General features: G+C 42.3%; 50 protein-coding genes and 1 tRNA gene (1 of these 51 running past the window's edge). 25 read left to right on the top strand and 26 right to left on the bottom strand.

Going from position 1 to position 57,671, the window contains the following annotated elements; genetic code table 11:
* Window positions 1-180, top strand: partial view of a thermonuclease family protein gene (locus RMX69_RS23940; RefSeq protein WP_289796101.1) — the 3' end only. It extends 261 nt beyond the left edge of the window; only the last 180 of its 441 coding nucleotides appear in the window; the start codon falls outside the window, past its left edge; its stop codon occupies window positions 178-180.
* A 153-nt stretch (window positions 181-333) separates the two neighbouring features.
* Here RMX69_RS23940 and RMX69_RS23935 read toward each other — a convergent pair whose 3' ends face one another.
* Window positions 334-1,374 (bottom strand): low specificity L-threonine aldolase, encoded by a 1,041-nt coding sequence (locus tag RMX69_RS23935; protein ID WP_289796102.1) that lies wholly within the window; start codon window positions 1,372-1,374, stop codon window positions 334-336.
* A 634-nt stretch (window positions 1,375-2,008) separates the two neighbouring features.
* Between RMX69_RS23935 and RMX69_RS23930 the strand changes: the two genes are divergently transcribed.
* On the top strand, window positions 2,009-2,791 hold the full coding sequence (locus RMX69_RS23930) for an ABC transporter ATP-binding protein (RefSeq protein WP_322638919.1): 783 nt from the start codon (window positions 2,009-2,011) through the stop codon (window positions 2,789-2,791).
* A gap of 94 nt (window positions 2,792-2,885) precedes the next feature.
* Complete coding sequence (locus tag RMX69_RS23925; RefSeq protein WP_322638918.1) at window positions 2,886-4,397, top strand: MlaD family protein; 1,512 nt, start codon at window positions 2,886-2,888, stop codon at window positions 4,395-4,397.
* A gap of 190 nt (window positions 4,398-4,587) precedes the next feature.
* Here the strand turns inward: RMX69_RS23925 and RMX69_RS23920 are convergent, their stop codons facing one another.
* Window positions 4,588-5,550 carry a general stress protein gene (locus RMX69_RS23920; protein ID WP_322638917.1) on the bottom strand — a complete coding sequence of 321 codons (963 nt, stop codon included), beginning with the start codon at window positions 5,548-5,550 and terminating at the stop codon, window positions 4,588-4,590.
* 850 nt (window positions 5,551-6,400) lie between these two features.
* On the bottom strand, window positions 6,401-6,697 hold the full coding sequence (locus tag RMX69_RS23915) for a DUF3288 family protein (RefSeq protein WP_322638916.1): 297 nt from the start codon (window positions 6,695-6,697) through the stop codon (window positions 6,401-6,403).
* 333 nt (window positions 6,698-7,030) lie between these two features.
* On the opposite strand from RMX69_RS23915, the gene RMX69_RS23910 reads away from it, so the two are divergent.
* Window positions 7,031-9,484: an ATP-dependent Clp protease ATP-binding subunit gene (locus RMX69_RS23910; protein WP_322638915.1), complete on the top strand. Its 2,454-nt coding sequence runs from the start codon at window positions 7,031-7,033 to the stop codon at window positions 9,482-9,484.
* 388 nt (window positions 9,485-9,872) lie between these two features.
* Here the strand turns inward: RMX69_RS23910 and RMX69_RS23905 are convergent, their stop codons facing one another.
* Complete coding sequence (locus RMX69_RS23905; protein ID WP_289796107.1) at window positions 9,873-11,372, bottom strand: DUF3131 domain-containing protein; 1,500 nt, start codon at window positions 11,370-11,372, stop codon at window positions 9,873-9,875.
* A gap of 175 nt (window positions 11,373-11,547) precedes the next feature.
* On the opposite strand from RMX69_RS23905, the gene RMX69_RS23900 reads away from it, so the two are divergent.
* Window positions 11,548-12,123: a TIGR04376 family protein gene (locus tag RMX69_RS23900; protein WP_289796108.1), complete on the top strand. Its 576-nt coding sequence runs from the start codon at window positions 11,548-11,550 to the stop codon at window positions 12,121-12,123.
* 523 nt (window positions 12,124-12,646) lie between these two features.
* On the opposite strand, the gene RMX69_RS23895 is transcribed toward RMX69_RS23900, so the two are convergent.
* The 11 genes from RMX69_RS23895 to RMX69_RS23845 form a co-directional block, all read right to left on the bottom strand.
* A complete protein-coding gene (locus RMX69_RS23895) occupies window positions 12,647-14,260 on the bottom strand; it encodes an iron uptake porin (protein WP_322638914.1) in 1,614 nt (537 codons plus the stop codon).
* A gap of 50 nt (window positions 14,261-14,310) precedes the next feature.
* A complete protein-coding gene (locus RMX69_RS23890; protein WP_322638913.1) occupies window positions 14,311-15,357 on the bottom strand; it encodes a Gfo/Idh/MocA family oxidoreductase in 1,047 nt (348 codons plus the stop codon).
* A gap of 134 nt (window positions 15,358-15,491) precedes the next feature.
* Window positions 15,492-16,892 (bottom strand): sugar porter family MFS transporter, encoded by a 1,401-nt coding sequence (locus tag RMX69_RS23885; RefSeq protein ID WP_289796111.1) that lies wholly within the window; start codon window positions 16,890-16,892, stop codon window positions 15,492-15,494.
* 182 nt (window positions 16,893-17,074) lie between these two features.
* The gene (locus RMX69_RS23880) at window positions 17,075-18,073 is read right to left on the bottom strand and encodes an ABC transporter permease subunit (RefSeq protein ID WP_322638912.1); all 999 of its coding nucleotides are present in this window, start codon (window positions 18,071-18,073) and stop codon (window positions 17,075-17,077) included.
* A complete protein-coding gene (locus tag RMX69_RS23875) occupies window positions 18,070-19,626 on the bottom strand; it encodes a sugar ABC transporter ATP-binding protein (RefSeq protein WP_322638911.1) in 1,557 nt (518 codons plus the stop codon). The genes RMX69_RS23880 and RMX69_RS23875 overlap by 4 nt, the downstream gene beginning before the upstream one ends.
* A gap of 419 nt (window positions 19,627-20,045) precedes the next feature.
* Window positions 20,046-21,074 carry an ABC transporter substrate-binding protein gene (locus RMX69_RS23870; RefSeq protein WP_322638910.1) on the bottom strand — a complete coding sequence of 343 codons (1,029 nt, stop codon included), beginning with the start codon at window positions 21,072-21,074 and terminating at the stop codon, window positions 20,046-20,048.
* A gap of 258 nt (window positions 21,075-21,332) precedes the next feature.
* On the bottom strand, window positions 21,333-22,334 hold the full coding sequence (locus RMX69_RS23865) for a substrate-binding domain-containing protein (protein ID WP_322638909.1): 1,002 nt from the start codon (window positions 22,332-22,334) through the stop codon (window positions 21,333-21,335).
* A gap of 599 nt (window positions 22,335-22,933) precedes the next feature.
* Window positions 22,934-23,104: a hypothetical protein gene (locus RMX69_RS23860; protein ID WP_289796116.1), complete on the bottom strand. Its 171-nt coding sequence runs from the start codon at window positions 23,102-23,104 to the stop codon at window positions 22,934-22,936.
* Window positions 23,105-23,213: 109 nt separating this feature from the next.
* Window positions 23,214-24,110, bottom strand: coding sequence for an inositol oxygenase family protein (locus tag RMX69_RS23855; protein ID WP_322638908.1), 897 nt, complete (start codon window positions 24,108-24,110; stop codon window positions 23,214-23,216).
* A 387-nt stretch (window positions 24,111-24,497) separates the two neighbouring features.
* Window positions 24,498-24,821: a DUF1815 family protein gene (locus RMX69_RS23850; protein WP_289796118.1), complete on the bottom strand. Its 324-nt coding sequence runs from the start codon at window positions 24,819-24,821 to the stop codon at window positions 24,498-24,500.
* 137 nt (window positions 24,822-24,958) lie between these two features.
* Window positions 24,959-25,444, bottom strand: coding sequence for a gluconokinase (locus RMX69_RS23845; protein ID WP_322638907.1), 486 nt, complete (start codon window positions 25,442-25,444; stop codon window positions 24,959-24,961).
* 199 nt (window positions 25,445-25,643) lie between these two features.
* On the opposite strand from RMX69_RS23845, the gene RMX69_RS23840 reads away from it, so the two are divergent.
* From RMX69_RS23840 to RMX69_RS23815, 6 genes are all read left to right on the top strand, one after another.
* Window positions 25,644-26,675, top strand: coding sequence for a LacI family DNA-binding transcriptional regulator (locus RMX69_RS23840; protein ID WP_322638906.1), 1,032 nt, complete (start codon window positions 25,644-25,646; stop codon window positions 26,673-26,675).
* Between the two features lie 157 nt (window positions 26,676-26,832).
* Window positions 26,833-28,254 (top strand): glucuronate isomerase, encoded by a 1,422-nt coding sequence (gene uxaC, locus RMX69_RS23835; protein ID WP_322638905.1) that lies wholly within the window; start codon window positions 26,833-26,835, stop codon window positions 28,252-28,254.
* 271 nt (window positions 28,255-28,525) lie between these two features.
* Window positions 28,526-29,362, top strand: coding sequence for an SDR family oxidoreductase (locus tag RMX69_RS23830; RefSeq protein WP_322638904.1), 837 nt, complete (start codon window positions 28,526-28,528; stop codon window positions 29,360-29,362).
* Window positions 29,363-29,364: 2 nt separating this feature from the next.
* Window positions 29,365-30,648, top strand: coding sequence for a lactate racemase domain-containing protein (locus RMX69_RS23825; RefSeq protein ID WP_322638903.1), 1,284 nt, complete (start codon window positions 29,365-29,367; stop codon window positions 30,646-30,648).
* Window positions 30,649-30,806: 158 nt separating this feature from the next.
* Window positions 30,807-31,436 (top strand): dTMP kinase, encoded by a 630-nt coding sequence (gene tmk / locus RMX69_RS23820; RefSeq protein ID WP_322638902.1) that lies wholly within the window; start codon window positions 30,807-30,809, stop codon window positions 31,434-31,436.
* A 1,040-nt stretch (window positions 31,437-32,476) separates the two neighbouring features.
* Entirely contained in the window at window positions 32,477-35,761 is a 3,285-nt protein-coding gene (locus RMX69_RS23815; RefSeq protein ID WP_322638901.1) for a bifunctional diguanylate cyclase/phosphodiesterase, read from the top strand.
* Between the two features lie 195 nt (window positions 35,762-35,956).
* Here RMX69_RS23815 and RMX69_RS23810 read toward each other — a convergent pair whose 3' ends face one another.
* Both RMX69_RS23810 and RMX69_RS23805 read right to left on the bottom strand, forming a co-directional pair.
* Window positions 35,957-36,268 (bottom strand): hypothetical protein, encoded by a 312-nt coding sequence (locus RMX69_RS23810; RefSeq protein ID WP_322638900.1) that lies wholly within the window; start codon window positions 36,266-36,268, stop codon window positions 35,957-35,959.
* 67 nt (window positions 36,269-36,335) lie between these two features.
* On the bottom strand, window positions 36,336-38,336 hold the full coding sequence (locus RMX69_RS23805; protein WP_322638899.1) for a protein phosphatase 2C domain-containing protein: 2,001 nt from the start codon (window positions 38,334-38,336) through the stop codon (window positions 36,336-36,338).
* Between the two features lie 419 nt (window positions 38,337-38,755).
* On the opposite strand from RMX69_RS23805, the gene RMX69_RS23800 reads away from it, so the two are divergent.
* Window positions 38,756-39,190 (top strand): NfeD family protein, encoded by a 435-nt coding sequence (locus RMX69_RS23800; protein WP_322638898.1) that lies wholly within the window; start codon window positions 38,756-38,758, stop codon window positions 39,188-39,190.
* A 105-nt stretch (window positions 39,191-39,295) separates the two neighbouring features.
* A complete protein-coding gene (locus RMX69_RS23795) occupies window positions 39,296-40,303 on the top strand; it encodes an SPFH domain-containing protein (protein ID WP_322638897.1) in 1,008 nt (335 codons plus the stop codon).
* 83 nt (window positions 40,304-40,386) lie between these two features.
* On the opposite strand, the gene RMX69_RS23790 is transcribed toward RMX69_RS23795, so the two are convergent.
* Entirely contained in the window at window positions 40,387-40,791 is a 405-nt protein-coding gene (locus tag RMX69_RS23790; protein ID WP_322638922.1) for a Fur family transcriptional regulator, read from the bottom strand.
* Window positions 40,792-40,936: 145 nt separating this feature from the next.
* Here RMX69_RS23790 and purS point away from each other — a divergent pair, with 145 nt between their 5' ends.
* The 6 genes from purS (at window position 40,937) to RMX69_RS23760 (ending at window position 44,166) form a co-directional block, all read left to right on the top strand.
* A complete protein-coding gene (purS, locus tag RMX69_RS23785) occupies window positions 40,937-41,215 on the top strand; it encodes a phosphoribosylformylglycinamidine synthase subunit PurS (protein WP_099102896.1) in 279 nt (92 codons plus the stop codon).
* A 150-nt stretch (window positions 41,216-41,365) separates the two neighbouring features.
* Window positions 41,366-42,037 (top strand): phosphoribosylformylglycinamidine synthase subunit PurQ, encoded by a 672-nt coding sequence (gene purQ, locus RMX69_RS23780; protein WP_289796133.1) that lies wholly within the window; start codon window positions 41,366-41,368, stop codon window positions 42,035-42,037.
* 401 nt (window positions 42,038-42,438) lie between these two features.
* Window positions 42,439-42,963: a DUF937 domain-containing protein gene (locus RMX69_RS23775; RefSeq protein ID WP_289796134.1), complete on the top strand. Its 525-nt coding sequence runs from the start codon at window positions 42,439-42,441 to the stop codon at window positions 42,961-42,963.
* Window positions 42,964-43,079: 116 nt separating this feature from the next.
* Entirely contained in the window at window positions 43,080-43,634 is a 555-nt protein-coding gene (locus tag RMX69_RS23770) for a pyridoxamine 5'-phosphate oxidase family protein (RefSeq protein WP_289796135.1), read from the top strand.
* A 9-nt stretch (window positions 43,635-43,643) separates the two neighbouring features.
* Window positions 43,644-43,784, top strand: coding sequence for a hypothetical protein (locus RMX69_RS23765; RefSeq protein ID WP_322638896.1), 141 nt, complete (start codon window positions 43,644-43,646; stop codon window positions 43,782-43,784).
* Window positions 43,785-43,848: 64 nt separating this feature from the next.
* Entirely contained in the window at window positions 43,849-44,166 is a 318-nt protein-coding gene (locus RMX69_RS23760) for a YciI family protein (RefSeq protein WP_289796137.1), read from the top strand.
* Window positions 44,167-45,073: 907 nt separating this feature from the next.
* On the opposite strand, the gene RMX69_RS23755 is transcribed toward RMX69_RS23760, so the two are convergent.
* Window positions 45,074-46,801, bottom strand: a complete 1,728-nt coding sequence (locus tag RMX69_RS23755; protein ID WP_322638895.1) for a S8 family peptidase — start codon at window positions 46,799-46,801, stop codon at window positions 45,074-45,076.
* 637 nt (window positions 46,802-47,438) lie between these two features.
* On the opposite strand from RMX69_RS23755, the gene RMX69_RS23750 reads away from it, so the two are divergent.
* The gene (locus RMX69_RS23750; RefSeq protein WP_289796140.1) at window positions 47,439-48,908 is read left to right on the top strand and encodes a glycoside hydrolase family 13 protein; all 1,470 of its coding nucleotides are present in this window, start codon (window positions 47,439-47,441) and stop codon (window positions 48,906-48,908) included.
* A 128-nt stretch (window positions 48,909-49,036) separates the two neighbouring features.
* Here the strand turns inward: RMX69_RS23750 and RMX69_RS23745 are convergent, their stop codons facing one another.
* Window positions 49,037-49,456, bottom strand: a complete 420-nt coding sequence (locus tag RMX69_RS23745) for a fasciclin domain-containing protein (protein ID WP_322638894.1) — start codon at window positions 49,454-49,456, stop codon at window positions 49,037-49,039.
* A 150-nt stretch (window positions 49,457-49,606) separates the two neighbouring features.
* On the opposite strand from RMX69_RS23745, the gene RMX69_RS23740 reads away from it, so the two are divergent.
* The 5 genes from RMX69_RS23740 (at window position 49,607) to RMX69_RS23720 (ending at window position 51,785) form a co-directional block, all read left to right on the top strand.
* Window positions 49,607-49,843 (top strand): DNA-directed RNA polymerase subunit omega, encoded by a 237-nt coding sequence (locus RMX69_RS23740; RefSeq protein WP_094351515.1) that lies wholly within the window; start codon window positions 49,607-49,609, stop codon window positions 49,841-49,843.
* A gap of 82 nt (window positions 49,844-49,925) precedes the next feature.
* A complete protein-coding gene (locus RMX69_RS23735; RefSeq protein ID WP_322638893.1) occupies window positions 49,926-50,573 on the top strand; it encodes a hypothetical protein in 648 nt (215 codons plus the stop codon).
* A 56-nt stretch (window positions 50,574-50,629) separates the two neighbouring features.
* Entirely contained in the window at window positions 50,630-50,995 is a 366-nt protein-coding gene (locus RMX69_RS23730; RefSeq protein ID WP_289796143.1) for a DUF1818 family protein, read from the top strand.
* Window positions 50,996-51,045: 50 nt separating this feature from the next.
* A tRNA-Pro gene (locus RMX69_RS23725) sits at window positions 51,046-51,119 on the top strand.
* A gap of 315 nt (window positions 51,120-51,434) precedes the next feature.
* A complete protein-coding gene (locus tag RMX69_RS23720; protein ID WP_289796144.1) occupies window positions 51,435-51,785 on the top strand; it encodes a histidine triad nucleotide-binding protein in 351 nt (116 codons plus the stop codon).
* Between the two features lie 136 nt (window positions 51,786-51,921).
* On the opposite strand, the gene RMX69_RS23715 is transcribed toward RMX69_RS23720, so the two are convergent.
* The 6 genes from RMX69_RS23715 to RMX69_RS23690 all read right to left on the bottom strand — a co-directional run bounded on the left by RMX69_RS23715 (window position 51,922) and on the right by RMX69_RS23690 (window position 57,626).
* Window positions 51,922-52,602 (bottom strand): RibD family protein, encoded by a 681-nt coding sequence (locus RMX69_RS23715; protein WP_289796145.1) that lies wholly within the window; start codon window positions 52,600-52,602, stop codon window positions 51,922-51,924.
* Window positions 52,603-52,892: 290 nt separating this feature from the next.
* The gene (gene namA / locus RMX69_RS23710) at window positions 52,893-53,960 is read right to left on the bottom strand and encodes an NADPH dehydrogenase NamA (protein ID WP_289796146.1); all 1,068 of its coding nucleotides are present in this window, start codon (window positions 53,958-53,960) and stop codon (window positions 52,893-52,895) included.
* 319 nt (window positions 53,961-54,279) lie between these two features.
* Window positions 54,280-54,486 carry a hypothetical protein gene (locus tag RMX69_RS23705; protein WP_289796147.1) on the bottom strand — a complete coding sequence of 69 codons (207 nt, stop codon included), beginning with the start codon at window positions 54,484-54,486 and terminating at the stop codon, window positions 54,280-54,282.
* Window positions 54,487-55,196: 710 nt separating this feature from the next.
* A complete protein-coding gene (locus RMX69_RS23700; RefSeq protein WP_322638892.1) occupies window positions 55,197-56,378 on the bottom strand; it encodes a hypothetical protein in 1,182 nt (393 codons plus the stop codon).
* A gap of 274 nt (window positions 56,379-56,652) precedes the next feature.
* Window positions 56,653-56,901 (bottom strand): helix-turn-helix transcriptional regulator, encoded by a 249-nt coding sequence (locus RMX69_RS23695; RefSeq protein WP_322638891.1) that lies wholly within the window; start codon window positions 56,899-56,901, stop codon window positions 56,653-56,655.
* A gap of 305 nt (window positions 56,902-57,206) precedes the next feature.
* Window positions 57,207-57,626, bottom strand: a complete 420-nt coding sequence (locus tag RMX69_RS23690; protein WP_322638890.1) for a CYTH domain-containing protein — start codon at window positions 57,624-57,626, stop codon at window positions 57,207-57,209.
* Window positions 57,627-57,671: the final 45 nt, after the last annotated feature.

Genomic DNA, 57,671 nt, shown 5'->3' with positions numbered 1-57,671 from the left:
GATAATCGGTCAGTAAATTTACTTTTAGTAGAGTCAGGTAATGCCGTCGTTGACCAAGAATCTTTACAAAATTGCTATGAGAGCAAAACCCAATTTTTAATTGCAGAAGCTAATGCTAAAAATAAGCATTTGGGTTTGTGGCAACAATCAAAATTACAATTGAAGTTACATACCAAGTAAGCGCTGACACGATCAGTTATAATAAGCAGAAGCAATTTTAAAACAATACAGTTGAGAATGAGCAACAAAACCTCATGTATAGACGCGATTTATCGCATCTTGAAAGACCAATTATCCTTAACTGAATCGTATTAAATTTTAGGATTGCTGCACTTATTTGATTGTTGCATTTTTAATATCACCAATCAACTCATCAATCCTTGATTGAGTAGTATTCCAAGAACACATAAAACGTACTCCTCCCACACCAATAAATGTATAAAACTGCCAGTTTTTGGCTTTTAAGCTGTGAATGACTTCTTCAGGTAATTTCACAAATACGGCGTTGGCTTCTCTAGGAAACATCAAGTCAACACCTTCTATGTTTAATAATTGATTTTCTAAGTATTCAGCACATTGATTGGCATGTCTGGCATTTTTTAACCAAGCACCAGTTTCTAACAAACCCAACCAAGGAGCCGAAATAAATCGCATTTTTGAAGCTAGCTGGCCTGCTTGCTTGCATCGATAATCAAAATCTTCTGCTAGCGCTTTATTGAAGAAAAGAATGGCTTCACCTAATGCCATTCCATTCTTAGTACCACAAAAACACAATACATCCACTCCACTTTTCCAAGTAATTTCAGCAGGGCTTTTATTCATAGCGGCAACTGCATTTGCAAAACGAGCGCCATCCATGTGAATCTTTAAGTTATATTTGTTTGCAACTTCTTTAATACTTAAAAGTTCTTCAATAGAATATAAAGTTCCTAATTCAGTTGATTGTGTAATGCTAATAACTTTAGGTTTGGGATAATGAATGTCAGTACGTTTAGTAACAATCGACTCTATAGACTCTGATGTTAATTTGCCATTTTTACCGTGAGCAAGTAGCAGTTTAGAGCCATTAGATGCAAATTCAGGTGCGCCACATTCGTCTGTTTCTATGTGAGATGTCTCATGACAAATGACGCTGTGATATGACTGGCAAAGAGCAGCTAAAGATAAAGAATTTGCAGCTGTGCCGTTAAAGGTAAAAAATACTTCACAATCAATTTCAAAGAGTTCCCGAAAATAATCTGCCGCTTTTTGAGTCCATTCATCATTTCCATAAGCTGGAACACTACCTTGATTTGCCCTAATCATATATTCCAGTGCTTCAGGACAAATACCAGAGGAATTATCACTTGCAAACTGCTCTAATTGGCTACTCATAATTTCTACTTTGATTTTTAACAGTATTTTTTACAATACTAGTAAATAATTTTTGACTTTGCCAATTCTCAGATTGGCGGATAATGCTATTAACCTCTACAATTATCTAATAATTGTGATTAGCCATACTTCATCATTTATGAAAAACAGGTTTTTGGCTTACATAAAAATTTGGAAGTCTGGATTTTTTGATTTTTACAACTTAAACCTGATTTTTATATCTTGTATCAACCTACTTAATTAGCTTTTTTTGCTGTAAGTTTTCTCTGAATTAGTTATAACCTTAAGTAGTATAGTAATACTATTAAATGACTTTGCTTATGTCTACAGAAAACTGGAATCTTATTTTCACGTTACTGAGATGTTTAATTACTACGGTGTTTTCGTCAACCTTGCGTTGAGCGTATTTGGAGACGTTAAACATCGCAAATAACTAAATATTATGCTAAAAAAATAAAGTTTGTTAATCAGAATGCTAATTATGTACTTATAATATACTATACAATAATAATTTCCTACCAAGTAAGTATGAAATCATTATTGGGCATATTTGTCCATTGTTAGTTCTCAGTGGTCATTTGTTTATTTTCTACTGACTAATGACCAATGACCAGTGACCAATGACTAATAACTAATGACTGAACCATTGATTGAACTGAAAGGTGTTTCTAAGTCCTTTGGTAGCAATAAAGTTCTAGATAATGTAGACTTGACCATTTACCGGGGAGAAGCACTGGGAATTATTGGGCCATCAGGGACTGGGAAATCAACTATCTTACGAGTAATAGCGGGGTTACTTAGTCCTGATGAAGGAGAAATTTATGTGCAAGGAGAGCGGCGAGACGGTTTGATTGAGGATGGTGGCCAGCAGGTTGGCATTGGTATGGTGTTTCAGCAGGCGGCCCTATTTGATTCGCTGACAGTGGAGGAAAATGTGGGATTTTTACTTTATCAAAATTCAAAGCTGCCGCGATCGCGCATCCGAGATTTGGTAGAAGAAAAATTGGAGATGGTAGGTTTGCCAGCAATAGGCCACCTCTACCCAGCCGAACTTTCCGGGGGAATGCGCAAACGGGTAAGTTTTGCCCGGGCGATTATGTCTAACCCTGATAATCCCAGTGAAGGGCCAGAAGTTTTACTATACGACGAACCAACAGCCGGACTCGATCCCATTGCCTCAACAGTCATCGAAGATTTAATCCGCCACTTGCAATGTTTACATGGAGTTTGTAGTACTTATGCTGTTGTTACTCACCAGGACAGCACTATCCGCCGTACATCTGATAGACTTATATTTCTCTATGAAGGTAAAGTGCAGTGGCAAGGTACAGTTAGTGAAATATACAACACAGAACATCCCTTGATCAGACAATTTATCAGTGGAAGTGTTAAAGGCCCGATTAAAGTCGCCGGTTAAAAACTTAAAAGTGAGGAGTGAGGAGTTAAATTTAACTACTAACTCCTAATTTTTAACACCTAATTGATTATTGGTTGTTGGTGGAGGCAAAAAAATGCGAGGTCTTATGACAAGCCGCTTCGCGTCTGGGCGAACATTTAGAGAAGGTTCTGTGGGGTTATTACTCCTGCTAGGACTAGGGGTATTTGGATTACTCTTTCTGTGGTTAAATAGATTCACCGCTGCTGGCCGTTCATACAAAATTATTGTAGAATTTGCTAACGCTGGCGGAATGCAAAAGGGAGCAGCAGTTCGCTATCGTGGTGTTAAAGTAGGAACTATTTCCCATGTTCGACCAGGTGCGAATGCCATTGATGTAGAGATTGAAATTGCCCAAACTGACCTCATTATTCCCCGTAATGTTGTAGTGGAAGCTAATCAAAGCGGATTAATTAGCGAAAGTATTATCGATATCACGCCAAGAACAACCTTGCCTGCTGGGGTTGTTGCTAAACCCCTAGATAAAAGTTGTGATACCAGCCTCATAGTCTGTAATGGCTCTCGCTTAAAAGGTCAGGTTGGCATCAGTGTTGATGCCCTAATTCGTAGTTCAACTGAGCTAGCTGGCGCATACAACGATCCAAAATTTTATAGAAATGTCAATAGGGTTCTAGAAACTACCACAGGCGCAGCATCCAGTTTTAGTGAGCTAAGTCAGGATTTACAAGGTTTGACCAAAAGCTTACAACTACAACTTAATACCTTTTCCGCTACGGCTAATTCAGTACAACGGGCGACAAACCAACTTAATACATCCGCAAATCAAACAGTAAATAAATTCGGTGCAACTGCAACTCAAGCAAATCGGTTGCTAAACAACCTGGATAATTTGTTGACAACAAATCGTTCGACGCTGGTTGGTGCGTTGAACAATATCACCGAAACCAGCAACCAATTGCGTGTTACAGTCAGTAGCTTATCACCATCTGTCAATCGATTGACTCAAGGAGAATTACTCAACAATTTAGAAACGCTTTCAGCAAATGCAGCCCAAGCCTCAGCTAATTTACGTGATGCTTCTAAAACCTTAAACGATCCAAAAAATGCGGTGTTGCTGCAACAAACTTTAGATTCAGCACGAGTAACCTTTGAAAATACCCAAAAAATTACATCTGATTTAGATGAATTGACAGGCGATCCTAATTTCCGTAAAAATCTGCGGCAATTGGTGAATGGTTTAAGTGGTTTAGTATCTTCTACACAACAGATGCAGCAACAAGTGCAGGTTGCTACTACTCTAGATTCGGTAAAAGCTGCTGTGAGCAAACCAAAGAATCTAATTCCTATCCCAGCACCAACCCAACAGGCGATGTTTAATGACAAGTCGCTACCAGTCTACGAAATGAATCCCTCAGCGGCTAATTTTGCAAGTACCGATACCGACTTTCAACCAAGTCCTAGTCCGTCTATCCCGAACTCATCCCAAGAAAACCTTTTGAAGCAGCTGCGGGAATATGGCAAGCAACGGGAGCAACTGGAGACGGAGAAAGAGGCAATACAGCTTGACCCTTCAACTTCACTCACTGCTGACCCTGAGCGTAGCAGAAATGCTGAGAATTTTAAGTAAAATATTTTACTGTCAATAGTAGAGTTTTCAGGCTGCAAAACCCATTGCTTATTGATACAGCAGATTTCAAAGAAAGTGAGGTACACAAGCTAATTCTGTTACCCAGATATAAAGTGTGTTTTAATCCTAAATCCTGCTGTATCTTCCAAAACTCAAATAAGTTTGCTCCCATTGATGACAGCAACCGCTTTTAAGAACGAATTAACATTGGGTCATAAATTTGAGACTCTTGAACCCCATAATTACACAGAATAGACCTAGCTATATCTTGCTCATGATCTGTGCCGCTAACGATAAGTATGTAATTGCCTTGCTCTATTTGCTCATTATAAAATCGTGCCCACTCATCTGCTATTCCTAACCTCATAGCGTCAAAGCGTTCACTTAAATTAATGCCTGTTGACCCAACCAATTGAGAAAAGTCTTTGCAAATTAAGGAAATTTGGTTTACTGAAAAACCTGCGATACACATATTTTTAATTGCCGCTTCAGCATTATCTATGCTATTAAAGCAACTAACACTATACTTAGACATCATCCCACTTTTATTAGGAATGGCAGTAGCAGAAGTTGTTGGGGTCAGAGAATTTGTAGTTTCAGATTCACTGTTGAGATGCTCGTAAATGCCAAACTCTTCAATACCCCAACGCTGTAGTATTTCTTGTACTTTAGCAATTTCAAAAGATGTACAATCTACGATTATTAAATAGTGTCCATCCTCTACTCGCTCGTTATATGCTCTAGCTTGCTCTGACGACATTCCCCAACCAACTAATGCACCAGCAAAAGTCCCAGTGGCAGCACCAATACTTGCCCCAACAAGGGTTGTAACCAAAGCAGTTGCCGCTGCCCCAGCCAGCATTATGGGGCCAACTCCAGGGATTGCTAAAGTCCCAAGACCCACTAATAAACCAGTTAATCCACCAACAGCTCCCCCTGAAAGTCCTCCTACTGTTGCACCTTCGTCAGCTTTATCACCAGTGCCCTCTGTCACTTCATTACTGGCAATCTCATGATTGCGATCTGAATTTTGCACAAGTATAGATACTTTCTCCATCGCCAAGCCAGAATCTCTCAACTCATGTATTGCCCGCTCTGCATCTATCCGATGAGTAAATACGCCTACAGCACGTTGATATTGACTTAAAACCATAATTACTCCTTGCTCGCAGGGGAAAGATTAATCACTGACAAAGTTGATTCTTCAGTACTTGTTATATTAAATACGAGTTGGTTCAACTCAAAACTATCCTTAGTAATAAAATACATTCTCTCGCTCATGAGGTAAGCAATAATACCCTCAACGGTGCAAGTCCAAAAGTGAATACACCAAGATGGAAAGATCCCTAACTGATTTAGTGAGTGACACGGGACAGCACCAACTACATATGTATATCCAACGCAGACATAACGACATTTTCCTGTGTTGATATCCCAAATTCTCGGAGCTTAGTCATGGAATGCAAATTATGTCTTTAAAATTTCGCTTCTGTACTTACTGTGATTTTCCCTCTAAGGAGTCCCAATATTTCTCGGTTAGGCATTTTTAATTGGGAATCGGGTTTTGGGAAAAGGAAAAAGAGCAAGGGTTAAAGGTTTTTTCTTTCCCCTTTTCCCCAAAACCCGAAAAGTATGTAAGGAGTCCGGGAATTTTGTGTGATTTAATGGACAACCTGTTTAACAAAACCTTCCTAATTCAGGAGTAAAACACGCTTTATACTTCTGAGAAGACTTGTCTAAACTCATCTAATTCTGAAAACGAGCTAGCGATCGCAAGGTTTATTTTAATATTTAAAAAATATTAGACTATTTATCACTAAATAAGTAGGTAAAGGTACTGATTTAGGATTAGCCACTTACCGGTAGATTATAGAAGAAAAACATGGTGTCCAATTCACAGTGACATTTGAATTAAGCAAAGACACAGAATTAGCCATGCCTACGGCGAGCTTTGCCAACGCGATTCCAGCGCGAAGTCAGGAGTTAGGAATGGAAAAGAATAACTAATTCCAATCCTGTTCATCTTTCTTGCCACGGCTTTTGTAAATTCCACCCAAATCGTGAATTTGACGAGTTTTCTCAAAAAGCTCGTCTTCGGTCAAACCCCACTGTTGCAAGACTTTATCTAGGTCTTTTTGGATGTCTCTCGCCCCTGGAAACCCTTGATAGCGCATTCGCAGTCTAGCCAATTCTGCTAAGTTATAGTCTGTCGCCTCTTGAGCGAGTAAAATATCAATAAGGGGGCGATCGCGGTTATAAAGTGGATGTTGTTGATCTTTACCGGCCGTTGCTTCAGTCATTGTCAGTCCTGAGTTAGGAGTTATAAGTTAAGAATGATGAGTCTTGGTTTTTAAGTTTAGCCGAGAGCAGAGGAGCAAAAAGGCAAAAGAAAATAATCTTCTGCACGCAAGAGGTAATTGTAAAATTGATAACTCCTTACTTAATCATCACTCCTAACTCATTACTCCTAACTCACATTAGACGGCAAGTACACCTGATGTCTTACGGCTCTCACCACTGCCACTTAACTTTAAATAAAGTTACATTAGTCCTTAAGAAAATACAAAAAACTTTAGATGAGGGTGAATTTTATCTCACCCAAAGTCCAAGCAGCGAGGGAGCAATAACCCATTATGTTTGAACACTTCACTTCCGAAGCCATTAGAGTAATTATGTTAGCTCAGGAGGAAGCACGTCGCCTGGGACATAACTTCGTAGGAACTGAGCAAATTCTCCTGGGTTTGATGGGAGAAGGAACTGGGGTTGCTGCTAAAGTGCTAGCTGAATTAGGCGTTACCCTCAAAGATGCACGTCGCGAGGTAGAAAAAATTATTGGTAGGGGTTCTGGCTTTGTACCACCAGAAATTCCTTTTACTCCTAAAGTAAAAAGCCTCTTCGAGCAATCGTTTAAAGAAGCTCATAGTTTGGGACAGAATTACATTAACACTGAACACTTACTCTTAGGATTAACCGAGGCTGGTGAAGGTGTCGCCGCCAAAGTACTGCAAAATCTAGGGGTTGACTTCAAGAGTGTCCGCAGTGCCATAGTTCGCCGTTTGGGTGAAAATGCACCAGCTTTTGCTGGTAGTGGTAATCAAAAGCGCACCCAACCGCTAACAATGGAAGAATTTGGCAGAAATTTGACCAAATTAGCCCAAGAAGGCAGACTCGACCCCGTAGTTGGTCGCCAGAAGGAAATTGAGCGGGCGATCCAAATTCTCGGTCGCCGTACTAAGAATAACCCAGTATTGATTGGGGAACCAGGAGTTGGTAAAACTGCGATCGCCGAAGGTCTAGCTCAACGTATTATCAATCAGGATGTTCCTGAAAGCTTACAAGACAAGCAAGTTATCAGCCTCGATATGGGGTCATTGGTAGCTGGAACTCGCTTCCGTGGCGATTTTGAAGAACGCATCAAAAAAGTTGTGGAAGAAGTCCGCACTGTCGGCAATATCATCCTGGTGATTGACGAAATTCACACCTTGGTTGGCGCTGGTGGTACAGAAGGTGGCTTGGATGCAGCCAACATCCTTAAACCTGCCTTAGCACGGGGTGAACTCCAGTGCATCGGCGCAACTACTCTCGATGAGTATCGTAAGCATATCGAGCGTGATGCCGCCCTAGAACGTCGTTTCCAACCGATTAAGGTTGGGGAACCATCGGTAGAGGAAACCGTACAAATTCTCTACGGCTTGCGCGGTGCTTACGAACAGCACCACAAAGTCACAATTTTAGATGCGGCACTTGTGGCAGCCGCAGAATTATCAGACCGCTATATTAGCGATCGCTTCTTGCCAGATAAGGCAATAGACTTGATTGATGAAGCTGGTTCTCGCGTTCGTCTGCGGAACTCCCAAAGTTCTCCCAATAAAGAACTTAAGCGTGAACTCGCTGGCGTTACCAAAGAAAAAGAAGCAGCAGTCAGAGTCCAAGATTTTGACAAAGCTACAGAACTGCGCGGCCAAGAGTTAAAACTCGCAGAACAACTGCAAGCAACTTTTACACCAAACGATCAACCTGTCAACTCGACTGTAGTTGATGAAGAAGACATCGCTCAAATTGTTGCCTCTTGGACTGGTGTACCAGTTAATAAGCTCACTGAATCTGAGTCAGAGTTGCTTTTACACCTAGAAGATACTCTGCATCAGCGCCTCATCGGACAAGAGCAAGCAGTCACTGCTGTTTCTCGCGGTATCCGTCGCGCCCGCGTTGGCTTGAAAAATCCCAATCGTCCCATTGCTAGCTTTATCTTCTCTGGCCCCACTGGAGTTGGTAAAACAGAATTGGCGAAGGCACTAGCGGGCTACTTCTTCGGTTCGGAAGACTCGATGATTCGGCTAGATATGTCCGAATACATGGAAAGCCACACCGTCGCCAAGCTAATTGGTTCGCCTCCTGGTTATGTAGGATACGACGAAGGCGGACAACTTACAGAAGCCGTGCGACGGAAACCCTACTCAGTGCTGCTATTCGACGAAATCGAAAAAGCACACCCCGATGTATTCAATATGTTGCTGCAACTCTTGGATGACGGTCATCTTACCGATGCCAAAGGTCGGAAAGTGGACTTCAAGAATACGCTGATCATTTTGACTTCTAACATCGGTTCCAAGGTGATTGAAAAAGGTGGTAGTGGTTTAGGCTTTGACTTCGACACTCAAGCCGACGCTAGTTATAACCGCATCCGCACCTTGGTAAATGAAGAATTGAAAGCTTACTTCCGTCCAGAGTTCCTTAACCGTCTTGATGAAATTATCGTCTTCACCCAGCTTTCTAGGGATGAAGTGAAGCAAATCGCCGAAATTATGCTTCGTGAAGTTGCTGGTCGGTTGACGGAAAAGGGAATTATCTTAGAAGTTAGCGATCGCTTCAAAGAGCTTGTGGTACAAGAAGGTTATAACCCCAGCTACGGCGCTAGGCCATTACGTCGGGCAATTATGCGCCTCCTAGAAGATTCTCTCGCCGAAGCAATGCTGTCTGGTGAAATTACAGATGGAGACACAGCCCTTATCGATGTTGATGATGACTCTCAAGTGAGAGTACAAAAATCAGAAAAACGAGAATTGCTCTTGGCAAATGTTGGCTAATTTTATACCCGATCGCTTTTTACTGTAATATTTGAGAAACACTCCAGCCTCTTGCGTAGAGCAGAGGCACAAACAGGGTCATCTCAGACAAACATCAAGTGAAATGGTATTATTTCTCACCCCTAGTAGAAATGCTAGGGGTTTTTTTATGCGATTTATAAGAAGAATTCAGAACTCAGTATTGAATTCTGTACGAGTAGGTGATAGCGAGTCTGCGAGCGTCTGAAGATTGATTAAAACCGGACTTCTCTACGAGACGCTACCGCGAACGTCCCGCTGCGCTAACGCCCGAAGTTAAGCGAAACTAAAATAAATATTTTTCGTAATCAAAACTCTATCCCGCAAGTGGCGTAGAGTATTCTGAATTCTGAATTCTGAATTCTGACTCCTACTTTATAGTCTTCGCGGTTGACTTATGACTCCTGACTCCTGCCCAAACAGTGAGTGGCTGCCCAACTTGCTTATACAGTAAGCTTTCCAGAATTACACCATTATTGTTAGCGGTGAGAGTTTTATTCGGCTGACGCAGAGACTCATAAAAGCCGTTGTACCAGCCTTCTTGAGACTTAAGATTGCCTTGAACGAAATCAAATAACTGACGGGTATAAGCAGTGTTATAAAGCACATGCCAGCCGATCGCAGCCTTGGCACTGAGGAATCGCAAATTGTTGTGCTGTTCTCTAGTATCGGCGATGGTTGCCCAAGGTTGCCCGTTGACAAATAGGCTGCTGTAAACAAAGTATGGCGGGCGATCTAAGTTGTCTTCGGTGACGGCGGTTAATTGTTTTGTCGCTTCATAACGCGCTGCTTGAGCAGCTAAAATCCGATCGGCATAAGCTTTAGGCAAAGCTTGAAACCCAGTTTCGATGCCATCTAAGATATAGGGTTCGCTAAGAACGTAGTTATTGGCTCCAGAGTTTTTATAGTCCCGTTTGTCGTAAGGAATTCCCTGTCCGTAAAGATCGACAAAGGCAGCATTGGACTGATAATCTAAGGCTTTATTAACATCCAAGCCCCAAAGCTTCAAACCATAAGCAGCATAATTCTCATAGCCCAAGCGACCTTCTTGGTTGTATTGTTCTTTGCCTTTGATGACAGCAGTACCGTACATTTGTCCTCTTTTGGTCAGACGCTTGACTTGCCAATGTTTCCAAACTGCTGCTGTTTGCGATCGCATTTCTGGATACTTTGCCTCGACAATCTTCAACCAGATTGCCATTCTTCCTAAATCAATGGCTGACCAACCAATTTCTTCCCGTTTTTCTAGTTGACCATAATTAACGGGTACGAGAGTTTTCGCATTATAAACTTTGTTGGGTAGTTCTCCTTTATACAATGGCATTGACGCCAGTGTATTCAACATTTTGCTCATTTTGGCTTCAAATTCAGCCACAGGCACGATATTGAGTTCTCTAGCACTGACTAAGGCTGCGATCGCTGCTGCCTGATCCCACATACTTACAGCAGCAAAGCCATCAACGGAATTGATTAAGCCAGTTTCATCGTTCCAGTTGCGTTGGAAGTATGACCAAGCTTGACGGGCCGTTGTCATTTCTTCTGGGGTAAGTTTTCCAACTCCAGGAGCAACGTATGGAATTATAGCTACTGTTAATTGATTTTTAGGAATCGGTTGACCTGGCAAAACTACGGATTTAGCATCAAGGCTGGCAACTATTTCAGCTTCTTTTGCACTAGAGACAGGGTTTTGGGGTTTCTCTGGTTGGGAAGCAATTGGGGATGTTGATATTTCAGGTTTTTTTATAGAAGTATTAGAAAGTTGCTTAGACCAACCATTTAAAAGTGCGATCGCGATCGCAGCGGTAACGACTCCTCCTACAGTAGCTAGTATAGACAAGCTCTTAGGTGGCGGTTGAAAGTCAGAACTCATACTGATTAAAGCCTTATTTTGTAAGTCAGTGTTATTTGCGTAGTTTCATCAAATACATTCTTCCCAACTTTGAAATCTAACTAACATCCAGAGTTCACCCGATGGGAACTATTAAAATTTACATTCCGCCCACTACAATAAAATAGTCACGCACCCGATCTCTGGAGTTCTAGCAGTGGGCTTATTTGATGATTTGAGTCGGTTTCTAGAAAACCGTTTAGAAGAATTCTTGCGTAACAATCCACATTTGGAGTTAGAGGCGCTGCTAGAACAGCTGCGTGAGCAAGAAGAAGACACATTAAAGCTAATCGCAGATTTAAAATTACAAGAAAAGCAATCGGAAGAAGAAATTCTCTCCACCGCGCAAGAAATTCAGCGTTGGCATATCCGCATTCAAAAAGCCAAAAACGCCAAGAGAGAGGATTTGGCAGCGGCGGCAGGTGAGCGAGAAGCAGCCCTGTTGCGCGAAGGAAATCAGCGCTGGGGACACATGCAAGGACTGAAAGAACGCATTAACCAATCTCAGGAACTACTGCAAAAAATTCAGCAACGGCGACAGGAGGTACAAGCTAAAGCAGCCGAAGCACAGACAGTCCGTGCTAAAGCGCAAACCCAGCAGCGTTTTGAAACCAGTGGTTGGTCGAATCAAACTAGCAATTTTTCTAGTGGGTTTGATGACTTAGAAGAGAAGTTCCGTAGCTGGGAAACTCAGGATGAGTTAGAGCAAATGAAGCGGAATATGCAGAAGTAGCGCCTATTTGCTAAAATACGCCGAAGTAACAAATGCGATCGCTGAAATAGCAAATGCGTAGGCGCAGCCAGCCGTAGGCATCCCCAGAAATAGCTTACTCACTTGAATTTTCGCGTCAGTTTTACCCCACCCTAACCCTCCCCTTATAAAGGCTACGGTGTACACACATCTCTAAAAATCCTACCCACCCAATATTTCTGTTCAAGTGAAAGTCGCACACTGAGCAAATATCCCGCCCAGAACTAAAGTTCCGGGCTGATAGCGAAAGTCCTCTTTTAGAGGACTGAACTAAATTTCTTCTTTAGTCCTCTTTTAGAGGACTTTCGCTATGAGACTCGGAATTTATTCCGAGGCGGGATAGAACACTGCACCAACACTTGTGTGTACACCGTAGAGGGTTGGGGAGGGGTGATTCAAGGATTTTTGCAAGAGACTTCATGAGCTGCGCTCACAAGAAACAATGAAAATGTCTTTTCCTCCTGCCTCCTGCCTTCTGCCTTATTTTCAAGGCAGGTCTATTCAGTTAAAAATCAAAGGTTGTGCGAAGCACACCCACATACTGCGTATCATTTCTGCTGTCGTTTTCCGGGTTGAGAATCACCCAAAAACCAGGAGTCACTGAGATGTTGTCATTTAGTCGGTAACGATAAAATGCTTCGATATGGTAAGCGTTGTCTCCTTCTTGACGGACATCGCTGTTGGAGACACGCGGCGGTAAACCAAAGAGAATTCCCGGCAGATTGCCTCTACCACCCACATCGGGAAACGACATCCCAATCGCCCCAAACCAGACATTGGCATTGTCACCACTGTTCACAAACAGAGAATCTGTTCCACCCCTGCCATTGGAAACATCACTAAAACCAGAGTTTTTGGCATTTGCCCAAATATATCCACCCCAAGCGTGGACTTGGAAATTCGGGGAGAAGCGATAGTATCCCTGTGCGCCGACAATATCGTTGGAAGTCGCAATGTTGTTGCCAAAAGGAGCGTTTGACAGGACGCTACCCGTCCCAGCGGAGAGATCGATTACTCCAGCAGGGGTATAGCCATGAGAGTAAGCAACACCGATCGCTCCTTGCTTACCATAATAGGCTAAGTGCGCTAAGGCGTTATAGCCACCATCAAACAAGCCGTTGCTCCCCGATGGCACATTGGGACTGTTTGCTAAATAGCCCAAGGTAAGAACCAAATCTTTAGTGATGTTCCAGTTAGCGGCTGCACCACCACCACCTCGCCGGAATAAGGGACTGTATGACCCAAAAAGTGAGGGAACCCCATTGCCGTCATCAGCGATTGTGGGGGGAGTGACGGTGGTTGTAATGTCGGTGTAACCAATGCCTGTAGGCCCAACAACGAAGTTAAGGGATTCACTGACTGGGAAGTAATAACGGATGTGGGGGACAAGAAGTGTATTGTTGCTGTCATAATCGAAGTTCAGGCGTGTCATCCCTGTGCCTGTGGCTGCGGCAATTTGGCTTGCACCATTGGAATTCGCAAAGTTGCCAAATTCTAATCGGACTCGCAATAAATCTTTGCCTGTGAAACTGCTCTCAAAGTTGAGACGACCCCGATTTGAAAAGTAGAGATTGGATTCATCATCGTCACCACCTACTCTATCGCCAAAGGTATCACTAATAGCGGTAATAATTTGAGCATTCAACCTAGTAGTTGTGGAAAACTGCTGCGCCTCCAATGTTGCTGTATGTGCCTCTAAGGTATCTACTCGTCCGCGCAGAGTTGTCAGTTCAGCGGCAAAGTCTTGCTGCAACTTTTGCATCACTGCCAAATCTTGCTTATTAACTAAATCGCTAGTAGCTGTGGCAATTAACTCATTAATCCGATCCAAACAAGCATTTAAACCTGCGGCAAATTCATAACGAGTTAAAGCACGGTTCCCGCGATAGGTAGAATTGGGATAACCTGCAATACAACCGTAGCGTTCCACCAGCGATTGCAATGCACCAAACGCCCAATCGGTTGGTTGGACATCAGAAAACTGGGAAACAGAAGTGACTTGTCCCTGCAAACTTCTATTAGCATCTGCTGCATTCGGATCATCTTCTGGAGGTGCTGCCCAAACTGCTGGAATTGCCAAAAATAGAAGAAAAAAACTATAAAAAAGAGTTTTGATCATTGACTTATTAGTTGAAGATGGTTGAATTTTGAGTTTAGGTTTTAGGTTACTTAAAGCAACGCTATGACTTTCTGCTCATTGCTGCTTTTAATAGCCGCTTCTATAATTCGCATTACATTAATTCCGTCTTCGGCGGTAACAGCAATTGGCTGATTATTAACAATAGATTTATACACGGCATCGTAATAGCCTAAATAGCTCCCCTGTGAACTTTTGACTTTTTCTCGAATTACTTTTGTGTCTTTTTCTGTATGCAGCAAGCCATATTCACTTTCCGGCTCTGTATACCAATCAAGTGTGTTGGGCTTCATCCCCGCCACTAAATACTCTTCTTGTTTATCGGCTCTGCTTTTAAGAAAAGAACCATGAGTACCATGTATGATATAGGCTGGTGCAGGTTCACGCACAAGGAAACTTGCTTTTAATTTGACGCGCAGTTTGTCGTAGTATAGTATCAACTCAAAATAATCATCTACCTGCGATCGCACCCTAGTTATACGGATGTCTGCAAAAATAGCATCAGGCATCCCAAATAGATGCAAAGCTTGGTCTATTAAGTGCGGCCCTAAATTATTTAATGTTCCTGCCCCAGGAATCGGGACTTCTACATGTTGTTTATGACTGAGGGTTGGCTTATATTTTTGAAATTGAAATTCTGCTTCAACAATATCACCTAATAAGCCTTCTTGAACAATTTTTTTTACTGTTTTAAAATCACTATCCCACCTCCGGTTTTGATATACAGATAATTTTTTGCCCTGTTTTTGTGCCAATTCTTTCAAGTTTTGAGCTTCTGCTACCGTTGTGGTGAATGCTTTTTCTACCACTACATGCTTATCTGCAAGCAATGCCTGTTTAGCATAATCGTAATGGGTATAAGTGGGTGTATTTACTACCACTAAGATTACTTGATCATCTGCTAGCAATGCTTCCAAAGAAGGATAGCTTTTGACATCAGGATAATCTTGCTGTATCAGCTTTTTGCTTCTTTCCCAAGAACCGGCTAGTTTAAATCCGGGATGCAAATCAATAAACGGCGCATGAAATACCATGCCGGATAAACCAGAAGAACAAAGAGCCGTATTGATAGTTTCCATCTTTTTAGTGATTGACTGAAGCGATTTCATTAATTTTGCGCGGCTGCTAGATCCCCGACTTCTTCAAGAAGTCGGGGATCTGAACACCACTAACCTCTTAAAACTTTTGGGACAGACCACTAGATGGATGCTAATTACATATCTTCTAACTCAATTCCTTTGGTTTCTTTAATAAAAAAGAGAATGAAAAAGAATGAGGTAGCTGCTGCAATTGTATAAAGTCCATAGGCAGAACCTAGACCGAAATATTGCAGTATGGGAGGAAATGTTGTGGAAATGATGAAATTGGCAACCCATTGCATAGCAGCAGCAACTGAAAGTGCAGCGGCTCGAATTTTGTTATTAAACATTTCTCCTAACAGTACCCAAACCACTGGGCCCCAGGAGAAACCGAAGCAAAAGACATAGAGGTTGGCTGCGATGAGAGCCGTAGTCCCGGCGCTTCCGGTGAGATTGGGGTTCCCAGCAGCATCAAGGGGAGCATTACCAAAAAGATAAGCCATCGTCCCCAAGGTAAAGGTCATGCCTATCGACCCTACTATAAGTAAAGGCTTGCGACCAAATTTATCTACGAAGGCGATCGCAATTAATGTTGTAATAATGTTGACGGCTCCTGTAATCACCGTAATTGATAGGGAATCTTTTTCGGAAAACCCAACGGCCCGCCACAAAACGCTGCTGTAGTAGAAGATTACATTAATCCCAACAAATTGCTGTAATACAGATAAGCCTATTCCTATCCAAACAATGGGAAGGAGTCCGCCACTTCTGCTTAAAAGGTCAGAAAAACTAGGTTCCCGCTCACGAAGCACTGTCTGCCGAATTTCTTCAATTTTTGGCAGCACATCACCTCCCAAAATCTTGGTCAGAACGTTAGCAGCTTCTGGTTCTCGTCCTTGGGCAACCAAGTATCGGGGAGATTCGGGAATCATTAAAGCAGACATTCCGTAAAGCACGGCTGGAGGAATTTCTGTCCAAAACATCCAGCGCCAAGCGCTTATACCAAACAAAAACGGCGATTCGGCTGAACCTGCGGACACAGCAATAAAGTAGTCGCATATCAATGCAATGAAAATTCCAACTACGATCGCTAATTGTTGCAGAGATCCTAATCTTCCTCGCAAATGCGTGGGAGAACATTCTGCAATGTATGCTGGGGCAATAACGCTAGCAGCACCGACTGCAATACCACCCAATACCCGCCAAAAGGTAAAATCCCAAATTCCAAAGGGCAGCCCGGAACCAATGGCACTGATGGTAAATAACACCGAAGATGCAACCATTGCCTTGACTCGACCATACCGGTCTGCAATCTTGCCTGCATAAAAGGCTCCGACCGCAGAACCCAACAATGCCAGGGATACCGCAAGACCAATCTGTACACTGTTGGCGTTAAAGTCTTTGGTAATGGCTCCAACTGCACCGTTAATTACAGCAGTATCAAAACCGAACAGAAAACCGCCGAGGGCAGCAGCACCAGCAATTAAAATCACATAGAATGTGCTGGATTTACGACGAACAGTAGTGGTAGACATAAGTTTATATATTGGGAATTGGGCACAAGAGGCAAGGGAGCAGGGGGGAAAGAGGTAATACCAATTCAAAATTCAAAATTCAAAATTAAGAAAGCCAGACAGAACAAAGGTTTGGGAGTATGTATCTGTCGCATTCTTTTTTCAAATTGGTGTAATTGCTCCCCTGCTCCCCTGCCTCTTTTTCACCGTCTAGAACGTCTGCGTAACCGATCGATCATTACTGCCAAAATAATTACTAGTCCTTTGACGACTAGTTGCCAGAAGTAAGATAGGTTCAACAAGGTTAAACCGTTGTTGAGAATTGCAATAATTAATGCACCGAGAAGAGTGCCGCCAATAGTACCAATACCACCTGTAAAGCTGGTTCCACCTAGAATAACAGCTGCGATCGCATCTAATTCATAACCTTGACCTAATACGCCACTGGCACTATAAAGACGGCTGGCGCTCATGATTCCTCCTAAGCCTGCCAGTAATCCGCTAATACCATAGACGAATAGCAACACCCGATTAACTTTAATCCCTGTTAATCTGGCTGCCCGCTCGTTACCACCCACAGCATATATCTGCACTCCTAAAACAGTTTGCCGCAGGATAAACCAGCTAGCTATCACAGTCAGTAGCGCAATTATCACTAGCCAAGGAATGGGGCCGACGTATGTATTACCCACCCAAGCAAAATTTATGTCCCGATTTATCAGGGTTGTACCCTTGGCAATTAAAAAGGCAACACCCCGCAAGGCTGTAAGTGAACCCAAGGTGACAATAAAAGGTGGCACATCTAAGAAGGTAATAAGCGCACCGTTGAGTAAGCCTAAGAGCAATCCTGCCAGCAAGGCAGCAGGTACAGCCGCCCAACTTAAAGCCGGTAGTAGTGATACCAGCAGGGCAACTACCGCAGAAACAGCCAATATTGATCCAACCGAAAGGTCAATACCGCCGGTGAGAATTACAAAAGTCATTCCTGTCGCCAGCACAATATTGATTGATGCCTGACGCAAGATATTGACGATGTTACCGCCGGTGAGGAAGTTGGGAGAAAGGAATGCAAATAAGATGCAGATAATTACTAAGATTGGCAGAATACCCGCAACTTCTAACAGAGTGCTGATTGATTTCCGGTTGCGAGCTGCGGAATTATTGGCTGATTTATTGATAGGTGGTCTGACTGTTTGACTCATGATGCTAATACCTCCGATGCTCCAGTTGCGTAGTGCATAATCTTTTCTTGGGTGATTTCTTTGCCAAGACTGCCATCCAGTTCACCTACGAGCTGTCCTTCTCGCATCACCAAGACGCGATCGCTCATGCCGACAATCTCTGATAGTTCGCTGGAAACCATTAAAATAGCAACACCTTGTGCTGCTAATTCACTCATAATTCGGTAAATTTCACTTTTAGCACCGATGTCTACGCCGCGTGTCGGCTCATCTAACATCAAAACTCTCGGTTTAATGGCTAACCAACGCGCTAGCAGTAGCTTCTGTTGATTACCACCAGAAAGATCCAATGCTCTAATTTCCAAATTGGCTAGGCGGATATTAAAGTTTTCTACCGCGTCTGTTGATAGCCGATTCACTGAAGGCCAGTTAACAATTCCACCCTTTGCATCCTGCTTGAGTGTGTTGATGGCAATATTCTTGCGGGCGCTCATCTCCAGAAATAAACCTTGGTCTTTGCGGTCTTCTGGAACGTAGCCAATTCCGGCAGCAATGGCATCACTGGGGCTATTAATTTCCAGTTTTTTGCCATTCAGAAATACTTCACCACTGGCTTTGCGGTCAGCACCAAAAATCAGCCGGGATAGTTCTGTGCGTCCTGCGCCAACTAGACCCGCTAAACCCAGAATTTCTCCAGCATGAAGTTCAAAACTAGCCGGCTCAATTTTCTTGCGGGCGTCGCTCATATTCCTGACTGACAGCACCACTGGGCCAGGATGCATTTGCCGTTGATGTTCGTAAAAGTCTTGCATGGAGCGACCGACCATCATCTGCACTAATCGCTGGGGAGAAATTTCGCTGCGTGTCAGACTGCCAATATATTGACCATCACGCAACACACTAATCCGGTCAGCTAAGGCATAGATTTCTTCCATCCGATGGCTGATGTAAATAATGGCAATGCCATCACGCCGTAGTTTGCGAATTACCTCAAATAAATGGTCGCTCTCGCGGTCAGATAGGGCTGCTGTTGGTTCATCCATCACCAAAACGCGGCTTTTATCTTTCAGCGCCCTGGCAATTTCCACTTGTTGCTGTTCGGCGATGGACAAAGTACCAACTATAGTCTGGGCGGTAAAATTGGCTCCAAGGCTTTCCAGCACTTCTTCTGCTTCCAGTCGCATCGCTTGGCGGTCTAAAAGCTGACCACGCCGCAACTCGCTACCCATAAACATATTTTCGGTAACGGTTAAATTCGGTGCAACATTCAGTTCTTGATAAATGAGGTTAATACCCGCCTTGCGTGCTGTCGCCGGATCGGTAATTTTCAGGGGTTGACCATTGATGCGAATTTCTCCTTCGTCGGCAATGTAAGCCCCAGCCAGGATTTTCATCAATGTGCTTTTACCTGCTCCGTTTTCACCCATGAGGGCGTGAACTTCTCCGGGATAAATGGTGAGATTAACATTTTGGAGCGCAGATACACCATGAAATCGTTTTGTAATCCCTTGCATTTCTAACACCGGGGTGGTGGCTGGTGCATCAGAAAATGAAGTTTCAATATTTGTTGTCATGAGCAAAACCTGTAAAAAAATTTAAAATTCGCGAACCTAAATTAGAAATTAATAAATTCATATTTGATTGATCGCAAAATCATGTTTTCAAAGCTGACTAGGAGTTGTCAAGAGATATTTTCATCCTTTGTTGTTAACGTTAGTTCAGAGAGATTCTTGGGAAAGTCTAAGTGCTATAAATAGACACTCAAACTTTCCACTGATGCACATACATAGCGGTTATCAATTGGGTGCAGCAGAGTTTTAACCTCTTTCTAAACCCATCTTTCTATTAAAGAAAAGACAGGCATAAAGATGAGGTTTGGTATTAATTTAAGTGAAAACCGCCAGACATTCTAGGTATGTGCAAAAACTTTACAAATGCACCAAAGGACTTATATCAAAAGACATAATTTCCCATTGCAAATTCACAATTTTTATTACTTCCAGCCTTTTTCTGTGCTGACGTTATCTTTTGTGATCAACTTAACTGGAATCAGAATCGTAGAACTACTTGGTTTTTTCCCATTTAAGATGTCGTTGCCAACTTGAACCGCTTTTTCAGCCATCCCTCGCGGATTTTGAGTAGCAGTTGCTGCATATATACCATCTTTAGCTGCGATCGCAGTTATTGCTTCTGGCGCACCATCAACCCCAACAATAAAGAAATCTTTACGTTGTGCTTGATTAGCTGCTAGTTCTGCGCCAACTCCACTCGGATCATTGATGGCAAAAACCGCATCAATTTTTGGAAAGGTTGTGAGCAAATCAGTCATAACTCTGAGTCCTCCATCCCGACTACCCTCTGCATTCTGGTTTTTGGAGAGTATTTTGATATCGGGATATTTAGACAATACGTTCTCGCAGCCACTAACTCGCTGAATCACCGAGTCCACTGGCGGCCCGTTAACTATGACAACATTACCTTTACCTTTGAGGCGGTCAGCAATATATTTGCAACTAACTTCTCCAGCTTGGACGTTATTAGTAGTAATGGTGGCATCTACACCTCCCTCAGCACCAGTGTCTACTGCAATGACAATCCTACCTGCTTGTTTTGCCTTTTCAATTGCCGGCTTAATACCACTTTTATCAGCAGCATTGACGATAATGATGTCAGTATTGGAAGCCGTGAAATTTTCAATTTGATTGGCTTGTTGGTTGAGGTCATAGGCACTGGAAACTACGGTAACATTGACATCCTTACCGCCAATTTTCTTCGCCTCTGCCTCAGTTGCTTGTCCCATGAGGACGAAGAAGGGATTACTTAAATCACCAACGGTAAAGGCAACTGATTTTAATTTTCCATTCCCAGTGGCAGTTTTAGTCTCTGCACTAGTATTGGTAGCAGGTTTAGTATCAGGGTTAGTAGCTGTGTTGCCATCGGGAGAACCATTTGTACAGCCGACAAGACTGCCACTGATGATACCTAATAAGCTAGCTGCGATCGCAATCTTTTTCACATTCATATATCTCCTACAAGTCATTCTTACTCACACAAATTTGAAAACGATGTATTAAAAAAACAGGGTAAAATATACTAACCTTACGCCGTGTGCAACTTTCTCTCAGACCTAACCCCCAACCCCTTCCCTACAAGGGAAGGGGAGCAAGAATCAAAGCCTCTCTCCCTGTGGGGGAGAGGTTTGGAGAGGGGTTCTAAGAATAAGTTGCACATCGCGTAACCTTGCTTTATCAAGCCTTTTTCTGTGTTTTGTAATTACAAATTACCAGCCTTGGTAGTTGCTAAGATTCTCTCTAGTAACCAACTTGACTGGAATCAGAATATTTGGTGACTCAGGTTTTTTACCCTGGATGATATCGTTGCCAATCTGAACCGCTTTTTGAGCCATCCCTGCGGGATTTTGAGCAGCAGTTGCAGCAAATACACCATCCTTATCTTCCATTGCTTTGGTTGCATCTGGCGATCCGTCAACCCCAACAATAAAAAATTCTTTACGTCTTGCTTGTTTAGCTGCTAAATCTGCGCCGACACCGCTTTGGTCGTTAGTGGCAAAAACAGCATCAATTTTCGGAAAGGTTGTCAGCAAATCGCTCATGACTCTCAGTCCTCCATCCCTTGTCCCTTCGGCATTTTGCTCTTTAGAGATAAGTTTAATATTCGGATATTTAGACAATGATTTCTCACAGCCACTCACTCGCTGATTGATTGAGTCCATCGGAGTACCGTTGAGGATGACTACACTACCTTGACCTTTGAGGCGATCGGCAATATATTTGCAAGCAACCTCACCAGCTTGGGTATTGTTGGAACTAATCATCGCATCTACATCTGCATCAACGGCTGAATCTAATGCAATCACAACCCTACCTGCAAGCCTTGCTTGGTCAATAACTGGTTTAACTCCTTTTTTATCAACAGCGCTGAGGATAATTAGGTCAGTATTCGCAGCCGTAAAATTTTCGATTTGGTTGGTTTGTTGGTTCAAATCAAAGGCACTAGAAACCGCATTAACTCTGATATTACCCCCGATTTTCTGGGCTTCTGTCTCAGCCCCTTTCTGCACTGCATTATAGAAAGGATTGCCTAAATCACCCAAAGCAACGCCGATTGTTTGCAATTTTTTATTTGGACTAGTAAGACTCTCTGCACTTATGTTAGTAGCTTTGTTGTTAGTATTAGTTGCAGTGTTATCATTTTTAACGCCATTTGTGCAACTAACAACCGCAAAACCTAATATGCCAACTATGAGCGAAATTTTCTTCATATTTATAACAACGGATTTAAATTTGACAAAGGTCATGACAATGTAAATAGGTCTGAAAATCTTAGACCTAACCTAGTGATACTAATAGTTTTTGTCATTTCAAATCCAAAGGTCTTTTGATGTGACGTAATTGGAATTATTACTATTAGTGTCACTAAAGAAAGTGATTTATTCTTAAAGCAGAATTATGAACATTACACTACTTCAAATAATCACATTTTTTTGGTGAAGTTACTTCGTAGTTCATAGCTGGAAAACAGCTTTTCAGTGAAACTTCCAAAAATTAGTTTTATTAAAGTTGTCAATCTTTATTTGTTTTGACTTTTTTCATTTTATCCCGCTCCTGTGCAAACATTAACTTTGTTTATCGAACTTTACAAATGGAAAAGATTTTAAATCTCGCCATCGAACCCAAGGTCTTCTTTTCAAAGTATCTACATAAATTAGCCTATTCAATATTAGGGTAAATGTTAAAAAGGTTAACATTTCTCAACTAATATTTTTCAGATAAGATATTATTAGAATAGAGAGCTTTTTGATTGTGAATGCTAGATTTTGAAAAATGTAAACATCCTTTGGTTAGATTTTCTAAATGAACTCTAATCAGCTTGCCAAGCATATTTATTTCTTATTCCTCCTCCATCACTTACAGGCAATAGAGGAGTAAACAAGATAATATTGTCAGAATTCAGCACCCAGGTGGTCGCCGAGCCTGTCCTGAGCGCAGCCTCTCGTAGAGAAGGGCGTAGCCGAGGTGAGTCAGGAGTCATAATTTATAAGGAATCTAGAATAATTAGTATATTTATTCATCAAAGTTATTCTGAGTTTCTAACTATTCTGACTCCTGAATTCTGACTCCTGAGTTCTTCTTCAAGCAGTTTAAAACTTTAATGTTGCGGGTAAATATTTAGCCACCAAATCTTCATAGTATGGTTTTAATTTCTGCCAATCAGGAGGAATAGGGTTTTTTGAATACAAATCGTAGGGATTGAACAAACGTACCCATTTAAACATTTCTCTATCGTGTTTATCCATCAAATGTTCATACGCATTGTCACGATGTTGAGGATAAAATGAGTGATAGCGAAGCATATACAATGCAGGTTCGGGCAAATAGTTTTTCATCATCTGATAAAAATACTCATCATGCCCCCATGACATATGTACATTAGTCAATCCACAGTTAGGCTCATAAATGCCATATTTAGTGTTGTAATCGTGGTTATTATAATCAGGATTTTCTTTAAAGAATTCTGAGAAAACAATCTTATCAGAAAATGCACAACCTACAGGATAAGTATCGCCTACGGTAGCCCATTGAGGTTCACCAAATAGACAAAGCACTTTCCCCATATCGTGAAAGAAGCCAGTAAGTACCATCCAGTCAGGATGACCATCGGCGCGAATGGCTTCTGATGTTTGCAATAAATGCTGTAACTGATCCATGTCTGTATCAGGATCGGAATCATCAACTAATTGATTCAAAAATTCGACCGCATCCCAAACAGACATTTCTTTTTTATCAAACTTCAAAAATTCTTTTTCTTTTTGAAGTACAAAATTATATGTTTGATTAATATGATTTAACCGATAAAACTCTTTGACCGTATTTCTAACAGTCGTTTCGTAATTCCTATACTCTTCGGTGGTTTTACCTTCTTTAACTATCCTATCTGGATCGGGATAGCGATTAAGTAAGTCTTCTTCCCATTCTTCTAGTGAATGTAAGGGATTGTTTTGAACCTGAACAATGGCATTATTTAAAGTTTGAGACATATCTTCCTAGTTGTCGATATTGTATTTGTTAAATGGAATCTTTTATGCACAGGTGTGCATAAACTTGTTTTAAACTCATGCTTTATTTTTGCACACGTGTGCAAAAATGTGTGTTAAGTTTCATTTCATACTTGCACTGCTAGGATGATTATTTCACCCGGTTTGATCCGAATATGGTTTAGTCAAGGGTTATTGGTGTTTCAAGACGCGATAAATCGCGTCTCTACATCTGGGTTGTATTCGATCTATTTGATTCCGAAAAAATGGTACTTTTGTTTTTTGCACACCTATACATTAAGTTACTAAATATAAGCTAATCTTTTGTATGACACATTTGTGCAAAATCTGTACTTATTAATTTTGATGTCAGACTTAACTAGTCTAGTATCAATTTGTCAGTTGTACAGCAGTAGAATATTTAATAAGATTAGCCAACTCTTGTAGCTGGTTTATCGCTTCTGCACCTTCCAACTTCATTAATTCGCGATCGTCCCACAATTCCATCCAAGTAATTCCGTAATCAGATACTAAAAACCGAATCAGGTGCTTTTCTCTTAGGCTAACCATAAATGAAGCACTTTTCATTTGATCGCCACATGTATAACATGAGGCAGTATAGCCACGCCTCTCAAGTATAATTGTCAAGGCTTGTAGGTTCATTACCAAGTCTTGAACGAATTGCTGATGCTGTTGCGCTAATCTTAGAAACACTAGTTTTCTCCTACCATTACAGTTATCTGCTTGCTTTGATATTTATTTAGACTGACATCTGATGCGATTTAGTTGCCAAAAGTTCGTGTTTTCCTAGATACGTGATTAATCTTAATATTACGGTTGTTACCACTCAGCTAAATTTCCAGAGCAGTTCTAATGTTTTGGACAATTATCTGCGGCGGCTGTGCAACATCTATAGATAGAGTATCTACTGGTTCTTCAAGGGTATAAAACTGGCTGTCGAGTAGTTTCTCGCTCATGTAATGATTGCTACGCTCTTGTAAGCGCATTTGAATCAACTCATAAGACCCTTTGAGGTAAACTAGTTTGGTGCGTTCGCTATCCAATACCAAAAATTTCCGATAGCTATCTTTTAAAGCCGAACACGCCAGCACTACATTTTTATTTTCTTGTAGCCAGTGTTTAATAGCTGTTTGCAAATCTTGTAACCAAGGTATTCTGTCATCTTCACTCAGAGGGATACCGCACCGCATTTTCTCAACATTCTCTGGCGAGTGGAAAGTATCAGCGTCGCTAAATTCCCATTCTAAGGAGTCTGCTAGCAGTTTGCCGATGGTGGTTTTTCCAGAACCAGACACACCCATGACGATAATAATCATTTTTTTCTTAATAAAAGTTCAACTAATTCGGAATTGGTAATTTGTAACTTGTAATCATGGACGGAGGTAAAAATCAGGACTATTAACTCCTTTCCATGCGAAATGTGAGTTGTATTAAAATCTCTTGACAAATAACGATTATTTTCTATAATACATACAAATGCACACGTGTGCAATATTTAAAAGCTAAGATAAAATAATGAATAAACGAAGAATTTCAATTGAAGATATTGCCCGCAGAGCAGGGGTTTCTCATTCTACAGTTTCACGCGCTTTGCGAGATAACGCTCTCATTAGCCCGAAAGTGCGAGAAGAAATTAAGCGACTGGCAGAGGAAATGAGCTATGTGCCAAATGCTATTGCTCAAAGCTTGCAAAATAAACGTACTAATACTATTGGTGTAGTAGTAACTTCAATTTCAGATCCCTTTTACGCTGAGGTGGTAGAAGGAATCGAAAAGATAGCCAAACCAGCGGGTTTGAGTGTTTTATTGAGTGCTTCACACCGAGATTTTGAGCAGGAAATGGCAGCTATTGATACTTTTCATCGCCGCAGGGTGGACGGGATCTTAATAGCCGACTCGCGAATTAGTAAACAGCATACTAAACAACTTACACAAATTGCTGTGCCAACAGTTCTGATTAATAGTCAAACTGAAGATCAATCGGAAATATTTCATTCAGTTGCAATAGACGATCGCTTAGGTGCTAAATTAGCGACAGAGCATCTAATTAGTCTGGGACACACTGCTATTGGTTATCTGGGTGTAGGCGATCGCAGCAGGTCGAACCAGCAGCGCCTAGAAGGATATCAAATAGCCCTTGCGGAAGCTGGTATTCCACAAAATACTGATTGGGTTTCAATTAGTGACGAATATGATATCAGAACCAGCGATGTGAACACTGGACAAAATATGCTGTCTAAACTATTGGCTGCGGAAGTTACAGGCATATTTTGTTACAACGATATGGTAGCAATTGGCGCTCTGTTAGCTTGCCATGAATTAGGTATTTTAGTACCGCGAAATTTAAGCCTCGTCGGATTTGATGGTATTGCTTTAGGCGGTTACGTTACGCCTGCACTGACCACAATCAGCCAGCCAATGTTGGAAATTGGTGGCTATGCCATGCAAATGTTACTCGATTTAATAGAAGAAAAAACTGTGGAAAACCGCGTTTTATCTCCTTTTCTATTAAAGCGTAGTAGCAGTGCAGCATTATTAACAATTTAGGCGTTGCTGAATTAAGGGATGATTCTTGTGGGGTGGGCATCCTGCCCGCCCGGAAATACAAGGGACGCTCATGTTGCCCATCCCACAAAAATAGTAAAATCATCCCGTCAATATGCAACCCCACAATTTAAAAATCAAAACAATTTATACAAAAATTATGTTAACTAAAAAACCGAGTTTATCTCCCGATCGCTGCTTCTCTCCAGAACCAGTTCAAAGACGACTAGCCCATCAATTTTTTGATAGCATATCTGCGTTACCTCTAGTTTGCCCACACGGACACGTAGATCCAGCTTTGTTAGCTAATCCCGCAGCTCGTTTTGGTTCACCAACCGAATTACTGATTATCCCTGACCACTACCTTTTGCGGATGCTCTATAGTCGGGGCGTATCTCTGCAAGCTTTGGGCATACCAAGTAATGATGGTTCGCCAAGAGAAACAGACCACCGCAAAATCTGGCAATTGTTCGCTGACCATTTTTATCTATTCCAGGGTACTCCATCCGGGTTGTGGCTGAAAGAGGAACTAACTAATGTCTTTGGGGTGGATGAACCTTTAAACTCTCGCAACGCCGGACGTATCTATGATTATCTGGAAGGTTTGTTAGCCTCAGCGGAGTTTTCCCCTCGTGCTTTATTCAAACGCTTTAATATCGAAGTGCTTTGTACTACCGATGCCGCCAGTGATAACCTAGAGAATCAGCGATCGCTCCACGAAGAAGGTTTTACTCAAATTAGACCAACTTTTCGCCCAGATGCAGTAGTTAACCTAGATGCTCCTAGTTGGCGGGAAAATCTTAGCAAGTTGGAAAGCAGTATCGGTAGAGAAATTAATACTTATGCCAATTTTGTGCAAGCTCTCGAAGAACGTCGAGCTTTCTTTAAAAAAATGGGCGCGACAGCTACCGATCAAGGTGCAGCTACACCCTATACTACACGTCTTTCTGAGCAAGAAGCTGAAGCTATCTTTGCGAGAGCATTAGCCAATAAGCTGAATCCAGGGGATGTCGAAAATTTTACCGGTCATATCTTCATGGAAATGGCGCGGATGAGTGTGGAAGATGGCTTGGTGATGCAAATGCATTGTGGTGTGATGCGTAACCATAATCCGGCTTTATTTGAGAGATTTGGAGCTGATAAAGGTGCTGATATTCCCGTAACAATAGAGTGGACTCAAAATCTGCGTCCGTTGTTGTCAGCTTACGGTAACGATCCGCGTTTCCATCTAATCATTTTTGGCATGGATGAAAGCGCTTATAGCCGCGAGATGGCTCCTTTAGCTGGTCATTATCCTACTGTATTGCTTGGCCCGCCTTGGTGGTTTCATGACAGCGTAAATGGTATGGAGCGTTATTTCAATCAGGTAATGGAAACTGCGGGAATTTATAATACTGCTGGATTTAATGATGATACGCGGGCTTTTGTTTCGATTCCGGCTCGTCATAATGTCTGGCGGCGGGTAGCTTGTAATTGGTTGGCTGGATTGGTTGCGCGGGGGTTGGTTGAGGAGGAGGAGGGGTATGAGATGGCTCGTGCTTTGGCTTATGACCTCGCTAAGGTTGCTTATAAGTTGGAGTGACAATTCTCCACAATCAAGCTATTAGGACTAGGGCGTGTTTTCAAAATCTTGATCCCCCCAACCCCCCTTAAAAAGGGGGGTTAAGAGTCTCTTAAAGTCCCCCTTTTTAAGGGGGATTTAGGGGAATCTAAAAAGTTAGGAGGCTAAACGAGTATTTTAAAAACACACCCTAGTCCTAGCTAGATAGAAAACCTGGAAATCCAGATTAAATATTGACTTTTTTAATTACGAATTAAAAATTCCGAATTGGAATCAGCAGAGGAATCATTAAATGTCAGAGTTGATTTTAAGTAAACTTTTTAGCTTGACGGGGCGGGTAGCTGTAGTTACTGGTGGTTCTGGTGTGCTTGGTGGGTCTATGGCAAAGGGTTTGGCTCTGGCTGGAGCGCGAGTTGTGGTTTTGGGTCGCAATGAAGTCAGGGCGGGGGCGGTGGTGGCTGAGATTACTGCTGGTGGTGGAGAAAGTATGGCTGTGGTAGCAGATGTTAGCGATCGCTCCCAATTAGAAATCGCTAGGGATGTTATTATACAGCGTTGGGGTGAAATAGATATCTTGGTAAATATGGCTGGTGGTAATATTCCGGCTGCCACAATTTCTCCTGATGCGACTATTTTTGATATGCCACATACAGCTTTTGAGGAAGTAGTTAGCCTCAATTTAGTTGGGACTTTACTACCTTGTCAGGTTTTTGGTCAAGCAATGGTGGAAAGAAGTCAGCCTCACGGTTGCATTGTGAATATTTCTTCTATGTCTGCTATTCGAGCGATTAGTCGGGTGGTTGGCTACTCAGCTGCGAAAGCGGGGATAGATAACTTTACTCGTTGGCTAGCGGTAGAACTCGCCCAAAAATATGGTGATGGAATGCGAGTAAATGCGATCGCACCAGGTTTTTTTATTGGCGAACAAAATCGAGATTTACTCTTAAATTCTGATGGTAGTTTAACCGAACGTGGGCAAAAAATTATTGACCATACCCCCGCCGGACGTTTCGGAAAACCAGATGAATTACTCAGCACTTTGATCTGGTTATGTAGTTCTGGTTCTAGTTTTGTTAATGGGGTAGTTGTGCCGGTAGATGGTGGATTTAGTATCTACAGTGGAGTTTAATAATGTATTCACTAGCCGTAAATAACGGGACACTTTCAGATGAGCAAGTTTCTGAGTTAATTCATCAAGCTTTCGCAGACCCTAAGTTGGATGGACAGCGCATCTTGGTGTTAATTCCAGATAGTACCCGCACTGCTCCTATCCCGCAAATGTTTCGATTGCTTCATCAGGAGTTGAGTCAAAGAGTTACATCTCTGGATTTTTTAATTGCTCTGGGTACACATAATCCCATGAGTGAAGAACAAATCAATCACTTGGTGGGAGTGACACCAGAGGAGCGAGAGACAACTTTTAAAAAAATTCGCATCTTTAACCACCTTTGGAATGAGCCGGATACCTTTATTTATTGTGGAGTAATTTCGGCAGAAGAGATATCAGAAATTAGTAGTGGAATGTTACATCAATCAGTTGATGTGCATATTAATAAACTAGTAACAGAATACGATTTGATCGTGATTTGCGGCCCAGTTTTTCCTCACGAAGTTGTCGGTTTTTCTGGTGGAAATAAATATTTTTTCCCTGGCATTGGTGGTCAAGAAGTAATTAATCTCTCGCACTGGTTAGGTGCTTTAATTACTTGTTACGAAATTATTGGTACGCTAGGAATCACACCAGTCCGGCGTTTGATTAACCGAGCTGCTAACCTGATTTCTACCCCAAAACTTTGTTTAGCGATGGTAGTCGCACCCAAAACAAATCAGCTAGCTGGACTCTATATAGATCAACCAGAGTCAGCCTGGGAAGCAGCTGCACAATTATCAGCTAAACTGAATATTAAATATGTAGATCGACCTTTTAAACAAGTGCTTTCAGTCATGCCCCAAATGTACGATGATATTTGGACAGCGGCAAAAGGCATGTACAAGTTAGAGCCAGTAGTAGCTGACGGAGGAGAAGTAATTATATATGCTCCTCATATTACCGAGTTTAGCTATACACACGGCGAAATTTTATCCGAAGTTGGCTATCATGTCCGGGATTACTTTCTCAAACAGTGGCATAAATTTCAAGACTATCCTGCTGGAGTGCTAGCCCATAGTACTCATTTGAAAGGGATGGGTACTTTTGATCCGATAAAAGGAGAACAAGCGCGGATTCGCGTGACTTTAGCGACTGGTATTTCTGCTGAACGCTGTGCTGCTCATAACTTAAACTATCGCGATCCGGCGACTATTCGACCGACAGAATGGGCGAATCGAGAGGATGAAGGCATATTGCTTGTGCCGAAAGCTGGCGAGATACTGTACCGTTTAAGTGACACTAATTTTCAGGAAACTAAATCGTAGTTTTTGAGACGCGATAAATCGCCGTCTCTACAAGTGTTTTGGTCTTATCTGAACTGTATTGAATCATAAACTGCGATCGCAGGTTAATTTTCCACTTCGCGCTATTCTTGATCTGATGAAACGTCAGCGAATCAGTTTATAGCAGCGAACAAAAAAGCATGGGTGGCAAATTAATTGTATTTGAAGGGGTGGAAGGCTGTGGCAAAACCAGCCAAATGCAGCTTTGTTCTGAGTGGTTGGAAAGTCTAGGTGTTTCTGTGGTGGTAACTCGTGAACCAGGGGGAACAGAGTTGGGTTTACATCTTCGCCGCTTGCTACTAGAAAAGTCAGAAGATAAACCAGTAGCAGAGGTGACAGAACTTTTATTGTATGCTGCTGACCGATCGCAACACGTTGAACAAGAACTTAAACCGCAACTGCAAGCTGGGAAATATATTTTATGCGATCGCTACACTGACTCTACCATTGCCTATCAAGGATATGGTCGGAGTCTGAATATGAGTTTAATCAATCAGCTTAATAATATTGCCACTGGTGGTTTAGAAAGTGACTTAACTATTTGGCTAGATGTCGATGTCGAGGTTGGACTTTCTCGCAAACTCTCAGATAAAGTAGGACTAGACCGCATTGAACAGGAGACAATCGCTTTTCATCGGCGCGTTCAACAAGGATACGCACATTTAGCAGCATCTCATCCCTCACGAATTGTTCGCGTAGATGGCAGTTTGAGTAAGGAAGCTGTACAACAAGTAATTCAAGGAATTTTACGCGCACACCTGCACCTGTAGAGCTAAGGGACTTCCATTGACATCCTCACCGACCTAAAGACGCTCTTAAGAAGGAGTAATGAGTAATAAGTAATGAGTAAATACCCATTTTTCATCCACTCATTATATCATGTCCGCTTGATTGCTTATTAAACCCGAAGAACCCCACCCCCGCCAAAGCTACGCTTTGTCTCCCCTCCCCGCTTGCGGGGAGGGGATTAAGGGGTGGGGTGCAATGACTGTGGTTAGCATAACTAATTATGCGGACATGATATTACTCTTTACTTTAAAGCATTGCGTGAAGCACGGGGCTTCTCTACGAGACGCTTCGCGAACAGACCCAAATATGTGGTGATATCATATCCGCTTGATTGCTTATTAAACCCGAAGAACCCCACCCCACCAAAGCTACGCTTTGTCTCCCCTCCCCGCTTGCGGGGAGGGGATTAAGGGGTGGGGTTCTTTTTTTATGGGTAATTTAGCAGACATGATATTTCATTGCGAATGCAACGAAGTGGAATGAAGCAATCGCAAGGTTTTCGAGATTGCTTAACTTCGTTCGCAATAACAATTATTCAACTGGACATGATATCAAACGCTTGTTCCACATACACTTTACCTCTCCCTGCTACCGTGTACACCGTAGATGCCTTGAGGAGGGGAAGTTTTGACTTTAGACAAAACTGGGGTGGGGTGACGCGGATAGTGATGGTAAGCGAGTGGACTTAATACCGGGTGATTATAGGGCTTTCACGTTAAGTTGACACCAATGCACAACTGTAAATCCATACAAATGTAAAAATAATTTGGGATAATTTATTTTTTGTCAGTCCCTAATCTCATATCCCGATTTTTGCCAGATAATTAAGTGTTGTAATAAAGAACACGGTGACTTTTCTGTAACGTACTTGGCGAAGATGGAACCTTTACCGCTAACGGATGAGCCAATTATGATAAAGTAACCGCGATACCTGCGGCAACAAGCTATTTAATACTGAATAAGTTTTGGTAGTATAGCTAACCAATATTTAGAGCAAACAATTTGTGTTTGAAATAACGTGATGCTGGAATTAGGGAAAAGCCTTTTCGCTTATAAACAGTTTATTCCTCACGGTCATTGCTATCTTTGGAAACCGGAATTAGTGGGGTTGCATATTGTATCCGACAGTTTAATTGTCTTTGCTTATTATTCCATTCCCATTACGTTACTTTATTTTGTCCGCAAACGCCAAGATTTGCCCTTCAACCGAGTATTTATACTATTTGCAATATTTATTGTTACTTGTGGCACTACCCACCTAATGGAGATTTGGACGCTCTGGTATCCAACTTATTGGTTGAGTGGTTGCCTTAAAGCTATTACAGCCATAATTTCACTTTACACAACTTGTGAACTTATACCTTTGATACCAAAAGCGCTTGCTCTCCCCAGTTCTGCACAATTGGAGGCAGCCAATCGAGAACTGGAGAGGGAAGTTAACGAACGGCAAGCCGCGCTGCGCGAACGTAAACAGGCAGAACTCGCATTACAAGAGCGGGAAGCTATGTTGCGGCGAATTGGCGATAATCTGCCCAATGGGGCAATTTATAAAGTAATCCGCGAAGTAGATGGTAGCGATCGCTTTGCTTATATTAGCGCGGGGATTGAAAGACTGATGGAAGTCAGGGCAGAAGATGCACTTAAGGATTCAAGTTTGCTCTATCGCCAATTTATCCCAGAGGATGCACTACTCTTAGCGGCAGCAGTTGAGGAATCCCGGCGGAATCTCTCGGTGTTTGATATACAATTGCGAATCCAAACGCCCAGCGGTCTGCTTAAATGGCTCCATTTTCGTTCCACGCCACGCCAATTCGAGGATGGAAGGGTGGTTTGGGATGGGTTGGTGGTGGATGTGACCAATCTTAAGTGTGCTGAAGAAACACTACGCAAGCGTGAAGCCTTATTAGAAGAATCTCAGCGAGTTGCTCGTCTCGGTAATTGGGAGTTTGAAATTGCCAGTGGCAAAATTACCTGGTCAAAACAGCTTTTTGCCCTCTTCAATCGAGATCCCACACTTCTTGAATTAGACTATGAAGAAAATCTTCAGTTATACCACCCAGAGGATCGAGAAAAACTACACGAAGCCGTTGAGCGGGCAATGTCAACTGGCGAATCTTACAAACTTATTCTGCGCGCACCTCAAACTGACGGATCTACTACTTATATTGAGGGGATTGGACATGCAGAATTTAACACGGATGGAAAAGTAATTCGCCTCTATGGGACTGCCCAAGATGTTACAGAACGCAAGCAAGCAGAAATTGCTCTGAAAGAAAGCGAGATTCGCTACCGTGCCATTGTCGAAGATCAGACTGAACTCATTACCCGATATTTACCAGATGGTACACTCACCTTTGTCAACCAAGCTTATGCACTTTATTTTGGGCGATCGCCAGAGGAACTGATCGGCAGCCGCTATCAACCGGCTATCTTTGAAGAAGATCGAGAGCGAGTTGCGCAAGTAGTCGCTTCAATGAGTGCTGATAATCCTGTTGCCATCATTGAGAATCGTGTGATTGTGGCAGATGTGGTGCGTTGGACTCAGTGGCATAACCGGATGTTGTTTGACGAGCAAGGATGCTTTATCGAATTTCAATCAGTAGGACGCGATATCACAGCCCTCAAACAAATCGAAGAAAAACTTTTTCAAGAAAAAGAATTAGCTCAGGTGACGTTGCAATCGATCGGAGATGCAGTTATTACCACAGATGCCTTTAGCAGGATTCAATACCTCAATCCGGTTGCAGAATCTCTGATTGGATGTAGCGAACTATCGGCACAAGGATTGCCGTTACTAGAAATCTTTAAAATTGTGCATGAAATAACACGTGAGCCAGTTCAGAACCCAATTGAGCTAGCGTTACAGGAAAATCGAATTGTGGGTTTAGCCAACCATACCGTCTTACTTGCTCGAAATGGTCAAGAGATTGCCATTGAAGATTCAGCCGCGCCCATTCGCAATCGTGAGGGAAAAGTTATTGGCGCAGTTATGGTGTTTCATGACGTGACTCAGAACCGTAAACTTTCGCGTCAACTATCCTGGCAGGCCTGCCATGATGCCTTAACCGGATTAGTAAATCGCCAGGAATTTGAGCGGCGGGTTGAACAAGCATTGTGCCTTGCCAAATCAGACTACCAGGTTCATGCGTTGTGCTATTTGGATCTCGATCGCTTCAAAATTGTAAATGATACCTGTGGTCATCTGGCTGGAGACGAACTACTGTGTCAAATTACTGCCCTATTGCAGGAGAAGATTCGGAAAACTGACACACTGGCACGGTTAGGGGGTGATGAATTTGGCGTATTGCTCAATCAGTGTATGCCAGAGCAAGCTTTACGAGTTGCCAATGAGCTGCGTGAGTGTGTTCAAGAGTTCCGGTTTGTTTGGGAAAAGCAGGTATTCTCAATTGGGGCAAGTATCGGCTTGGTTGGTATCGACAGGTATAGCGAGAGCCTTGCAGAGATTATCAGCACAGCTGACGCAGCTTGCTATACCGCAAAAAATCGGGGGCGCAATCGCGTATATGTTGCTGAGGCTGACGATCAGGAGCGACTGCAACAGCGTGGCCAGATGCAATGGGCTAGCCGCATTTCTCAAGCCTTGGAAAGTGATGGGTTTTGTCTCTATGCTCAAAAAATTGCTGCTATTACTCCAGCAGATCAAAACAACGACCATTATGAAGTCTTGCTGCGGCTCCGGGATGAGCAGGGAAATTTAGTGCTGCCGATGGCGTTTATTCCAGCAGCAGAACGCTACAACTTGATGCACCTGATCGATCGGTGGGTGATTCGGACTCTCTTCAGGAATTGGCCAAGGGTTGTTGGCGATAAACAAAGTATCTATGCAATTAACCTCTCTGGCTCTAGCATCAACGACGATCAGTTCATTAACTTCTTGTATGAGCAGTTTTCCTTACACCCGATCTTACCCCAGCGCATCTGTTTTGAGATTACCGAAACTGTGGCGATCGCTAACCTCATAAAAGCCAAGCAGTTCATTGAATCACTCCAGCAGATGGGCTGTCGCTTCGCATTAGACGATTTTGGTGTGGGGATGTCGTCGTTTGCCTATCTTAAGTCTCTGCCTGTGGATTACCTGAAAATTGACGGCAGTTTTATTCGGAACATTATTGAAAATTCTGTGGATGATGCGATCGTGACAGCAATCACGCGCATTAGCAGTGTGATGGGTATTCAGACGATTGCTGAGTTTGTGGAGAATGATGCAATTTTAGAGCGAATTACGGCACTAGGAATTGATTACGCACAGGGATATGGCATTGGAATACCTTGCCCATTGAGCTAGGTAGGGGGAAGGGAGAAGGGGAAAAAGAGTTTAAATAATTAGCCGGATATAATACAAGTGCAAGATGTGATTTCAAGTCATCTGTGGTGCGATTGCCTCGTTCCCAGTCTCCGACTGGGAATGCCATCCTGGAGGCTCCGCCTCCCTTGCAGACCGCAGAGCCGCCATGATTAGCAAGTTTTAAAAGAGTTTTCGCTAGCGATCGCAACTTTTTTCTTCGTCACTCTGAATGTACTGGCGTGTCAAGGCTAAAATGTTGCAATAAATTTTCTTGTGGGGCGGGCATCTTGCCCGCCAATTAGGACGGGCTAGAAGCCCATCCCACAAGAGTTTGCTAATGCACAAATTTAGTCTTGACACGCCAGTACAAGTAGTTATTGTCAACATCGCAACATTGGTCCCAAACATTGCAATATTCCTCATCAACATCGCAACATTTATCCCAAACATTGCAATATTCGTCATCAACATTGCAACATTGATCCCAAATATTGCAATATTCGTCATCAACATTACAATATTCCTGATCAATACTGCCATATTTCTCATCAACATTAAAATATTTCGGTATAATCTATTTCCCAGTCGGACACACTGACTGCACTTTTTGGGGAAGTTGCCGACACATCTGTTGGAATCCCTGAGGATTAATTTGCCACCAAGCAAATAATCCCAGACTTGTACCCCCCACAAGTAACGCCAACACTCCCCCCAGCATGACCAAACGTTTATCCCACTTCGGTTTTGTAATTAAAGTTGGTGGAATTTCTGGGTTGAGAGGTGGTTCCTCTGAAAGATCCAAATCTAAATCCAAATCTAGTAAAGCTTGCGAACTTTCTGTAAAAGAAGTTGGTTCTTCTAGTTCTTCTAATGCCTCTAATTCTTTTAGTTCTTCTAATTCCTCTTCCTGTATTTCTGCTTCTATAATCTCTTCTGGCAACGCCGGAGTCACAGGTATTAAGTATTCTGGAGAGACACGGCAATAGGTCATAACAACCGATGTATTATCACGCCCATTTTTTTCATTTGCCAAGTTAATCCAGTTGCAGACAGCATCTTCAACTGTCATTTGCCCTGTTAACACGGGTATTGCATAATCCTGCCAAGAATGTTCCACCCAGTTATTATCACTTAAGCCATCAGAACACAGCAACAAAATGCCATCTTCTTCCACAATAAATCGCTGAACCTTGAGACGCAAAGATTCTGACTTTCTTGTTCCCAATGCTTGAGTTAAGGCACTCGCATCTGGTCTAAAAAGTGCCTTTCGATACAAGCTTTTAGCCAAGCGTACTTCTCGCGTTGCCACATCATCATCTACTGTTAGTAGCTGGCAATAATTGCGAGTAATCCAATAGGCACGACTATCGCCAACATTAGCCAAGTAAAGCTCATGGGTATTATTTGATTGCCACCCAGTACTTGTCTGGACTCTTTGTGGCACTTGCAACGCCATGACAATAGTTGTAGCCATGCGTTCTTTGCCCAGGCGTTTTTGTTCGTTATTGCGGGCACAAATTACATTATTTACCACCCTTAAGCTTGCTTCTAATTGTTCCTGCAACAACTCAGGTGGAAAAAGTGCAGTTTGTTCTGTCACCTCAGTTAGTAAAGCGCGAATTTGCAACTTTACAGACTGCACTGCCAACTGACTCGCAACCTCACCGCCTTCATGCCCGCCAATGCCATCGCAAACAATCGACAAGTGGCGCAATAAAGGTTCATCTAAATCACTCAAACTATTGGGATAGCAAGCATCTTCATTTTGCGCCATCATTGGGCCAATATCTGTAGAACCTGCCACCTTTAAAACTAATGGTAATTCTGCCGCAGCTGCTAGTAGTAAATTATTGAGTTGAAAATTAATCGCCTCTAACTCAATCTCAGTTTCACACATATCCTGGACAATGTTTTGTAAACCCTTAGCTACTGATGCTTTTGCAGAAGCTACCCAAAACTGCCAACACTCTCCCAGATTTTGTAAACTCAGCTTTTCATCATTTGGTGTTTGGTAGAGTTCCAAAAGTCGCACACACCAACCTTCGACTCTCAAGTTGTCTATTACTAGTAAACTGTGGCTAAATCCCAATTCTGCTAGAGGTGTCCAAAGTTGGAGAATTTGCCACAACCAATAAACTTGTCGTACTGCCGTGGCTTCTTCCCAAGCCTCAACAATAGTTGGATAGAGATTTCCTGTCTTATCTATCGGCGCATTTTCCAATAAGAGGATATCAGTTGTATCTTGCTCAAGATTACTAACAAACCCATAAGCCTGGGGCAGATGTAACCGCTCTTGATATAACTGTAAATAAGGAATTACTTCAGTTGGCAATTCTTCAGGTACATCTGGCGGCAGTCCCGGTTGAGTATCCAGCCAAATCTGTTGTTTAATTACCTCATACCTATCTGCTACCTTTGTGCCTGGTGGGATGTAAGCAGACAATGAGCCAGTTGCCCAAAGATAGCGGTGAACTAAAGGAGTTTGACAACTAGCACAAACGTTATCTCCCATCGGATTAATGGGGCTATTACAGCGTGGATTTATACAAAAAATTATCAGTTGAGTAGAAATCATAAATATAGGAGTCAGGAGTCAGAATTCAGGAGTCAGAATGGGCTAAACGCCCCGCTACCGCTAACAGGAGTCAGAATTTAGAATACTCTACCCAAAAAGGGATAGAGTTTGAGAATTGTAATATCTAATACTTATTTTGCGCTACCGCTGGGCTATCAAAGAGTCTACAGAATTTCTACTGACTCTTGACTCCTGAGTTCTGAATTCTTATTTATACATAAACTTCGATGAACTTTAGCTGGCAATGAATTGAAGGCTAGAATAAACTGGACTTGTGTACCGCTAGCTACACCTTGTTACTGAAATTAATCAAAATTATTGGTAGAAATACCCAGTTTTGTTTTCTGTAAATAACTTACGTCTGGCTGTATCTAATTGTAGAAATGCATTTACGTCAATGTAGAGACTAGGATGGCGCTATGCCAAGTTTTACCTTAATCTGGCTTCTGGCAGGAGCAGTTTTGTGTTTAACTGAACTGTTCTTACCATCGGCGTTTGTCGCCTTCATGATGGGAATTAGCGCTTTTGTGGTGGCGCTGCTGTCTGGAGTGGGTATGGGAAGTGTATGGTTGCAAATTGTGGTTTGGCTCTTGCTTTCCACAGTATTAATCGTACTTTCTCGTCGGTTTTTGCAACCAAGACAACGCAAATCAAAAATTCGGGATGCAGTCATAGCTGAAACCTTAACAGAAATTCTGCCTGGAAAAACAGGGCGGGTGCGGTATGAGGGAAATTCTTGGCAAGCAAGATGTGACGATGACAAATTTACCATACCACCGCATCAAAGAGTTTATGTGGTTAGAAGGGAAGGTACTACTTTGATTGTTGTACCGGAAAATCTGTTGAATTCTTGAGTATTTGTCATTTGTCCAAATTCAAGAGTTCTTTTTACTCTACTTCCTCGGCTTACTCATCTCCTCCACTCCGCACTCCCTTTATTAAAAATTAGGAGATTTACAATGGAACAGTTTTTTTTACTAGTATTTTTAGCTCTTGGTGGTTCTGCTGTGGCAGGTTCGGTGAAAGTCATCAATCAGGGCAATCAAGCTTTGGTTGAAAGATTGGGTAGCTATAACAAAAAACTGGAACCAGGACTAAATTTTGTCGTTCCTTTCCTAGATAAAGTTGTTTACCGAGAAACTATCAAAGAAAAAGTCTTAGATATTCCTCCTCAACAGTGCATCACTCGTGACAACGTTGGCATTGAAGTAGATGCGGTGTTTTATTGGCGCATTGTGGATATGGAAAAAGCCTGGTATAAGGTAGAAAATCTCCAGTCGGCAATGATAAATATGGTGTTGACTCAAATTCGCGCCGAAATGGGACAACTGGAGTTAGATCAAACCTTTACTGCTCGTTCCCACATCAGTGAGTTGTTATTACAAGATTTGGACGTTGCTACCGATCCTTGGGGTGTGAAAGTGACACGGGTAGAACTGCGAGATATTATTCCGTCTCAAGCTGTGCGAGAATCGATGGAATTGCAAATGTCGGCAGAACGACGCAAACGGGCAGCAATTTTAACTTCTGAGGGTGAACGCGAAGCTGCTGTCAATAGCGCCAGAGGTAAAGCTGAGGCGCAAATATTGGATGCGGAAGCTCGTCAAAAATCGACAATTCTGCAAGCGGAAGCTGAACAAAAGTCGCTCGTTCTGAAAGCTCAAGCAGAACGTCAGCAGCAGGTTTTGAAAGCTCAAGCGATCGCAGAATCAGCAGAAATTATTGCCCAAAAACTACAAACAAATTCCAATGCCAATAAAGCAGTGGAAGTACTGTTTGCTTTGGGTTATTTGGATATGGGCGCGACAATTGGTAGAAGCGATAGCAGCAAGGTATTATTTATAGATCCGCGCACTATTCCTGCTGCTTTCGAGGGTATGCGTTCCGTTATCTCAAATGCTCAGATTGACTCTAACGAGTTGTTTTCCAAGCAAATCCCAGGATTAGAAAATAACCGCGCTGGTTAGGAGTAGAAGTGGAGAGTAGAGACAAGGGAAGAAGTTTTTTCCTTGTCTTTTTCCAATAACTACACCACATAAAATTGATATGACTATTGACCAATCTCAGTACCTTGATTCACCTGGCATTGACTGCACAACCCAAAAAACTCTAGGGTGTGGTAAAAAACTTTAAACTTATGGCTGGATTCTAACTGGTCTTCTAAGTCATGAACTGGGCATTGATTAATCGGAATTGAGACACCACATTGCAAGCAAGTAAGGTGGTGTTTATCTTGTTGTGCTAGGCTATAGAGGGCTTCACCGTTAGCCAAATTCCGAACTTGTACCATGCCTTCTAGTTTTAAGGCTTCTAGAGAACGGTAAACTGTTGCTAAACCCATACTCTGATTTGTATTACGTAGTTCTACGTAAATATCTTGGGCAGAAATGGCTTTTTTGATAGTTTTCAGTAGGGTAAAAATACGCTCTTGACTGCGGGTGCGTATAGCTCTCATAGATAATTGTTTAAGTATGGCACTGTAATTTGAAGCTGTTAGATGAGCTAATCGATCGATTAACTTTAACCGCTTCGTAATCTTATTTTCACTCAGTTGGAACAGAAAGTTATAGTATAGCGATCGCAGCATTCAGCAAAAGCCCGTGCAAACCAAGTATCTAGCCAAAATTTTCGTGACCCTTCGTCCTTCAGTTTTAGACCCCGCTGGTGTGGCAGTACAATCCGGTCTTAAGCAACTGGGATACGATAACGTTGACCAGGTGCGGATTGGCAAGTACATTGAACTCACCATCACCTCAACTGAAGAGAAGAAAGCGCGTAAAGACCTTGATACCATTTGTGACCAAATGCTATCAAATCCCGTAATTGAAAATTACCGCTTTGAATTAATTGAGGTCGAAACTCAAACTGGGGTATTTTAGGGATTGGGGCATGGGAAAGAGATAGAGGGGCAAGGGGCAAGGGGCAAAGGGTAAGGGGGAGATAAACAATTACCCCATTCCCCATTCCCCATTCCCCATTCCCTATTCCCCCTTCCCCATTCCCCATTCCCCCTTCCCCATTCCCCAATCATGAAATTCGGTGTTGTTGTTTTTCCCGGTTCTAATTGCGATCGCGATGTTGCTTATGTAACCAGAGATTTACTGGGGCAGCCAACTCGCATGGTTTGGCATCAAGAAACAGATATTGCTGATTTGGATGTCGTGATTATTCCTGGTGGCTTTAGTTACGGGGATTATCTGCGCTGTGGTGCGATCGCGCGTTTTTCACCCGTGATGCAGCAGGTTGTAGAACACGCCCAAAAGGGTAAGTTTGTCCTCGGTATTTGCAACGGCTTTCAGGTATTAACTGAAGCTGGACTTTTGCCAGGGGTGTTAACCAGAAATCGGGATTTGCATTTTATTTGCGATCGCGTCCCCTTGAAAGTTGAGCGTACTAATCTATGGACGCAAGCTTATGCAACTGGTGAAGTTATCACTTTGCCCATTGCCCACGGAGAGGGGCGATTCTACGCTGATGCAGCCACTCTCGCAGAAATTGAAGATAACGGGCAAGTCATATTTCGCTATGAAGGAGAGAATCCCAACGGTTCACTGAACAACATTGCCGGGATTTGCGATCGCCGGGGCAATGTGTTGGGAATGATGCCGCACCCAGAAAGGGCATCAGACGCAATGTTAGGGGGTAGTGATGGCTTGAGGTTGTTTCAAGGCTTACTAGAGACAGTAGCGGCATTAGCGTAGAGCAAATATCGGTCAAATAAGTTGAGCGTTTTGCGATCGCTGACTGCAAGATAGACGAACATTCTTCTACAGACAGCGATTTATTTTTTTAAGTGGGAACATTGAAGTATTTTTGACAACCAAACCACGACGCATTAAGGGTTTAAGGCTAGCAATTTCTGCGGCGGGCTACGCCTACGCATTTCAGATTGTGGTAAAAAACATCTGAGTTAAATCAAAGCACAGAATTTGCGATCGCTCGATCGATTTCTCATACTTGAGCTAGTAGCTGTTAGAATTTTATTCGTTAATTATAAATTTACGTGTTCTAATCTTTTAGTAGACTTACAAAAGTCCGTGTACACAAAAAACTTCCAACCAGTTTTGGCAAGTTTTTGAGAACAAAGTAGAGAAACAAACTTATGGGACTTTTCGATCAAATTCTTGGTGCAGTCGCTAATCCTAATCAACAGGGCAGCTTAGGTCAAATAGGAAGCATTGTTAACACTGTACAGCAGTTGAGCAGTAGCACAGGTGCAGATCCTTCTACCATCCAATCAGTTTTGTCAATTGTGGGTGGTCAAGTGCGTTCTGCTTTACAAGACAAACAAGCCACAGATGGTAATGAAGCCACACAAAATTTAGTCAGTCAATATGCTGGTACTTCTCCCAACCCCCAAGCCGTCAATTCGTTGTTTTCTCCTCAGATACAACAGCAAGTAGCTGAAGTTGCTGCCCAGCGCACTGGGTTGGATGCTGGTATCGTTCAACAATTGCTGCCTTTGGCAGTACCTTTGGTGCTAAAGTTTTTGCAATCAGGAGCCAATGCTCAAAATCCCCAAGCTGGCGGAAATCCTGTCCTAAATTCCTTCTTGGATGCTGATGGTGATGGTGATGTCGATATTGCTGATGCCATCCAAATGGCTAGTCGGTATATGAGACAGTAACAGTTTTCCCCACTCCCTTCCGATAAACCAGACATCGGTAATTATACCTTGCTAGATTTTTAGCTAAGACATAGGCTGAGAACACGATCAATTTGTAAATAGAAATCAGACAGTCTATGTCTAAATTGTTTGACTGTATTACTGAAGAACTGCAAGACTTTATTGCTGCCCAACACCTTTTCTTTGTTGGCTCTGCACCTTTGAGTTCTACGGGTCATGTTAACCTGTCTCCTAAAGGTCAGGACTGCTTTCGTATCTTGTCTCCCAACCGAGTAGGTTATTTAGACCTAACAGGTAGTGGTAACGAAACATCAGCCCATTTGCAAGAAAATGGGCGGATAACCTTTATGTTTTGTGCTTTTCAAGAACCCGCGTCTATCTTGCGTCTTTACGGTCAAGGAACCACGATTTTACCGAGTTCTCCAGAGTGGGATTCGTTGTATTCTCAGTTTTTGCCGATACCTGGAACTCGTCAAATTATCGTCGCTGAAATTGAAAAAATCCAGACTTCCTGTGGTTTTGGCGTACCACTCTATGAATATCAAGGTCAGCGCCAGACTCTAGTAAATTGGGCTAGTAAAAAAGGCGAAGAGGGAGTTCGAGAATATCAACAGAAGAAAAATCTGGTCAGCATTGACGGTTTAGCGACACCACTGAGCCAATTACCCTAACTTTGGCTGATGGATTATTCTATTAATCCATATATTAGCGATACGGGTTTTAAGCGATTGGGGTTTCCTCACTTGATTGAGAGCGATGGGCTACACCCCGCCTTAAGAGCGATCGCTCTGAAAGCAAGGGTTATGCGACTGCAATGCTAAACGCGCTTCAACTATACTTATAAAATCTGAACATCATCCCAAATCACTCAGTAAACAAGAGGATATGTCTCAACTTTTTGCCGTTGTTGTCGCAACTGTTCCAGAGTATTACGACTATAAAAACGCTCACCCAGAACATGACCAAAATCAACTGGCTTGGTTTCGTGAGCAGTATGACAAAGGAACACTACTGTGCTGTGGCCCGTTTTTTCCCCATGATGGAACGGGGCTGTGGGTAATTCAGGCGGAGAATTTAGAAGCGGCTCAAGCCATTGTCAACAGTAGCCCCCGTGTGCGGGATGGGATGTTAGCAGACTCTGCTAGAGTTGTGGAGTGGCAGGTTCACATTGGACATGAGCGTTTTGAAAGTGTAAATAGATAGAAGCGATGTCCCGTTACCTAACGGCTCAAATCAAGTACAGGTGCGTAACCAATCTTACCAATTAAACTGCTTTCCTACTTATTGTACCCAAAGCTTTCTGCAAACGACTGGTAAATTCTGAGGAGCGATGTCTGCGACGGGCTACGCCTACGCTTGGGGTTTCCTCTAATAATTAAGAGCGATCGCTATAAAGCAGGCGCTTCCGCCATCGCATAAACTAACTGCTGTCGAATGCTTATTTTGTAGCAGATGGTCTGTCAACTCGTTCGTTGAGTTCTTGAAGTTGTTGATTTAATTCCCTTTGTCGTTTGAGCAAAATTTCCAAATCTTGCTTAGTAGTCAAAAGTCAAAAAGTTCATATATCAAGGCTTGTGCCTGTTTGAAATGGTATGTTTATTTACGCCGTGCTGTACTAGTAGTCTGTCCCAAAAGTTTTGAGAGGTTAGTGGTGTTCAGATCCCCGACTTCTTAAAGAAGTCGGGGATCTAGCAGCCCTTCAAAATCAATGGGACAGACCACTATTGTCAAGGTAGTTGTAAAGGTGGCTGAATTTAACAAGCCAGCAATTGAGGACATCTTTACAGCTTATGCCCTGAGAGCTTTTTTACTCAACTTGAAACTTTTCAAACATCCTCTAAGACTAAGTAGATGGTAAACCTTTTCTTGTGCTAGTTCTCGAACGCGAAGTTTAACCATTGATATTAATTATCAAAATTTTGTGTAAATTTGACTACTTAAATAAAAAATAAATATAAAAACAAAATTAAAAATTATCTGAATAGTTAAGGATAATTTTATTATTTTGTTACTTGTATTAACTTACAGGGTTATAAAGGCGATCGCCTTTATAACCCTAAAGAGACACGATATATCTATAGTTTTTAATATATCGCGTCTCTCAGTCTAATTACAGATTAGCTGCGTTAATCACTCCATAACCCCATTTATCATCAAATGTGCCTGCGGGTTTGCCAGGAATTGCACTATTTTTACGTAGCAAGTCTTTCACAGCAGCCGGATCGAGTTTAGGATCTCGCTGCAACAGCAGTGCTACTAACCCACTAACAAACGGTGTCGCCATACTCGTACCAGCCTGAACCACAAACTTGGAATTAATCATCGATGAGCGGTCAAAATTAGCATCGGCGGAAAGCGTGGAAATAATCATCGCTCCTGGTGCTGCTACATCGGGCTTCTGCCCATCAGTGCGTAGAGGTCCTTCACTACTGAATTCCGAAATAGTATCCAATTCTAAGCCCATTTCTCGCACTTGGCCATCAATATCTGTGTACTTGGTTTTAGTAGTATAGGCGGCAACTGTAATTGCACTGCTGGCGGCTCCCGGCGAACCAATTTTTAAGGCATCCTTGACACTTTTACCTGTAAAAAACACTGATGAACTATCATCTAGTGTCCACACATTTAAACATGTGTCAGTTGAAGAAGTATTGCGGACTCGCAGTTGCCAAACACCTCCCATGACTTGCGAGGGGCCAATACCGCGTATTTGCACAAAGAAATTATGGTCGCCGTTGGCTTGGTCTGGCGCTGGTGTCGCTAATTGCACCCGTGCATCTGGTAACTGGTAATCTTGGGCGGAATTACCGTCAGTAATTATTTTTTGAAAGGGGGTGACAAAACCGTTAGGACTCCGCACAGATACTTCTAATTCGCTGTCTTTGGCATACCAAGCGTTTAACCAAACGATGCCTACTTGATTCAAAGGAACATTGAAGCGCATACCACGAGTGCGTCCACTGGGTATGGTCGCTTGTCCATGAATGTTATCGTTTCCTTCGTTACCGGCAGCACAGCAAACTATTCTTCCAGGACCAGTTTCGGCATCGATAACTTTGGATAGGGAATCGCTACCATCATGAGCATCAGCGTGTCCGCCCAAGCTGAGATTTACCACTGCTGGGCGTCCCAACTCCCTAGCAACTCGGAAAATGTAACGCACACCATCTGCAATGTGGGCATCCTGTAAATCTGACCTGACGACAACTAATTCTGCTTCTGGTGCGACACCGCCATAACTAGCATCGGCACCAGCGGCAATGCCAGCGACGTGAGTACCATGACCGCCAGTATCCTGAGAAACTGTCAGTTGCGTTCCGCTAAATTCAGCCCCATAGCCGCCCTCTGTGACTCCTGGGCCTGGCAATGTTTGATCCCAAATGTGTAAAATTCGTCCAGCAAAGGCGGGGTGTTTCGGATCGATACCACTGTCTATAATGCCGATAATTACTCCTTTACCAGTCAATCCGGTTTGATTCTTAAATTCCGGCAGTTTGACTGTTTCCATTGCAGTATCCATCCTCAAATGAAGTTTGCGTGATGGCTTAATCCGCTGAATCACATCTTCTTCAGATAAGACATCTAAACTATCTATGGGTAAGAAAGCTGTCCGCACACTCCCAGAGTTTTGATTGACTTCAATATTATATTGTGATAGATAACTTAAGTCTGCATCAGGGTCGCAGTAGATAAAAACGACGCTCTTAGTGGGCTTAACTGGGCTTTTGTGAGCAATGATGCCAAGCGATCGCTTATGTGTAACTAAAGCTTGATCTCCTTCATTTTGATAGTCTTGAAATGCCAAAAGTAGCCCAGGAGAAAGTTTTTCGTGTCTCATTTTTACCTTAAATTAAATTGAGTTGCCGTCAAGAAAGTAGTGATTCTAGGAGGATAAGTCGCTCTAGGATTAACGCAGACTATGTAGCTTTTTAGCTTCGATTATTTGATGCGACTATAGTTATCCATTTATTTTATAGATAACATCAAATAAGTTTAGGAGGTAAGAGTTATTCCTAAGACAATTGCTAATTCATAACTCATGTTCTGTAATTACGTCTCCCTCATAGTGATTTTCTGTAGTTAGTGACTTTGATCGGTTGCATCTAAAAATTACCTAAATCTGAGGTAACAGGTAATTTTTATGAAGCTATTAAACTAATCCATTGTCTGCCGAAATAATTACGGACAAAGTGAAGAAAATGAAATTAAGAATAATTAAGTAATAAATAAAATTATTAAAGAATAATTTAAGACTCAAAATGCAATCAGTGACGAGTCTGTGTAGATGAACTGTTAAAAACTAAAATAAATTGTAGGCAAAATAGTTAAGACTGATAACATTTGCGTATAAAACAGCATGGAAAAGGCTAAATCGCTAATGAATACTGAGAAATAACAGATTTTCTATCATAAGTAAGAGCCATAAAGAAGCTAATATTTGCAACGATCGCTTCTAAACATACAAAAAGTTATTCATGCAAATTCAAACACCAGACTGGGTGAAGCACGCTGTTTTCTACCAAATCTTCCCAGATCGTTTTGCCAGAAGCAAACAGCCGCGCAAACGGTTATTGCAAGAAGCCCGTTGGGAAGATTGGGACTCTATGCCAACTCTCCAGGGCTATAAAGGCGGCGATTTATGGGGCATTATGGAGGATTTAGATTACATCCAGAATTTGGGGATTAACGCGATTTATTTCACGCCCATTTTTCAATCTGCCAGTAATCATCGCTATCATACCCACGATTATTATCAAGTTGACCCGATGTTAGGGGGCAACGAAGCTTTTAAGGAATTGCTCGATGCAGCCCACCAACGGAATATCAAAGTCGTTCTGGATGGGGTGTTTAACCATTCCAGCCGGGGCTTTTTCTTTTTCCACGACGTTTTAGAGAATGGCCCCCATTCACCTTGGGTAAATTGGTTCAAAATTGAAGGCTGGCCGCTTTCAGCATACAATGGTGATTTCCCTGCCAACTACGTGGGTTGGGCGGGAAATCGTGCTTTGCCAGAATTTAACCACGATAATCCAGAAGTACGAGAATACATTATGGAAATTGCCGAATATTGGATTAAATTCGGCATCGATGGTTGGCGATTGGATGTACCATTTGAAATAAAAACTCCTGGTTTTTGGCAGGAATTTCGCGATCGCGTCAAAGCTATCAATCCCGAAGCTTATATTGTGGGCGAAGTGTGGGGAGATTCCCGCCAGTGGCTAGATGGGACGCAATTTGACGGTGTGATGAATTATCTATTTGCCGGGCCAACCATTGCCTTTGCGGCAGGCGATCGCGTAGTCTTAGAACAAGTCCAAAGCCGCGACTATCAACCGTACCCACCGTTATTTGCTGCCGAGTACGCCACCAAAATCCAAGAAGTACTGCAACTTTACCCTTGGGAAATTCAGCTAACTCAACTCAATTTGCTTGCAAGTCACGATACAGCCCGATTGATGACAATTGCAGGCGGCGATATCGCCAGTATAGAATTGTCAACTCTACTACTACTCACCTTTCCCGGTGCCCCCAGCATCTACTATGGTGATGAAGTTGGCTTACCTGGTGGAATTGATCCCGACTCACGTCGTGGTTTTCCCTTAGAGAGTAACTGGAATCAGGAAATTTTTAATACTCACCGTCAATTAATTACCCTGCGTCAAAATTACCCAGCCTTGCGTACAGGTGATTACCAAGTTCTCCATGCTCAAGGGCAACTTTATATATTTGCACGAACTTTAGGCACAGAAGAATTGATAATTGCTGTTAACGCTGGCACAAGTTCGGCAACAGGGAATGCAGATGTCTCCACTTTGCATACTCAACCCAACAAACTTTTATATGGTAATGCTGAAGTTGAGTGGAATGATAAAGGAGATCAACAGTTGTCATTGACTGTTCCCGCACGGAGTGGCTGCATTCTGGGAGTGGGGAGTAGGGAGTAGGGGACAAAAGGGGCAGGGGGGCAGGGGAAAAGGTTAAAGGTTAAAGGGAAAAGGAATAAATTTAATCTTTCCCCTTACCCCTTTCCCTTTCCCCTTTCCCCATACTCAATGCCCAATGCCCCAATACATTACTTCCCTGCCACCATTGCAGGCATCAACACCGCATCAATAACGTGGATCACGCCATTGTCTGCCAGAATATCTGTTTTGAGGACATTGGCGTTATTCACCTTAAATTTACCGTCGGCAGATTCAATGGCGACAATTGACCCTTCAAGCGTCTCTGCCTCGTTAATCTGTACCAAATCATCAGACCTAACATCCCCACTAGCGATATGATACGCCACAATTTTCTGGAGCTTGGGGATATCTTGTAGTAGCGAGTCTAAAGTTCCCTCTGGCAGATTAGCAAAAGCTTCGTCAGTTGGTGCAAAGAGCGTGAAAGAACCAGGGCTTTTCAAAGTTTCTATAAAATTTACAGCTTCAGCAGCTTTTATTAGAGTATTGAAATTACCTGCTGCGATCGCAGTTTCCACAAGGTCAGCCATGAGGGTGCGTTATTTAATACTACAAGTTACTTATAAAGTGACTAAAATATCTTAGCCTCTATCAATAGAGAGGTTGCTGGCCATTTAACAGACAGCAGTAGACTGATTTAGTACTGTTACACTGGAGAATGACCCCAAGAACCACTGATTATGCTAAAGCGCTCTAAGTTCGAGACAACTCAATCTCAGATTATGCACCGTGCTGAGGATCTGATTAGTGCAGCCTCAAATCGATACCGCATTACGGTTCAGGTAGCAAATCGTGCTAAACGTCGGCGTTACGAAGACTTTGAAAGTAACGAAGATGCGATGATGAAGCCAGTGCTAAGAGCAATAATCGAAATGTCCGATGAATTGACTCAACCAGAAATTATCGGCGAACTATAAGATTGAGTGCTGAGTGGTGAGTGCTGAATTCTGAATCAGGCAAATTCATCTTTTCACTCAGCAACGCCCAAAATATTGTTCTATGAAAAAGAAAAAATTTCTGTTTAAATCAATTTTCTCAAAACTCACAACTCAGCACAAGCGAAATGCCTCGGTTCCGCTAACACCACTACTGCTTACCTTAATACTAGTGAGTGTAATTGTTTTAGGTTCAGGAGCGGATAAATCAATACAGAGAAATTTATTTAGTATCCAACCTGCTTTTGCCCAGAGAATCACCCCTAGCGATGTTTGGCAGCTAGTTTATCAGCAATTGCCAGATTTCCCACGTGAAAATAAGTATATCAGTAAAGAAAATGGCAAAGTTGCCGAAAGCAACACCTTAGCAAATCGCTTAATTCGATATCATATTTATACCAAAGGGCGTGCCCCCATTTATCGCTTAGATTGGAAGTTGACTTTAGCTGATTACCTGGGTGCAAATGAAATTATGTATGATACTACCTATCCAGGAAATGATGCACTACAGAAAAATCCGATAGAAAGCGATCGCAAAGCCATCAAGAACCTCACCCGCAGCCAACGAGATGCCTTAGTACAAGTCTTAGTCAATATATTTAATCCTACTTCCCAAAACACCGTACCCCCTAACTCCAACACCGCACCCAGTCCAACTACATCAACTACCCCACAGCCACCGCAACGAGGAGGTGCTGAACTACTTAAGTAATAGAAGAGTTATAAGTTGTAAATTAATCACTCCTAACTCCTCACTCCTCACTTTTTATGGAACGCGTTGTCAAAACCGGATCGGGTTGGCGTATTGGCTGGAACCCCGATACACCGGAGTTTAAAGGTTTAGTTGGTACAGATGATTGGGCAATTGAGTTAACCGAAGCCGAGTTAAATGATTTTTGTCGTCTACTAGCACAGCTAGCAGACACCATGAAGCAACTCGCAACTGAATTGATGGAAGAGGAAAAAATTACTTGTGAAGCCGAAAGCGATTTATTATGGATGGAAGTGGAAGGCTACCCTCATGATTACAGCCTTCGCTTCATCTTGAATACAGGGCGATGTGTAGAAGGTAAATGGAATGCTTCTGCTGTTCCAGATTTACTGCAAGCTAGTGGGATGCTTAAGGTTTTTTAAAATTGCCTCTTGATTATCCTACAGTTTTGCTATATGATAGGAATTCTGACCGGGGCGTAGCGCAGCTTGGTAGCGCGCCACTTTGGGGTAGTGGAGGTCGTGGGTTCGAATCCCGCCGCTCCGATTGATGATAAGCCATGCCTGCTAGTCTTTTTAAAAGATTAGCAGGTTTTTTAATAGCTGTTTACCTGAAAAAACCGAACCAAACAGTAAATCGGGGTGTACCCAATACTTTTCGGTTAAGGGGGAAAGGGAAAAGGGAAAAGGTTTGAATTTACCTTTACCCCTTACCCTTTAACCTTTCCCCCAGACCAAAAAAGAGATTGTTGGGTTTATCGGAAAAGTATTGGGGGTATACCCGCACAATCAAATTTTGTCAATGATCAGTAATTAGGCGGACTTAATATAAAATCTCTAGCAGATTAGTAGGTAGATTGGCATGAGTGAAAGTACAGAAACGATTTTCAGCAAAATCATTCGTCGGGAAATTCCCGCTGATATTGTTTATGAGGATAATTTAGCCCTGGCATTCAAAGACATCCATCCCCAAGCGCCCGTTCACATCCTCGTCATTCCCAAAAAAACCATTGCGACACTAGCTGACGCTGAATCTGAGGATCATGCTGTGTTGGGGCATCTTTTGTTAACTGCTAAACGTGTTGCAGAAGAAGCTGGACTAAAAAATGGTTATCGAGTCGTCATCAATGCTGGTGATGACGGCGGTCAAACAGTCCATCACTTACATTTGCATATTTTGGGAGGGCGGCAGTTGGATTGGCCCCCTGGTTGATGGGAGGCAGGGGGCAGGGGGCAGAGGGGCAAAGGGGAAAGACTTACTGCAACTTCTTTCTTGCTCCTCTGCTCCCCTGCTCCCCTGCTTTCTAGTATCAACGAGATCATAAGTGCTTAATTCAGGCAGCGCGTTTTCACTTAACCGTGCGGTAATGTAAAAACAAATCACTTCCAACCTGACGAGTTTCTATGAGTTGGAGATGAGGAGCAACATCGGGAAGAAAACCCTCTCCCTCCACTGGGCTAGGGGCGTGCTTTCCTCCAAAAATGACCGGCCAAATGGTCAACCACCAATCGTCAATTCGTCCTGCCTTGACTAGAGCAGCTGTTAAAGAGCCACCTCCCAAAGCAACGATTTTGCGAATACCCCGCTCTGCCATCAAGGTGTAGGCTCGATCCCAGTCCAGGTCTGTATCTCCCAAATCAATTAACTCAGCCAGTTTTTGCAAAGTTGTTGTATCAGAACTGCGCTCTAAAGCAGTCCGTGTGGTAAATATCCATCGCTCAATGTCCTGACTCAAAAAAGGCAAGTCCGGCGATAGGTCAAGAGAACCTGAAACAACGCAAGTAATCGGCTGAGGAGACTGACCCCGAACCTCACGTGCTGCCAACAATTCGCGATCGCTAATTGCAAAGGTTCCCCCCTCAGCCCGAATTGTCCCTGCTCCTACCAGGATTAGATCGGCAAGGGAGACTTGATATTCCAGGTGTGCATAATCGACTACATTAGGTTCACGGGGCGCTTTCGGATCTACGGCACTAATTTTTCCATCGGCCGTCATGGCAAGAACCAAAGTTGTTTGGATAGCTGACATGATTATGTTGTAACGATTCTTTATAATTTTACCTTTTTGAAGCCCCTCAATACTTTAGAGTAGACATCTTGCAAGTGTAGATAATTGGTTTTTCAAGACGCGATAAATCACGTCTCTACATCTGGGTTTTGGTATTGGATTTGGGCATTATTAAATATCAACCCAAATCCCTACACGGAAGCACTTTGTACTTATTTCCACACCCTGCGTGACATTCTGGCGTAAGTGTTTACGTCGTAGAAATCGCTTTAAGTTGTCACCAATATACAGAGCATAGGAGCAAGGAAAGCTTACAGCCAAGCGCGATCGTATTGAACAGGCCAGAGTTTATCGTGTCCCAGTTGTTTGGCTGCCAGATGTGGCCAGTAAGGATTGCGGAGTAGTTCACGTCCTAACAGGACTATATCAGCGACTTCTGTACGAATAATCTCGTCAGCTTGTTCAGGGGATGTAATTAAGCCCACGGCTCCTGTCTGAATATTAGCTTCGCGGCGGATGCGTTCGGCAAACTGAGTCTGATAACCAGGTTTAATTGGGATATGAACGCCCGGTATGATACCGCCTGATGAAGTGTCGATCAGATCCACTCCTAAAGACTTGAGTTTGTCACTTAAAACGATACTTTGATCGATGTCCCAGCCATTGTCTACCCAATCGGTGGCGGAAATGCGTACCCAGAGTGGATGTGTTTGAGGCCAAACCTCTCGGACTGCTTGAACTACTTCTTTGAGCAGACGAGTCCGGTTTTCAAAGCTGCCACCATAATCATCTTGACGGTGGTTAGAAAGAGGTGAAAGAAATTGGTGCAGTAGATAACCGTGGGCAGCATGGATTTCCACTACCTTGAAACCAGCTTCTAGAGAACGTTTGGCAGCTTGAACAAAGGCGTCAATAATTTCTTGAATTCCCTCAAGATTTAGGGCTTCTGGAACTGGGCTATCTTGGCTAAAAGCGATCGCACTACTCGAAACTAAGGGCCGCCAACCTTCCTGAGATTCATCTAGTGCTTTGCCTCCTTTACTCGGTTTGGCAGTGCTGGCTTTTCTACCTGCATGAGCAAGTTGAATACCTGCAACAGCGCCAAAGTTATGAATTAATGCCACAGTCTTGGCTAAAGTTTCGATATGTGAATCTGACCAAATTCCCAAATCTTGCGGGCTAATCCGTCCACGTGGCTCTACAGCTGCCGCCTCTGTGAACACTATACCTGCACCGCCAACTGCGCGAGAAGCTAGATGAATAACGTGCCAATCATTAGCATATCCATTTGTACTGGAATATTGACACATCGGTGAAACGGCGATGCGGTTGCGAAAAACAACTTCACGAATCTTGAATGGTTCAAATAGATGTGCCATTAATATTGATTCCTTCTCTTGCTACGAAAAATAAATTTGGGAGGGATTTGCAGCATGAATTCGATTTCGCATTATTTTGCATTAATTAAATAGAGAAGTCAAAATTCAGAATGCAATCAGTGGGAAATTTAGACCCACCACTTTATAGTCTCCCAGCAAATTCAAACTTTGCTGGGAGACTTAAACCCTTACTCTCAGCGCCTAATTTACCGCCGTAGGTATCACAGTAGTTCTTGAGTAGGGTAGTATTTCTCCAGCCGACGCTCGCGGACTCGCTACCGCTACGCTATCCTGCCCTACGCAAGAACTGCCTCTTTTGTTAAATATTTGTTGAATGACTAGAGTCATCATAGAGATTTGGATAAATAGATCGATTGTCAGGTTTTTGAGACTGCAATTCCCAGATATCGCGTTTTCCCAGTTCTTGATCCACTAATAACTGTAGATGATCTGGTAATTTAGTTGTTTGCCAAATTGACCAAATTTCTTCACCAAATAATTCTTTTTCAATTTTTCCAGAAAACATGATTTTACCTCCACGAATCTTCAATTTTAAGTTTAGTAACTCCTAATTTAGGAAAGACAAAGTAACAAAATTGTCATTCTTCATTCTTTCGCTATCTTTAAAATACAGGTGCTATTCGCCCTTAATGCTGCTTGTTAAGAAAATCTCCAACTTCAGACCACCTATGACTAGTACATCAGTCTCTAAATTCAGTTGCGAAGTCGAACTATTGCCTGACTCAGATTGATATGCACTCACGATTACATCTCCTAAAAAGTTTACTTGGCACTAAATTTTGAGTTTATTGGCTAACCCACCTAATTTTCTGATAAACTACGGTATGTTTACCAATTTATAGTATTATGTATTTATGAGATTTGCATAGATTGCCCTAAAAAACAAGAGGCTATTAAAATTTATTGATATTACTCTTTAATAAAATGCAGTCTGTGGTGAAAAATTTCTCCAAAAAGTAAAGGAGAAGAACTATACTTGTCCTCAATGGCTAAAATAACAAGTTCTGCGTCGAACAGGAGTTAGATAAGACAGGGCAAAACTTTTAGCTTAACAAGCCTGCTATGCATATTATAATTATGTAAAGTACGTATTAGACTTTGGACAAAAAAGTGTTCGCGTATAGTTTACGCGAACAAAACTCATCATTAATCTTGCTTATAGTTTTCTGCACAAAAGAATTGAGCAACGGGATTATCTACAATCTCGTTGCTCAATTAAAACTTAACGAAATAAGTATTTGTTGGTAATGTTTGGGCAGTTCCTACATTTGTAGCCAAGTCATTTCTTTTATTATCTGTTTTGATTACTGCAAACTTATCAGTAAATAGCAATACTTCACCATTTCCCGGTGTTACCCAAGCGTGGCGAGTCATTAGGTTTTTGGAGACAACTAAAAGAGATGCATCTCCGCGGTAAGCCGAGATACGTTTACCCATGAAGGTTTGATTATCTCTATTGGCGATCGCATAAGCAGCAGAGGAACCCACAAAAATTGTATTGCCATTTGAGTAAATAGTTTTAGGGAAATTGCTAGCACCGTCTCCCATCCCCGCAGTTGTAGGCCTTCTTGGAACACTTAACTGTCCACGCTCGACAGTAAAATTAGTCAGATTAACAGTTCCTATATATACTTTTGTTTCGTCACGAGTCTGTGCAGCATTGGTATAAGTGTCTGTGGTGATCAAAGTCTTTGTTAATAAGTCTTTGCCATTCCACCTGTAGATTGAGTTACCCCCATAAACTGAACCGAGGACATAAAGCTTGTCTTCAAAAATTTGTAATCGGTTAAGTCTTGTGTCTGCCATGTCGTGAGCAAGATCGGCAGAATTGTAGCCCCAAAGCTTGCCTTGGTTATTTCCTGCTAAATTTGCCAAAGCAAATATTTTTGCTCCGTCGAAAACCATTCGGTAAAGAAAAGCTATCTGGACGGGAATACCTAACCTCTTTTGTTGTTGGTAGCCACTAATGTAGAGATACCCGTTTTTATACTCAAAATCCATGACCTCAGTTACGCCATAACTCTGTTTGGCTTTAAAGTTGAGGTTTTTGTCATAAATTGATAAAGTATTTGCAGACTGGTAAATAATCCAATTTTGCAAAAATTTAACTCGTGTTTTTGAATTAGCTGTGTTGCTAACTATTTTTTGCCTAGTTCCGTCAGTTTTTAGTTTTACTAATCCCGTTGGAACAGCTAAGACATAAGTTTTGCCATCAATTGCTACAATGTCACGAGCATCGTAATTAGAGTTTGGGATTAGTTTTTTCGTCCCATTACTTTCTACTTCCCATACACCTTCAGTATTGATGACCGCAACTTTGCTGCCGTTAGTGCAAGCTGCTCTTGGCGAAGAAATATTAAGATATGTAGCTAAAGCGGGGGTAGAATAATCAAACATTGTACAGTCCAAATGAAGTTGACTGAAAAATATTGGCGCTCAATTAAGAAAAGAATTTTGGAAGTTTTTGCGCGTTTTTAAGCTAAACTCGTCTTCAAAAGTGCAGAAAATATCGGCTACGGTAAACTCAAACTCAAAGGTTGAGTAATCCGCAAAATATGCATATCTGCAAACATCGGTAAAATTAGAATTGAGTTGTTTGTGGTTATGTCGTAGCGATAACCTGTTAATTGGGGGAAAGTAACTTCAATTAATTTGCCTCTCTGGCTGCTTTCTAATTCGACAAATACTTCACCGACACTTTCTGCCCCAGTTCACCCATATCCTTTAACATTCCCTCAATCTTTTGCATAGCTAGAGATGAAGGCTTGGCATGTCCTTTCTCCCAACGGTTTACCGTCGAATAAGTTATACCTAAAGATGCTGCAAACTGTTCTTGGGTAAGACTAGTTGTGCCACGAAGTTCACGGATGAACTTTCTAACTTCCGGTTGCTTGATTAGCAAAGGTTTCTTAATTGTCATTTAGCTAAGAACGCACCTGTTAATCTGGCGAGTGATATGTATTCCGCTACATCCTATTGGGGCTAATGCTGAATTGATAGGCGAAAATATACTAGAGTTTTTATACTTTCTTGATTTGCTAACCAAGTAATTACACGTCCGTAGATACGGTATTTCCTAATGAAACTCCCAAGGAATCAATTACGCAACGAAATAAGCATCCTGTTGTCAAGAAGCAGTTAAAATCAATATTTGTTGAAGAAGAAGTCAGAATTCAGAATGGGCTAAACGCCCCGCTACCGCTAACAGGAGTCAGAATCAGGCTATTACCATTGTGAAAATGGGTATTTTACTAAATTGCTGTTAAAGTATCTGGAATCATCAGAAACTTCTTGTCCAATCCAGGTTGGTAATTCAAATTGCTGATTTTCATCAGTGAGTTCAACTTCTGCTAATATCAGTCCTTTATTAACACCATCAAACTCATCTATTTCCCAAATCAAACCACCAGACTCTATTTTATATCTGGTTTTTTCTATAAAGGGACGTTGACATAATGTCTCAAGTATTTCTTGAGCATCTTTAACAGGAATAGGATATTCAAACTCTAATCTCGAATATTTAATATTGGGGCCTTTAATAGTCAAATAACTTTTTTCCCCTACTATACGTATACGTACAGTTGCTTTGTCTTGTGTAGCAATGTATCCTTGACGATATACACTACCTTCAGCTAATGGGAGCATCCACTTTTGGCAGAAACACTCAAATAGCAAGTAAACCATTCAGAT

This window comes from Nostoc sp. EspVER01 (assembly GCF_034530635.1).
GTDB lineage: Bacteria > Cyanobacteriota > Cyanobacteriia > Cyanobacteriales > Nostocaceae > Nostoc.
This window is presented reverse-complemented; position numbering and strand designations above follow the sequence as displayed.

Coding starts and splice junctions, on each gene's coding strand:
- RMX69_RS23930 (WP_322638919.1), top strand. CDS start 2,009: ATGACTGAACCATTGATTGAACTGAAAGGTGTTTCTAAGTCCTTTGGT.
- RMX69_RS23795 (WP_322638897.1), top strand. CDS start 39,296: ATGGAACAGTTTTTTTTACTAGTATTTTTAGCTCTTGGTGGTTCTGCT.
- RMX69_RS23935 (WP_289796102.1), bottom strand. CDS start 1,374: ATGAGTAGCCAATTAGAGCAGTTTGCAAGTGATAATTCCTCTGGTATT.
- RMX69_RS23715 (WP_289796145.1), bottom strand. CDS start 52,602: ATGTCAGCTATCCAAACAACTTTGGTTCTTGCCATGACGGCCGATGGA.
- RMX69_RS23800 (WP_322638898.1), top strand. CDS start 38,756: ATGCCAAGTTTTACCTTAATCTGGCTTCTGGCAGGAGCAGTTTTGTGT.
- RMX69_RS23805 (WP_322638899.1), bottom strand. CDS start 38,336: ATGATTTCTACTCAACTGATAATTTTTTGTATAAATCCACGCTGTAAT.
- RMX69_RS23895 (WP_322638914.1), bottom strand. CDS start 14,260: ATGATCAAAACTCTTTTTTATAGTTTTTTTCTTCTATTTTTGGCAATT.
- RMX69_RS23875 (WP_322638911.1), bottom strand. CDS start 19,626: ATGACAACAAATATTGAAACTTCATTTTCTGATGCACCAGCCACCACC.
- RMX69_RS23770 (WP_289796135.1), top strand. CDS start 43,080: ATGTCTAAATTGTTTGACTGTATTACTGAAGAACTGCAAGACTTTATT.
- tmk (WP_322638902.1), top strand. CDS start 30,807: ATGGGTGGCAAATTAATTGTATTTGAAGGGGTGGAAGGCTGTGGCAAA.
- RMX69_RS23815 (WP_322638901.1), top strand. CDS start 32,477: ATGCTGGAATTAGGGAAAAGCCTTTTCGCTTATAAACAGTTTATTCCT.
- RMX69_RS23740 (WP_094351515.1), top strand. CDS start 49,607: ATGCTAAAGCGCTCTAAGTTCGAGACAACTCAATCTCAGATTATGCAC.
- RMX69_RS23925 (WP_322638918.1), top strand. CDS start 2,886: ATGCGAGGTCTTATGACAAGCCGCTTCGCGTCTGGGCGAACATTTAGA.
- RMX69_RS23735 (WP_322638893.1), top strand. CDS start 49,926: ATGAAAAAGAAAAAATTTCTGTTTAAATCAATTTTCTCAAAACTCACA.
- RMX69_RS23885 (WP_289796111.1), bottom strand. CDS start 16,892: ATGTCTACCACTACTGTTCGTCGTAAATCCAGCACATTCTATGTGATT.
- RMX69_RS23745 (WP_322638894.1), bottom strand. CDS start 49,456: ATGGCTGACCTTGTGGAAACTGCGATCGCAGCAGGTAATTTCAATACT.
- RMX69_RS23840 (WP_322638906.1), top strand. CDS start 25,644: ATGAATAAACGAAGAATTTCAATTGAAGATATTGCCCGCAGAGCAGGG.
- RMX69_RS23870 (WP_322638910.1), bottom strand. CDS start 21,074: ATGAATGTGAAAAAGATTGCGATCGCAGCTAGCTTATTAGGTATCATC.
- RMX69_RS23695 (WP_322638891.1), bottom strand. CDS start 56,901: ATGACAATTAAGAAACCTTTGCTAATCAAGCAACCGGAAGTTAGAAAG.
- RMX69_RS23720 (WP_289796144.1), top strand. CDS start 51,435: ATGAGTGAAAGTACAGAAACGATTTTCAGCAAAATCATTCGTCGGGAA.
- RMX69_RS23880 (WP_322638912.1), bottom strand. CDS start 18,073: ATGAGTCAAACAGTCAGACCACCTATCAATAAATCAGCCAATAATTCC.
- RMX69_RS23775 (WP_289796134.1), top strand. CDS start 42,439: ATGGGACTTTTCGATCAAATTCTTGGTGCAGTCGCTAATCCTAATCAA.
- RMX69_RS23810 (WP_322638900.1), bottom strand. CDS start 36,268: ATGACGAATATTGCAATATTTGGGATCAATGTTGCAATGTTGATGACG.
- RMX69_RS23825 (WP_322638903.1), top strand. CDS start 29,365: ATGTATTCACTAGCCGTAAATAACGGGACACTTTCAGATGAGCAAGTT.
- RMX69_RS23855 (WP_322638908.1), bottom strand. CDS start 24,110: ATGTCTCAAACTTTAAATAATGCCATTGTTCAGGTTCAAAACAATCCC.
- RMX69_RS23915 (WP_322638916.1), bottom strand. CDS start 6,697: ATGACTGAAGCAACGGCCGGTAAAGATCAACAACATCCACTTTATAAC.
- RMX69_RS23890 (WP_322638913.1), bottom strand. CDS start 15,357: ATGGAAACTATCAATACGGCTCTTTGTTCTTCTGGTTTATCCGGCATG.
- RMX69_RS23905 (WP_289796107.1), bottom strand. CDS start 11,372: ATGAGTTCTGACTTTCAACCGCCACCTAAGAGCTTGTCTATACTAGCT.
- RMX69_RS23910 (WP_322638915.1), top strand. CDS start 7,031: ATGTTTGAACACTTCACTTCCGAAGCCATTAGAGTAATTATGTTAGCT.
- RMX69_RS23730 (WP_289796143.1), top strand. CDS start 50,630: ATGGAACGCGTTGTCAAAACCGGATCGGGTTGGCGTATTGGCTGGAAC.
- RMX69_RS23830 (WP_322638904.1), top strand. CDS start 28,526: ATGTCAGAGTTGATTTTAAGTAAACTTTTTAGCTTGACGGGGCGGGTA.
- purQ (WP_289796133.1), top strand. CDS start 41,366: ATGAAATTCGGTGTTGTTGTTTTTCCCGGTTCTAATTGCGATCGCGAT.
- RMX69_RS23760 (WP_289796137.1), top strand. CDS start 43,849: ATGTCTCAACTTTTTGCCGTTGTTGTCGCAACTGTTCCAGAGTATTAC.
- RMX69_RS23865 (WP_322638909.1), bottom strand. CDS start 22,334: ATGAAGAAAATTTCGCTCATAGTTGGCATATTAGGTTTTGCGGTTGTT.
- RMX69_RS23790 (WP_322638922.1), bottom strand. CDS start 40,791: ATGAGAGCTATACGCACCCGCAGTCAAGAGCGTATTTTTACCCTACTG.
- RMX69_RS23750 (WP_289796140.1), top strand. CDS start 47,439: ATGCAAATTCAAACACCAGACTGGGTGAAGCACGCTGTTTTCTACCAA.
- RMX69_RS23860 (WP_289796116.1), bottom strand. CDS start 23,104: ATGACTCCTGACTCACCTCGGCTACGCCCTTCTCTACGAGAGGCTGCG.
- RMX69_RS23765 (WP_322638896.1), top strand. CDS start 43,644: ATGGATTATTCTATTAATCCATATATTAGCGATACGGGTTTTAAGCGA.
- RMX69_RS23705 (WP_289796147.1), bottom strand. CDS start 54,486: ATGTTTTCTGGAAAAATTGAAAAAGAATTATTTGGTGAAGAAATTTGG.
- uxaC (WP_322638905.1), top strand. CDS start 26,833: ATGTTAACTAAAAAACCGAGTTTATCTCCCGATCGCTGCTTCTCTCCA.
- RMX69_RS23690 (WP_322638890.1), bottom strand. CDS start 57,626: ATGCTCCCATTAGCTGAAGGTAGTGTATATCGTCAAGGATACATTGCT.
- namA (WP_289796146.1), bottom strand. CDS start 53,960: ATGGCACATCTATTTGAACCATTCAAGATTCGTGAAGTTGTTTTTCGC.
- RMX69_RS23755 (WP_322638895.1), bottom strand. CDS start 46,801: ATGAGACACGAAAAACTTTCTCCTGGGCTACTTTTGGCATTTCAAGAC.
- RMX69_RS23920 (WP_322638917.1), bottom strand. CDS start 5,550: ATGGTTTTAAGTCAATATCAACGTGCTGTAGGCGTATTTACTCATCGG.
- RMX69_RS23700 (WP_322638892.1), bottom strand. CDS start 56,378: ATGTTTGATTATTCTACCCCCGCTTTAGCTACATATCTTAATATTTCT.
- RMX69_RS23845 (WP_322638907.1), bottom strand. CDS start 25,444: ATGATTATTATCGTCATGGGTGTGTCTGGTTCTGGAAAAACCACCATC.